Origin of the sequence: Kitasatospora sp. NBC_01250 (genome assembly GCF_036226465.1) — a bacterium.
Classification (GTDB): domain Bacteria; phylum Actinomycetota; class Actinomycetes; order Streptomycetales; family Streptomycetaceae; genus Kitasatospora.
This window is the reverse complement of record NZ_CP108476.1, coordinates 4,571,031-4,627,747: the sequence shown is the minus strand read 5'-3', so window position 1 is coordinate 4,627,747 and position 56,717 is coordinate 4,571,031. Positions and strand designations below refer to the sequence as shown.

The following is a 56,717-nucleotide window of genomic DNA, read 5'->3' as shown; positions in this document are numbered from 1 at the left end:
GACAGCCAGCTGCAGGCCGCGCTCCTGGGCGAGGTGCACGAGGTCGAGAGCGTCGGCCAGGCCGAGTGCGAGGGGTTTCTCCGTCAGGACGTGGAGGCCGCGCGACAGGGCCGCCCTGCTGATCCGGTAGTGGTGGTCGGGCGGGGTCAGATTGACGACGACGTCGACGGGCGCGATGGCGAGGGCCTCGTCGAGCGTCGTGGCGAACGCCAGTCGGAGCGCGTACCGGTCGGCCAGTGCGCGGGCAGCGCCCTGGTCGGGGTCGACGAGGACGGCGAAGTCGAGCCGCTGGTCGGCGAGGAGCGAGCGGATCCAGCGGCTCGCGATGTTGCCGCAGCCGATGAGCGCGGCCTTCACCGGGCCTCCTTCGAGCTGTGCTGTGCCGAGTTGCTGTCCAGATGCAGGCTGATCTGTTCCAGGGCGCGCACGGTGAGTTCATCGGGCGAACCGGTTGTGGTGTCGATCGTGGCGACCGCCGGCGCGGTCGGGCTGTCGAAGTAGGCATTGAAGTGCTCAGCGAAGTGCCGGTCGTAGAAGATCGTTGGCATGCCCTTGCGCAGCCGGGCGCGGCGGGTGAGGACGTCCGGGGCGGTGGTGAGCAGGATCGTCAGCTCCGGCACTGCGACCACCCGGTTGGCGACCGCGTTCCGGGCCTGGCCGTCACAGTCGAAGCCGTTTATCCGGCCGACGGCGTGCGCGTGGGCGAGGAGGGTGTCGACGGTGCGGTCGAGGATCACGTCCCTGCCTTCGGCGAGGGCCTGGCGCATCCGGTCGAAGCGGAGCTTCTCGATGTCGAGGAACTGGGCGATGTTCGCCAACTGGTGCTCGGCAGTGAAGGGTTCGGGGGCCGGTAGCAGGGTCGGGTCCGGGCTGGCGTGGAAGTAGCAGGGGACGACGACCGGGCGGTGCAGGTGAGCGGTGAGGCTGATCGCCAGCGTGGTCTTGCCGACGCAACTGACGCCCTCGATGCCGAGGATCACGGGATCTCCCTGTCCTGCGTGGTGGGTGAGCCGGTACGGCGGTTGCTCTTGGGAGCGAGCACCGAGTGCCTGCTCCCGGTGGCCGCCCAGCGGGCGAGCGCGATCATCGGACCGACGCTCTTGAGTAGCGTTCCGGCCAGCGTCTCCGCGCTCTGCCTGGCCGTCTCCCGAGCGGTCAGCGGCCGGCCTTCTGCCTCGGCCAGCAAGCGGACCGGAACCACGACGCCCATCCACAGCGCGGCTGCGGCCGTCGCACGGACCGGCAGGCTCGTACGGGGGCCGAGCGCCAGGGCCAGGCAAGCTGCCGTTGCCAGCGAGACCAGCAGCCAGGCCATGCCGCGGTAGACGCCGACGCCCAGTGCCGCTGCATGGTCGAGGCGGGTTCCGTGGCCCTGGCCGTGCCAGCGCACGGCGCAGTGCGGGTAGTCGAGGTAGCACTGGAACCATCGCTCGCTCTGCGACAGCAGCTCCGGAAGGTACTCGGCCGCTGCGGCCGCGGAGGTGAACGGGACGCTGTCCACCGGGATCCGGCCCATGGTGAGCCGGTAGCCGAAGGCTACGTCGTCCAGCACGGTGAACATGGGCAGTCCGCCGGCCGCGCGGTAGACATCCGCTCGAACCAGCAGGCCGTGGCCGACCGTCTGCGCCAGGCCCCGCGTAAGGGCCTCGCGCAGCGGGGACCGGGCAGGGCGCCGCACGGAGCGGGCGTAGTGCCGGAGGTTGGGGATCTCTCGGCGGATCGTCCAGAGGGTCTGGGCGCGCGCGGCACCGCGGCACAGGCTTCGCTCCCACCAGGTCGCGGCGGCGTCCTGGGTGACGAACCGGGCGGACTGCTGGACGACGAATGGGAGTTCGCCGGCGACGGCTTGGCGGCTACCGAGGAACTCGGCCGTCCGCCGCAGCAACTCCGCACTCGGGCGCGAGTCCACGTCATAGATGGCGATGTACTCCGCGGCCGAGGCGGCTCCCAGCTGCTCGACGGCGGCGTTGACCTGTGCGGCCTTCCGCCCGTCGCCCTCGTAACGGACGTGCCGGATCGGCGGCGCGGGCTGCTCGACGAGGGCCATCTCCCAGTCCACGACCTCCGCCGTCAGCGGGAAGGCCCACAGGACGGAGGCGGCCCTCGCCCGGGTGAGCGCGTCCTCGCCAGAGTCGCGCAACTCCTGAGCCAGCGCTGCGATCTCGTCGTCGGCGAGCTGCGGGAACCGCTGGACGGTGAGGTCGCCTTCCGCGGCTCCGACGAGCTGCTCGACGAGGTGGTCGCGCTCGCGCCCTTCCCGGTCTGTGGAGACCAGGGTGAGCGTCGATCCGGGGTAGTCCCGCAGGAGCGGGACGAACCAGGTCAGTGCGCCGGCTATCTGCTGCTGCTCGCGCAGCACCGGGATGACCACGTGCAGGACCATCGGCGATGTCGGCATCGGGGAAGGCGTGCCGCCTGGCGTCTGGTCGACCCACTGGAGGGTCTGCCGGATCTGCCGCAGACCGCCCGCGTTGCGCGCGGCTACGGCTGCCGCGATCCACCAGGTCGGGCGTTGCCAGAGCGGCTTCTGGGCGTTCACCGGCGCTCACCCCGGCTGACGCCGTCGTGGAATCGGTGGTAGCTGTCCCGGAGGATCCCGGCCGGGTAGTCCTCCTGCCAGGGCTTGTCCGGACCCGCGAAGTGCACCAGCGCGGCAGTGCGTTCGTCCTCCAGGAGCTGCGCGAGAGGGCTGTCCGCCTCGGCGTAGTGGACGAATCCGGGCTGCTCGGCCTGCGGTGACATCGCGAAGGTGTTCCAACGCCGTTCCAGCCGGTACCAGTTGTCGACCACCGCCCAGTTCAGGGCGTCCTGGTCCCAGAACCGGACCTTGTCGGGGTGTTCGGACAGGAACTGCCGGGACCGCTCGAAGATGCCGAGCTCACCGCAGCGATCGAGGTCGATGAGCATGACGCCGCTGTTGAAGTAGTCCCGCCCATACGGGACCCCGAGCTCCTCCCAGCCCGGCAGCTGGATGCCTCGGCCGATGACGGGATTCTGCGGGTCGCGCACCGCGCCGATGGGCCGGCCGTCCAACGACTGCCGCAGCAGCGGACGCAGGTCGCCGAGCACCATGGTGTCGGCGTCCAGGTAGAGCACCCGCCGCTCGTCGGGGATGACCTCGGGGATGGCGAGACGGAGGTAGACCGCGCCGCTGACCCAGTCGGAGACCGGATAGCGGGGGTCGGTCAGGGGTGCCGGCCGTAGCTCGGTCCGCAGGCCGATCCGGTCGGCGTCCCGCAGGATGGCCGATCGGTTGGCCTTGCTGATCTGCTGGTCGAGGACGATCAGGCGCAGCTCGGTGACGGCGCTGCGGTGGGCTGCGGCGATCGACTGCATCAGCGTCCGCAGCGGACGGGCGTAGCCGTCGTCAACGCCGCAGACGAGCGGCGGCAGTGTGGTCGCGGTGGTGGTCATCGGGCGTCGCCCCCTGCGGCGGCAGGCGCGGTGCCCGTTTGGTCGACGGGGTTCTGCCGTACCCAGTCGAGGGTCTGGCGCAGACCGTCGCGCAGCGCTGTCGTGGGCTTCCAGCCCAGGTGGGTGAGGGCGTTCGTGATGTCCGGGCAGCGGCGCTTCGGGTCGTCGACCGGCAGCGGGACGAAGGCTACGGCGGAGGCGGAGCCGGTCATCGCCCTGATCTCCTCGGCGAGTTGCAGCACGGTGATCTCGTGGGGATTGCCGATGTTCACCGGCCCGGTGTGGTCGTGGGCCGCTGCTGCGAGGAGGCCCTCGACGGTGTCGGCCACGTAGCAGAGTGAGCGTGTCTGGCTGCCGTCGCCGGCCACGGTGATCAGCGTTCCGCTCAGCGCCTGCTGGATGAAGGCCGGCACCGCGCGGCCGTCGTCGGCACGCATCCTGGGACCGTAGGTGTTGAAGATCCGGACTATCCGGGTGTTCGCGCTGCCTGAGCGCTGAAAGCACGACGTCAGTGCCTCGGCGTAGCGCTTCGCCTCGTCGTAGACGCTGCGGGGGCCGATCGGGTTGACGTGGCCCCAGTACTGCTCGGCCTGCGGGTGCTCGAGCGGGTCGCCGTACACCTCGGACGTGGAGGCCAGCAGGAACCGGGCGCCCTTGGCCTGGGCCAGCTCCACGGCGTTGAGCGTCCCGAAGGCGCCCACCTTCAGGGTGGCCAGCGGGTGTCGGGCGTAGTCGACCGGAGACGCGGGCGAGGCCAGGTGGAAGACGAAGTCCACCGGGCCGGTCACGGCGAACGGATGCGTGACGTCGTCGGCCCGGAGGTCGAACCCGCCGGCCGAGCGGAGGCTCGACAGGTTGTCGAGGCGACCGGTGAGCAGGTTGTCGACGCCGATGACCTCTGCGCCGAGGTCCAGCAGACGCTCGCACAGGTGGGAGCCGATGAACCCGGCGGCGCCTGTGACGACTGCGGTGCGGTCGGCGAAGGCGTTGGTCAGCGCGGTGCTGGCAGGGCCTCGTGAGGCCAGGGCGGCTGCTTCTGGGCGTGTCACAGTAGTTCTCCTCCAACTCATAGGGCGGGGAGTGAGGTTGCTGCCGGGACATCCGGCGCCGAGCGGGTCGATGTGTCAGACAGCGGGCGCGCGGTCGGGGAGGGAGCGCGCGGGCGGCGCCGCGCTCTGGTGCACGGCGCCGAGCTGGTCGTTGGCGATGATCCCGAGCAGCGTGAGCGTGACGATGTGGCCAAGCGCCCACAGAGCAGCGAGGGCGGCGCCCAGCGGGTCGCGCTGCTCGCCGCGGTGGCGGCCCCTGCGAACCAGGTGGTGGGTGTCGGTGGCGTCCATGACTCGCTCCCCTCGGCCTGCCCTCGTGGGCCGGCCGGTTCAGCGTCGCTGCGCGGGGGCGCAACTCGGAACGTTTCCAGGGGGTTTCTGATCGATGCCGACCCGCGCGACGACGGGTAGCAGTACGCTCACCAACGGTGCCTACAAGGGCGGGGGCTTGAGATGAGCGCAGACGTTCTGGCGGTCCATCCACTGACCTATCTGATGCAGTTACGCGGCTGGGGAAAGATCCAGTTCGCGCGCATGATGTGTGACCACGGTGCCTCGTTGAAGATCCACCTGGCGACCAACCGGACGCTGGTCTGGAAGTGGGAGCAGGGCCAGGAGCCCGAGCCGGACGCGCAGTACGTTCTGGCTGACATGCTGGGCGTCAATCCCCGTACTCTGGTTGCGAATCCGTGGCCGAGCTGGCTCCCCGTCTGGGAAGTGACCGGCATCATGGCGCCGTGGACGAAGGCCGGTACCGTGGACGTACTGGTGGAACTGGTCAGGAGTGGTCATATGGATCGGCGGGGCTTTCTCACCATCACCGGGGCCGCCATGGCCACCGTCGCCGCGAGCTGGGCCTCCGCCTCGCCCGCCTTCGCCTCCGCCCTGAACGGCGATCAGGTGACGGACTCCATGGCCGACACGCTCGAAGCCCGGGTGGCCACCCTCCAGACCCTGGATGCGCAGATGGGCGGCGCCCGCCTCATCGAGCAGGCCCGCGGCGACCTGGCGATCATCATCAGCCTGCTCAAGCAGGGCCGCCACACCGAGGCGGTCGAGGCCCGCCTGTACGGGCTCGCGGCCCGGGTCAACTACATCGCCGGCTGGATGGCCTACGACAGCGGCCTGCGCTCAGCCGGCCAGCAGTACTACCTCGGCGCACTGCGCGCGGCCAAGACCGTCGGCGACGACGCCCTCGGCTCCTTCCTGCTCGCCGAGATGGGCGTCCATCTCTCCGACGACGGCAACCCCGCCGAGCGCGTCGCCCAGGTCGAGACCGCGCTGGCCAACACCTCGTCGACGATGCAGCCCGGCGTCCGCAGCTACCTCGAACTCCACCACGCCGAGAGCCTCTCCCGTGACGGCCAGCACCAGCAGGCCGGCTCCGCCCTCAACCGCGCCCACGACCTGTGGGCCAGGAACGGCAGCGACCAGCTCCCGACCTGGCTCTCCTGGTACGGAGACGCCCAACTCAGCTCCACCGAGGGCAAGATCATGCTCCGCTCAGGACAGTTCGACCGCGCCACAAGCGCCCTCGCCTCCTCCATCGACCACGCCGTCCCCCGAGACCAGGCCGTCCGCGCTGGCCGCCTCGCCACCGCCCGCCTCGCCGGCAAGGACCTCGACGGTGCCCTCGACGCGGCCAACCGCGGCCTAAGCCTCCTCGAAACCCAGGTCCATTCCGTCCGCGCTGTCGACCGCCTCACTAAGTTCGAGGGCTACCTCAAGCCCCACCAAGCCGAGCCGGCCGTCGCCGAGTTCCGCGATCGTCTTCGGGCGCTGCCTGCAATGGCCGCTTGAGAAGCCTGGCGACCAATTATTGGGCGCCATAGTCACGGGACGATTGTAGGAGCTGATTGCAGGTTGGCGGCACCAGATTACGACTTCAAGAGCCTGTCGCCTTACGACTTTGAGATTTTTGCCCGCGATCTACTTTCAGCGCATGACGGTCTCACGTATTCCACGTATCGCGTAGGTGCTGATGGCGGTGTTGACCTTCAGGCTAATTCGTCAGATGGTCTAGTTATCGTTCAGTGCAAGCATACCCCGGATGCGAGTAAGGCCACGGTCGCAAGGCTGGCACAGGCCGAGGCAGTCAAGCTTCGTCATCTCAACCATATGCCGCAGCGCTATGTATTTATGACGTCCGCTGATATTAGCCCGGTGGCTGAGCGCGAGATCTCGGAGATTTTCCAGAGCTTGGCTCCTGATATAGAGGTTCGCGGACGAGGGTGGTTGAACTCCGCGCTGGCTCAATACGAGCACCTTGAAAGGCGTCACTTCAAGCTCTGGCTCACCTCTACCCAGGCGATTCGCGAGATGCTTCAAGGCGGGGTGTTCCTGAGGGGCGAGTCCCGAGTTCGGCGAATTGAGCGGAATTATCTCCGATTTGTATACCATACTACTTGCAGAGAGGCTGAAGGGGCGCTCGAGCATACAGGCTGCGTCCTGCTCACAGGTGATCCTGGGGCCGGTAAGACGACGATCGCAGAGTATCTACTGTTGCTGTGGTGGCATCGTGGATACCGCATCATCGTTGACCCACGCACGGTTGACCGCTGGTGGGAGTGGTTGGAGGACGATACCCCGACGGTCTTTTTCTTTGACGACACGTGGGGTCAAACACGCCATGGGGATCATGGGTCGCGCCACTACGACAGCGACATTTATGAATTTGTCGAGTCCGTTTTTGAAAAGCGAAAATCTGGTGCGTCGGACAAATTTCTCATCATGACTAGTAGAACGCAAGTCCTGCACGACACTGTCCGTCTCAGTGATTCCTCGCGCCGAACGCTGGAAGTGATCGGTACCAGTCGAATCCGCGTGCGACGCCTTCCGCCAGAGGTGCGCGCCCGTGTTCTCTTCAACCATGTGAACATGGCTGTCTCTGAGAGTCGTGTTCGCAGTGAACTGGCGCGGGGAGGTTGGTGGCAACACGTAGCGGATCACAGGAACTATTCTCCCCGTATTATTGAACTCGTACTTCAGCGGAATCAGTCGAGCAGTGCCGGCGCTTTGCTTGGCGATCTATTCAAATCCCTTGAAAATCCGCTGGAGATTTGGGATTCGAGCTTCAAATCTTTGCCTGAATATGATCAGCGGATGTTGCTAACGATGGCAATGATGGATTCTCAACGGGCGAGGTGGCAGAAACTTGCGAAGCGACTGGAGGGGCTAGCTACTACTGATTCGAACCTGGACGCTGCAGTGGAGCGACTCGACGATTCATGGATCGCTCGCGAGACTGTCTATGGCGAGTACTATCTAGCGCTTCTGGATCCAAGTCAGCGTGATTATCTGACACGTTACTTGTCCAATAGTCCGGCGGCCATGTCCGATCTTATCGGCAGAGTATCAGAATTCGGTGACCTGGTGCCGATCTGCGGGCAGGGAGAGGCGCCTGAGCTGGATAGTCAGCAGAAGCTCTTCTCTGTCGGGGAAGATATTTTGCGGGATGTCCTTGATTTGTGTGCGGTACCTCTTCTGGGGCATATGAGGATACTTTGGGATCGCCTCGCCGAGGAAAGCCTGGAAGCGCTTGATGACGGCCAGCCGCCGGACTCACTTATTTCCATGTTCGAGTCTCTTGCGCAGCTTGTGCATTTTCATGCTGATCGATACCGGGCTTTTTCTGACGGAATTAGCCTGCCGTCCGACTGGTTTGAAGGGGCAATATCTGGCATTATCGATGCCGCTGATCTCATGGAGATTTTTGATATCGCCCAGCTAGTAGAGACCGTGTCGCTTCTGCATGAGATTGATCATCGATGGAGCGCTGGTCGAATCTATCGTGGATATTTCGCTCATGCGGTAAGCCGCCTTCACGAAGCCTGTTGTTCTATTTGGAATAAGAGGGAGCGGGAAATTTCGGAAAATGATCTCAACTATGCCTCCGAAGTCGTGGAAGCTGTGGTGAAGAATTCTGGCTCGCTCGTCAGTTTGGGATTGTCGGTAACCTCGACTTCGAGCACCGGGTATATTGACGGCCTGCTGGTCGCTTGCATTGACAACGGTGAGCTCCTGGATGAGATCCATGATGGACTCGATGATATTGAGCATGTCTTTGGGGCAGCTTTTCCCGATGCAAGGAGAAAAATCCTCGAGCGGTCCGATGACGCGGAATATGAAATTGTCTCTGTGAAGGCTCCATTGTCTACGTTCCGCTCTGAGGGCGGGTCAAACCCCCCTCTCCTCTATGGGGCAGGTTCTCTCGGGGCTTTGTTTCGATCCCTTGAGTCCCCCAGTTCATAACCTTGAGGGAGTTGGCAAGCCGGAAGGCACGCCGAAGGTAGCGGTGCCCGGGCCGGGCCTCCGCTGTCTGCGGGCGCTGGCCTCCACCGCCGACAACCGGGCTAAGACCAGAAGTCTTCACGGATTTCAGCGAGATGGTCTTCTTGGCGGGCTCGCCGGTCCCAAGCTTCAGCGATGTGAATCAGCAGGCGCCGTGTGCGAGGCCAGTCGGTTCCCACAGTTTTTGCGTATCTCTGGTACATATTGGCCCGGGCTCGCTCAGGCTGGCCTCCAGTATCCAGGCTCCTCCAGGTGGCCCCTTCACTGCTGAAGACAGTAAATATGATGCCGCTTTCGAGGTCGCTACTGCGAACGTCTTCGATGATCTCGCGCACCCGCTCTCCAGGCCATGTTCCGTCTGGGTCTTCGGCTGTTCGGCCGAGCGACTGGCCGATGAATTGATCGCCTGCATGCAGGAGGTTGCGTCGGGTCAATTCTGTACGTGCGTCATGTACCCAGTCCTCAAGGCTTGGGTAGCCGGGGTCATCGCTGCCCGGCGGCATCCGCCAAGATGTCAATAGCCGATATGCCTGTGTGGAGAGCTGGCGCTGATCCTCGGAAGGCTTCCGCTCTTCGTCGCTTTGCTGCCTGGAGTAGATCACTTCGATGACGTCGGTAAAAAATCCTGGGTCACGCGTCAGTTCCTCATGAAGCACGCGCGTCGGGCGCTCGTGGGGTTCGAGCAGTGGCAGATAGCGCCATTCAAGTCGTGTCAAATGCTGGCGGTCGACCTGATCCTGCGTGTACAGGAAATCTAGGAGCATTGTGACGTTGTAGATGAACGTCGTGACATGGCTGATGTCTTTCGGAGCGGCGTTGTTCAACGCCTGGATGACTAGGTCGGGATCAACCGCCTGGTTTGCATGGACGTCGAGGCCGAGTAGCTCGAGGGCTGCGTTTGGGTGACCAGTCTCGAGCAGCGTCCCCACAGCGCGTGCCCGATCTGCAGGAGGAATCAAGAAGGTGGGGGCGCCGGCCCAGTACAGGTCGCGCACCTCCGAGCCAAACAGGTCGACACGGTCGAAAGTGTCGGCGTCGGCCGTGAGTTGCTGCAGGAAGGCAGCGGTGCGAGCGGCAGGCCATGTCTTGGCTCGGTCCAGGAAACTGCTCGCCCACTGCTGTCCGCTGCCTTCGAAGCGGGCTTGGACATAGCCGCTGGCGAGCTGGCTTCGCGAGCGCTCTGCCGTGGCCAGCTCCACGATGATCTCATTCTCGACATCATCGGCGCCGATGCGGCCGAGTGCTTGGCCGAGGCGGAAGGGAACTTCGCACTGGGCGGACAGCGCCCAGATCGCATCGAGTCCACCGGCAGCCAAGATCTCCTGCGCTGCGTGCCGCTGCCGCTCGGCGACTATCTGTTGCTCGGCAGCGTAGTCCGCAGTCCCGCCGTCCGGCAGCTTCACGTGGCTCGCGAACAACCAGGCTGTGCTCGCTGCGTCATTAGTGCTCAGGCGGCGCAATTGCTCGTCGATGCGATCGACGCGCTCGGCAGGCATGGCCCACGGGGTATTCGGGAAGCGCCGGTGGGCGCGCACCACTTCGCGAAGAGCATCCAGAACCGCGGTACGGTCCTTGTCCTCGAAGTGCTTGGAATCGACCCCTCGAAGCTGGCCGAGGATTGCGTCGCCGAGGGCCTCGGGCAGCGACGGTAGCACCGAGATCAGAGCAGCCCAACGAGCGCCGTCAAGTCCTACATCGTGCAAGAGGCGCTCGACAAGGGGAGCAGCCTGAACGAGCCATTGCGCGATGCCGCCCTGATCCTGCTGGTTGTCGGGCCACTCACGCCATTGCGGCTGGTCGGTGGACTGGCCAATGGAGTGCGGAGTCGGCAGCAGGGAGATGACAAACGACCAGGCGATATCCGGAGCGGCACGCTTGCGCAGCATGTCGATTACCTTGAACCGTTGCTGAGCGTCGGCGGTGGTCTGCGGGTGCCAGGGCAAGAAGATCTGGTTCAGACTCTCGGCCGGGCGGTTGCCTCGCCGGCCCCCCGGGTCGCGCTCAGCCAGACGCCCCAGCGCCAGCGCAGCAGCACCTAGGTGATCGACAGACCAGGCGAGCCGCTCCAGAGCCCACAGCAGGCCAGTGTGCGCGGGAGAACCGAACGGCGTGTCTGCCACCGGCGGATCGAATACCGTTAGGAGGTTGCCGTCGTCAGCCACCCCGACATCGATTGCGTCGAGGAACTGCTCAGGTGATGCTTCGGCCAAAAGCGGCAGCACCTCAGACAGGGACGACCAAAGCTGCCCTGATCGCTCGTCGTTCGCCGAAGCGAGAATCGAGTGAACGATGGCGTCTGCGAACTCCTGCCCGGTACATCCGACCGACAACTGCTCGTCCCCGCTTCGTGTGGCGATCATCGCGAGGGTATCGGCAAGGCTCGAGCGCAGCCGGGACGAGAACGGGGCGACATGCCCGAATGCTCCGGCCGCCCACCGCTGGTTCGGTTCGAGTTCGAAGGCTGGGTCGACCGCACTGAGCACATCGACGGCAGCCTTCTGGAAGCGCTGGAGTGTCTGCCGGGTCGCCAGGCGCCAGAGCAGGGCCCAGGCGTCCTGCTTTTCTACGGTGAACCACACCCGGCCTTCGCGGCGCACCGGCGTGTCGGCTTCAGCTGCCCAGCGCGTACACAGAGCCTCGACCTCCTCGAATGGCCGACCAGTCAGGGAACTGAGCGTTCGCTTGTCTCCGTCAAGGTCGTCACGCCATGCCCCGGCGAGAACCAGAGGCACGACCTCGCCGCCCTGGCCGGGTTGCGCCCAGGCAGGCCGTGCGCTGACCCCAACTGCGAGCCGTCGACGCAACGTAAGGAGGCTGCGTCGGGCGAGTCGGGCCAACTCATGGGCTTCCTGCTCGGGGAGACCAGCAGCGACAAGTGCCTCCTGTGCCGGCTCACGTCGCAGACGGGCGAGAGTGATCGCGATGCCAGGGTGAACCGCATTGCCGTCGACGGGGACCGCGACGTGATGGCCTGCATCGACGGCTTCGAGGGGGCGCGGTTGGGGAAAAGTCGGAATCAATACGAGGGAACTGCTGACCCCAACCCGGGCCAGTACCTCGTCCCAGGCCCCGGCCGTGCGCACGACCAGGGTCCGGGCTGCCAGGGTGATCCGCTCCGGTTCTGGTAGCTCCAGCAAGCAGGCAGCGATGAACGCGAAGGCATCCTCAGCGGACTCGCCGACCACGAACAGCTCGGATGGCTCGCCGTGTAGCCAGGCGAGCACCGAGCGGACCTGTTCGTCACGCCCCGCAGTCATCAGTGCGGCCGGAAGCGGCGGCGCGGTGTACGTGGACCACGTGGCCCACGCGCTGACCAGATCCGCTGCGCCGTCCGGATTCCGGCCCAGCATGTGGGTGACCCGCAGATGTACGGCCGGAGTCTCGTCCAGCCACTGCTCCAGCGAGTCCGCATCGTAGGCGCGCACGTCCTTCCATACGCCCTCCGCGCGCTTCGTCAACGCCCAGCTGTCGCGCTGGCTCCAGCGGCGCGGCGTGACGAACACGAAGACCGTCTCGGACGGCACCAGACCCTCTGGGTCACTCGTGCGAACTTCGTAGTCGTCGTTCGCCTTCGAGGTGACGTCCTCGTTGACGCCCATTTCCCATGCCGACTGCCCCTCGGGAACCCATGCGTTGCCACGTCCGGTGGCCACGACGCCGTCCCATCCGGGCTTTCCGGTGCCCTCCCCTGCGCGAAAATCCACCCGGCGCAGATCCCGGACCGAGCCTGCCACCAGCATCCTTACCAACTCGGGCAGTTCGTGGCGTCCGGCCATCCGGCCAGCCCAGGCTTCAAGGTCCAGCGCGTCAATCAGCCAACGGCTGGTGCCGCGGAGCCGGACCGACGGCGCAACCGTCGTCTCGGCCTCAGCTTGGAGTAGCGTGCGCACCTCGTCGACATCGAAGCGGCGGTGGCCACCAGCGGTGGTATCGAACGGAATCTGCCCATTGCGCGCGTACTTCCGGACTGTGTCCGGGCGCAAGCCGAGCGCACTTGCCACCTGGGTAGTCGTTGACGTCCGATTCATGAACTCCATGCTGTCACAGTTGGATTGACCTCGATGCGCCGCGCCTGCTGACCGGTGACGAGCAGTCGATGCCGCGGCCGATGAACCACCGATACGGCCTGTCCAGCTCGTCCGGATCGCCGGGTGTATCGACCGATGGATGCCGGGCACACCCGGCACCGCCGTGACTTCGGTGGCCATGCTGGCCACTTGGCGGGCGGGCCCCGTAAGGGCGGAAACCGGCCTGCCGCAGTATGGGCTGGCTCTGATCACCTACCCCACGGACGATGAGCCCGCCGAGGCCCACTCCACTGTCTCCACCGCTCGAGGCCGCCAGCTGGTGGTCAGGCTGAGCGATGTCACCTCGGTGGCATCGCCGAGTGATCCTGAAGCCCGAATTGCCGTTGGCTGAACGGATGACGCTCAAGGATCTGCCTGGCTTCTCGGCGCCGCTGAGAAGTGCGATGGAACAGAGCAACGCCCGTGATGACTACATGGGTGAAGGCCAGCATGACGGGGGACAACCGGCGGATCAGCAAGTAGGTGATCAGCATCCAGGGACCGGCATGGACGGTTGCTTGGACGACCAGCGAGATCTCGTGGGTCATGACGGACCACCTCCAGCGGACTTCGGCAGCTGGCCCAGTGCCGACTGCTGACACCAGGACACCGCGATCGGAGGAGGAGACCTGTGCGAAGGTGGGCGTTCTCCAAGTCGGTCGGCAGCGGTAGCGTGAGCGAGTGCCCTCGACACTGAGCCCTGCCGATCAGGAGTTGATCGACTTCGCCGCCAATCACGAACTTGTGGTCTCGCCGAAGCAGCTGCGGGTTTGGCGTGAGCGTGGCCTGCTGCCGCGTAACGTGCCGAGTGGTCTCGGGCGGGGCTTCGGCAGCACCTCGCGGGTGCCCGTGGGGGCGAGAGAACTGGTTGTCTGGCTTGCCGAGCACGCCCAGCGAGGTGGACGACCGAGCGACCTGGCCTTACGTGCCTTCGCAGACGGCCTTCCGGTGCCCGAGCGAACGGTCCGAGCTGCGTTCCGTGTGGCGATCGACCGAATCGAGTTGGAGGCGGAGCGATCCGAGGCCGTGGTGGGGATCGAGGGCCCGAAACGGGCAGAACGAGTTGCCGATCTTGTTGTCGAAACCAGGCAGTTCGCGACGTTGGTGCCCGCCCGCGTCCGGCGGATCGACGATCGCATTCGAAAGGCTGGCCTGGACGGGGCCCCGCAGGAACTGGCTCAGCTGGACCGGGGCCCGAGTTCGCCCGAGCCGGTGACCGTCAGGGACTTCACGATGATGGCCGTGGAGGCCATCCTGCTGGGTGGCCCGGGCATCTTCAATCAGGGCGTCGGTGATGTCGCTCGGATGCTCGCGCCGGCGGGGTCCGCGAACCCACTGGCCTCCATCGTCGAACACCTGGACGAGGACCCCGAGGGGGTGTCGGTGCAGGACCTCGATGGTGCGATCCCCGCCGGCGACTTGCGCGACCTGGCGCGCGAGGCCGTCGAGACCGCCCCGGCGGAGATCCTCAAACTGGGCTGGAAGGCCGTGGACGAGCTTCATGCCTGGGCCGAGAACCTCTGTGAAGCCGTCGAATCCGAACTGGGTGCAGTTCCTCTGAAGGGACAAATTCGGTTGTGTCGTCACCTCTCGTCGGACAACGAGTCAGAAGCCGCTGCCGATTGCCAGAGGCTCCAGCCCGGTAGGCGTGCGATAGGTTGCCCGCCATGACCGAGCTTGGACCCGTCGCCTGGCCGCCCGCCGCAATCAAGACGGAGCGGCTCGTGCTCCGTGAGCCCGAGGCTCGGGACCGCACGGCGTTCATTGAGCTGCTGGCGTCGCCCGAGGTGCACGCCTACCTCGGTGGCCCCCGGCCACGCGAGGAGCTTGAGCGCGAGATGCCCGAGGTGCCCAAGCGGTGGCCGGGAAGTTTCGTCGTTGATCTCGATGGGGTGATGATCGGTCAGATCCTGCTTAGGAGATCACCGGAGCACCATCGTCCGGCTGCTGCGGGGAAGGTCGATCTCGGGTACCTATTCCTGCCGCGGGCGTGGGGATTCGGGTACGCCGCCGAGGCGTGCGCGGCAGCACTCGACTGGTTCGACGGCGTCCTCCCCGGCGAGCCGGTAGTGCTCGCCACTCAGACCGCCAACGTCGGCTCGATGCGCCTCGCGGAAAAGTTGGGATTCACCGAGATGGAGCGGTTCCATGCCTGGGACGCCGAGCAGTGGCTCGGCCTGCGGTCCCCGGTCACGCCGTCGGCTTGAGCTCTGCTCGACCGCGCGGACCAGGCCACCGATCGCCGTTGCCTCTACGAAACGCCGCGTGCGGCAGTGCTTCCCAGCTTCGCTCTCGGCTGCCTAGGTGCTGCCGCGATCAAGCGGACAGGGCATATTTTCGCTGGTCGGGGGTGTGGTAGAGCCGCTCGTGCTCGCGGGTGGCGTGGTAGCGCCAGTAGGGGTCGAGGTCTCCGTTGGAGACGACGGCCCGCAGTCGCAGGACAGCTTCGGCGCCAGGCAGGCTCCAACGGGCGCCGGTGATGTCAAGGCGGTCGGCGATCAGGTGGCGGCAGGCGCCTTCGATCGCGCCGGTGGCGATGGGCCAGCCCTGGTCCAGGGCGGTGTCGTAGTGGAGTTGGTCGAGGTGGCCGGTCAGGTAGCGGTGGCATGAGTCGACGGCCTCGCGCCGGGCAGCCGTCAGGTGTTCCCGGTCGGCCTGGGCTGTCATCTCATCGGCGGTGCGGGCGGCGTGGCCTGCCAGGATCGCGGTCAGACGGTCGGCGACCCAGGCCTCGGCCTCGGTGGTGCCGGGCTGGTGGAGGGCGTGGGCCGCGGTCCAGATGTACTCGGCGACGTGGACGAAGTCCAGCAGTACGTGCACGGTGACGCCGCGGCGCAGGGTCTCGGCGCTGATCAGGTCGAGCTGGTGGCGGGCCCCGTCCACCAGGACGACCCAGGGTCGCAGGTGCTTCGGGTCGCGGGCTTCGGCCTGGTCGAAGGCGTCGGCGATGACCTGCTCGGGCGGGCGAACCAGGGAGGCGGTGCACCACTTGTGCTCGGCTCTCGGGCCCGGGCGGGCCGTCCGTTCCTCGCTGCGGCCTCCGGGTGGGTGGATCACGTCGTGGGGGCGTCTGGGTGCGGGGCGGGTGTCGAAGACACAGGCCACCGTCGCCATCCGCTTGCGGTTCGGCTTCTCGCCCGGCGCGAGCCGGCCGCGATGTCCGGTCGCTGCTTTCTCGGCGGCCCGGCGGGTGGCCTCGCGCAGACCCTCGGGCCGCATGACCACACCCTTGCCGTCGACCTGCAGGACCAGCGGCATGTCCCGGCTGCACGGGACCGGAATCCTCGCGCGGTAGAACGCATCGACGTCCACGGCCGCGGCGACCACGAGTTCCTCCAGGCGTCGTTTACCCAGTACTTTCCCGCAACGGCGCGTCACCGCTTCCTGGGCCTGGTCGAACGAGCCGCGCACTGATTCGGTGACCGCGAGCCTGCGCAGGCCCATCGAGTGCCGGCCGGCGGGCAGGGACAGGGCGGCGTCGGCGGGGTGGACGTTGCCCGCGCCGGGGCCCCGATGGGCGACCCGGGTCACGCGGACCAGCCCGAACACGGTGGCGAGCCAGCGTGCATGGCCTGATTCGCGCCAGGGCCTTGGTCCTCCCTCAGGGCCGAGCACGACGGGTCGCGCTCCGGCGCGGACCTGGTCCTGCTCGCGGTGGGCGCGCAGGTCCAGGTGGTCCTGCAGCAGCTGCCGCAGTAGGTCCCGCCCGGCCGCGTCCAGGTGTTCCTCCAGTTCGGCGTGGGTCCATGTGTCGGCCTGGCCGCCTGACAGGGTGTCCGTCAGCGTCTCGAAGGCACTGACCGAGCGGGCAAACGGGTCAGCGGTGGCATGAGGGTCGTAACGTGTCATCTCCGGGGCTCTTCTCGTCCTGCATCCGATTGGGTCGTACCTTCGAATCTAGGCGGAAGAGCCCTACTGTCCTACCGCTGAAGCGAGTTGGGCGAACTGCCGGTCCGGCGGCGGGCCGTGGTGAACAACCCGGGGGTGTCCTCGTCCAGCCAGCCCCGCTCCACCAGCCGCTTCAGCTTCGACCGGGTGCCCTCGATCTTCGCGGCCGACACCGGCAGTCCGATCCTGGGTGCGATCTGCTTGGCGCGGACCGCCCCCGGCGCATCGGACACCACCTCCACGATGTCCCGGTAGTCCGACGGCAGGACGTCCATCCCCATCCCGGGCTGCCAGTTCGGCACAGCCAGCACCCCGACGACCTGCCGCTCGACCCCCGCATACGCCGACACCACGCGCTCAGCCACAGGCGACTGTCGCACCTCGACCGCCACCGCGGGCACCGGAGACGTCATCTCGGCGAGCACTTCGGCGACCGTCTCCCGCGCGATCCGTAACCTGTCGAGCCCTGCGCAAGCCGCGCTGAGCCTCGCGGACACCTCGGCGAGTTCGGCTTCCAGCTCTTCCACCTGAACCCGGGCAGCGGCCTCGCGAGCCTCCAGCTCCTCGAACAGCGAACCCATCAGACGCCCTCCTCCACCTTCACGGTAGAGACGAACTGCCCCGAGCACAGCCCCAAGCACCGCTCCCGTAACTCAACCCTTCACTCCAGAAGAGCCGCACCCATCGCGTATCGCCATGCCCGGCCAGGTCTGGCGCCTGGCCGCCAGCGACCCGGCCGGTCCGCTGTTCGTAACCAGCTACGGAGCAGATCCTCTGAAGATCGTGCTGAGCGCCGTCGACCAGCGCGGGCAAGTGCAGTGGCGACGCGACTTCCCCGGCACCGGCCGCCCCTGGTCCCGTGTCAGCGCCCAGGGCACCGTGTGGATCGCGCGGCCCGAAGCGGCCTGGCACGTCTTGGAGGAGATCGACGCCGACGGCCGCACCCTGAACACCGTCGTCCCGTCCTGTCAGCCCGGCGAGGACATCGGTACCTTCGTCCTGCTCCCGGACGGCTTCTGCATCGCCTGGGCCGCCTCCCCGCCCAGGATCCGCGGAGCAGCGCCCCTGCGCGAGCCCCGCGTCGCCCGCTACAGCAGCGCCGGCCGCCAACTGTGGTCCACTCCTATCCGGCTCGGCGACCTGTCCTACCCCGGGGTGGTCGAGCTGAGCGAGGAGAACGGCTGGACGCCGCAGGCCAAGCGCCCCTGGACACCACGTGGGGTCCGCAGCGCCTACCACGAGCCGCTGCTCGTCTCCGGCGACCGCGTGGCCGCGTCCTTCGAAGACACCAGCGGCCTGGCCTGCACCTTCCTGATCGACCTGGAAACCGGGCACACCGTCGCGGTCACCGCCCCGGCCCCCGGCGGCCACAAGGCCATCGCTGGCGACGGCGCGTTCCTGATCGGCGCCCAGGGCTACGGCGCCTTCGAGACCGTCCTGCTTACCCGCGACGGCACGACGACCACCCGCTGGCCCAGCCACGGCACCCTCACGATCACCGCAGACGGCACCATCCGTACCGCGGAGATGGACAACCGGCAGCCCTCCCCCACCCAGTTCCGGCGCCTGGCACCGGACGGCGAACTGGGCGAGGGCCCCCACCTGCCCGGCTACTACACCGCCCCACCGGCCACCGACACCCACGGCACCACCGTGCTCTGGCGAGGCGGCAGCCTTACCGCCATCGACGCCGACATGGCCCCCCACCACCTGCACACCCTCCCCGGCAAAGGGATCACCACCCGGACCCTCATCCTCGAAAACGGCCTGGTCGCCCTCGCCCTGGACAGCGACCTCCACCTCCTCCCCACACCCCTTGGCCCCCTCGCACACGGCCCCTGGCCCTGCGCCGACCACAACCTGGCCGGCAACCCCACCCACACCAGCTGACGACCACCGCACCAACGTCACAGAGCCGCCAACAACGAACCGGAACGAGGCAGCTACGCTGCCTGCCTATCTGGACCAGGGGGAAGCATGGACGCCAGGCCACCATGGGACCAAGCGCTCGGATTCTTCAAAGGTGAACTGGAGCAGCACGGGCGTCCCCTGGAGGACCTGACCCTGGGTAGGGCCTGGTCGGCCTTCCAGCGCTTCGGACAGCAGCGCTTCGACACGCCCTCCACACCCGAGTCCGACGGACTGCTCTTCCAGTACGGCACACACTCCTTCTACGGGCCGCCGAGATTTCTTGTCAGCCTCACCCGGCAGTTCGAGGTCAACGACCACGACGGCGAACACGACCACTTCGTCCACATCTGCTGCGAACTGCGGTACCGGCCCAACCCGGCCCTGGAACGCCTCGGTAGCTTCAACCGGTGGTTCTTCCACGACACCCGACACCAGCACCACCGCCCCCAAGCCGCGCGCCCCCGACTTCCGCGGAAACGGCGGCTTCGGCTGGCACCTGGTCACCACCCTGGCCGACCACACCGACATCCACCTGAACCCGCCCGGCGGCAAGACCCTCACCGCCACCATCACCATCCCCGGCGGCACCGAAGCCAGCCGCGACTGAGCCCCCCTGCGCCTGAGTACGTCACCGCGACGAACTTCAGGGGGCCTCCGTGGGTCCGTTCCAGTGAAGGGCCCGCAGGAGGCCCTACTCGCACGCCTCCACTACGGGTGGTTCCTGGACCCACCGGATCGACGCGGTCGAAACTCGCACCCACCATGACGCGAAGGCGGGGCTGTCTGATCCTTTGTGTATGGCCGGTGCGGTGGTGCTTGGTGGTGCCTACTGCTGGGTGACGCGGTCGCCGTAGAACTCGGCGAGGGTGTTGATGGCTTCCTTCCAGTCGCGGGTTCGGCCGGTGACGTTGGCCCGGTTGGGCTGTGGGTTGCGGATTACCAGGTAGAGGACCTTGATCGCGGAGTCGTCGTCGGGGAAATGCCCGCGTCGGCGGGTGGCTTGCCGGAAGCGGGAGTTGAGGGACTCGATCATGTTGGTGGTGTAGACGACCTTGCGGATGGCCGGCGGGAAGCGCAGGAACACGATGAAGTGCTCCCAGTTGCTCCGAAGCGCCGTGATCATGGCCGGGTAGAGGGCGCCCCAAGCAGTCGTGAACTCCTCGAACCCGGCCTCGGCGGCGTCGGCGGTGGGAGCGGTGTAGACCGCGCGCAAGTCCTTCGCGATCGGCCCCCAGTGCTTCTTAGACGCGAACCGCAGGCTGGAGCGGACCACGTGAAGCCGTCAAAGAACAACACGTTGCTTCGCGGGAACGATCTCGTTGATGTGGTGTGCGAATATCCGACGAGGTGCGGGGCCAGCTGGCGCGACGGTTCGAGGTTCTTCTCCCGCATTTGAACGAGCGTCAGCAGCGGTTGGCGCTGGCGACCGAGGCCCGACTGCTTGGTCACGGGGGCGTGCGCCTGGTCGCGCGGACGGCCGGGGTCAGCGAGACGACCGTCCGCAAGGGCGTCTTCGAGCTCGAAGCCGGGGTCGAGCCGCTGCCCGAGGGCCGCGCTCGGCGCCCCGGCGGTGGGCGGATGCGGGCCGAGGCCGTTGACCCGTCTCTCGTCCCGGCGCTGATGGCGCTGGTGGAACCGGATGAGCGTGGTGATCCGATGTCGCCGCTGCGCTGGACGACGAAGTCGCTTCGGCACCTGGCCGCCGAGCTGTCCCGGCAGGGACACCGCATCACCGCACCCACGGTGGGCCGGCTGTTGAAGGCGCACGGGTTCAGTCTGCAGGGGACCGCCAAGACCCTGGAAGGCGGTCAGCATCCCGACCGGGACGCACAGTTCCGCTACATCAACGAGCAGGTCAAAGGGCACCAGGCCTCGGGCGAGCCGGTGATCAGCGTGGACGCGAAGAAGAAGGAACAGCTGGGGCAACTGCCGATGGCCGGGCAGGAGTGGCGCCCGGCCGGCGAGCCCGTCGAGGTCGAGGACCACAGCTTCTTCGCCGGCCCGCGCGTGGAGACGGTGATCCCGTACGGAATCTACGACATGACCGCGAACACCGGCTGGGTGAACGTCGGGGTCGACCACGACACGGCCGCGTTCGCGGTCGCCTCGATCAACCGCTGGTGGCAGGCCCGCGGCCGACACGACTACCCCGCGGCGTCCCGGCTGCTGATCACCGCGGACGCCGGCGGATCCAACAGCTACCGCTACCGGTTGTGGAAGGCCGAACTGGCCGCGTTCGCCGCTGAGACCGGCCTGACGGTCACGGTCTGTCACTTTCCGCCGGGCACGTCGAAGTGGAACAAAATAGAGCACCGGCTGTTCTCCCACATCACCATGAACTGGCGCGGCAGGCCGCTGACCAGCCACGAAGTCGTCCTCAACACGATCGCCGCGACGACCACCCGGACCGGGCTGCGTGTCGAGGCCGCCCTGGACCACGGCTCCTACCCGACCGGCATCGCGGTCAGCCGCGACCAGCTGCTGGCCCTGCCGATCACCGCGCATGCCGACCACAGCCGGTGGAACTACAGCATCGCCCCGGCCGGCGGCACGGTCGCCCCACCGCGCGCCGACGAGCGCACCGCAACCCGCGAGCGGACCCTGCAGACACTCGCCGATCCCCGCCTGGCCGGCATGAACAGCCGCGAACTGGAGGTGCTGCAGGCCCAGTTGGCCCCGGCCCAGGCAGCCCGGACCGAACAGCGCCGCTACGTGCTCCGCGGAGGTCGGCGCGTTGCCACGACCGGCCGCAGCCGAGCACTGCTGTCGGATGCGGACGAGGTCCTGATCACCGTCGTCTACCTTCGTCAGGTCTGCCCGCAGAAGGTGCTGTGCGACCTGCTGGGGATCAACCCGGTCACCATCGGCCAGGCCATCAAGGCGACCCGGCAGTTACTGGACGAGCAGAAGATCAGCATCACACCGACCGTCGTGCGCTACTTCACCCGTGCCGAGGACCTCCGCGCCTGGGCCACCGACGTCGCGCCGGCCGAGCACCCTTCAGCGATTCCGACCCACCAGGCCCTCACCAGCCCGGCCTTGACCGGTACGAGCCGCGAGGCACTGCATACCCTGCTTGAGGAGCTGATCGTGCCGTACGCCGCCGCGATCGAACAGCGCCGTCACCGCCAGCGCGGCGGCGACCGACGCCCCGGCAGCCGCGGCGGCGTCTTCCGGCAGAAGATGACCGACGGCGACCGGATCCTCGCCACGATCCTCTACCGGCGTCGCGTCTGCGGCCTGGACCCCCTCGCCGAGCTGTTCGGTGTCTGCCGCAGCACGCTGTGGAACGCGATCAAGGACGTCCTGCCGATCCTCGACGCCCGCCGCATCGACATCACTCCCGCCGAGCACCGGCACACCACAGCAGCCGACCTGCTCGCCTCGGTCAACGAACCGCAGACGGAAGACCATGGGGACAGACACAGATAACCAACGTGTTGTTCTTTGACGGCTTCCGTGAACCACGCAGAGCTGCACGTCCGCGAGCGGCCAGACCGCATTGATCGACTCCGGCAGACCCTTCAATCCGTCACAGCAGGCCACCAGGACGTCCTGGACGCCGCGGTTGCGCAGTTCCGTGAGCCAGGTCAGCCAGGTCTTGGCGCCCTCGCCGCCGGTGCCCACCCACATGCCCAGGACGTCGCGCTCGCCCTCCAGGTTGATCCCGACCGCGACGTAGACCGGCTTGTTCGCCACCGCACCATCCCTGATCTTCACGTAGATCGCGTCGATCAGCACGACCGCGTACACGCGGTCCAGCGGACGCTGGCGCCACGCGGTGACCTCGGCCTGGACCCCGCTGGTGGCCCGGGAGACCAGATCGCGGGAGACCTCCATCCCGTAGACCTCGGACAGGTGGCCCTGGATCTCACCGGTCGTCAGCCCCCGCGCGTACAGCGACAGCACCGCCGCGTCGAAGCCCTCCACCCGGCGCCGGTGCTTGGGCACGATCTGCGGATCGAACCGGCCGGCCCGATCCCTGGGGATGTCCAGGTCCACCGGGCCCACCTCGGTCAGGACCCGCTTGCGTGAGGTCCCGTTGCGGGCGTTGCCCGACCCGGCTGCAGCCGGGTCGCCCTTCTCGTAGCCCAGGTGCTCGGCCATCTCGGCCTGCAGCGCGCTCTCCAGGACCATCTTGACCAGTCCGGTCAGCAGTCCGCCGTCCCCGGTCAGCTGCAGGCCCTCACGCCTCGCACGCTCCACCAGCGACTCCGCCAGCCCCCGGTCCAACTCGGCCAGTTCCGCCATCTCCGCCCCCGTCCGCACCGTGCTCTCGCGGGACACCTCGTCCTTGCTGCCCATAAGTGATCCTTCCCGGCAGAGACCCCGTCTCATGCCTAAATGGGTCACACCGGGTCATACACAAACTCGCGGACAGTCCCTCGCCTCCCGGGTCCGCGGCCAGGACGTGGGTGGAGTCGGTACGCTGCGTGGTGCGCTCGCTCACGAGTCCGGCGTCCTTCAGGCGCGCGAGTGCCAGATCGAGGAGTCGGTCGGCGCGGTCGTCCTGGGCGAGACGCTCACGGAAGTCGGCCAGCACGCTGTGGTGGAACCCGGGATCGTCCAGCTCCAGGGCCATGGCGTACTTGAAATCGATGCGGCAACGGACCGCCTCGGCTGCCTGACGGTCCGACAGGCCGAGCAGGAACTGCAGCACGCAGACGGTGGCCAGCTGGGCGGGCGAGAGTCCGGGACGCCCGTCGCGCGGATACCAGCCCGCGAAATCCTCGTCGCACCACAGCCCGTCCAGCCGGTCCCGCACCCACATCGCCGTCGTCCCAGCCGGATTGCTGGCCCGGGCAATCCTTGCGGTCAGAGGCGGGACCTGCTCACCGGAACGGGGGCGGAGCGACAAAGAACACCTCGGCAGCTGTATCGGTCTACGAACAGCCCGAGCATGCCCACCGATCACACTCGCACACCGCGAACTCCGAGATCACCGACAGAGTCAAGCTAAGAACTTGGTCATGGATCTCGAGGACTCCGGCTGCCGGGCCCGCTACTTGATCAGAGACCGGGACCGGAAGCTTCCCCACCTGTTCGACGACGTACTCAAGGACGCGGCTATCGAGGTGGTGCTCAGCGGCATCTCGGCGGCATCCTCCACGAGTACCAACATGCCGCCTGACCAGCCTGGATGAGGTATTCGGCGAGTACAGCGCCCATCACGATGTTGAGATGTGAACACTGCCCAGGTCGACGTACCAGGACTGCGGCTCGACGAATCCGCGTACGTCGCCATGAGGGCTCGGGGCTGCGCTCGTTGACGACGAAGGGCCAGCCGTCGTCTTCCGCGAACGTATGTGGCACCATGCAGAATGAATAGTCTGTTTGTCTATAGGAGATTTCGATGGCGGTTAGGCTACGTCCATGCCCCAACTGAGTGAGGCGTCGCGCCTGCGACGGCGCGATGACATCGCGGCGGCCGCGATGCGATGCTTCGCGCGCCATGGGTTCTCGGGCACCTCCATGGCGGACATCATCCGCGAGGCGGGGTCCTCAGCCGGTTCCGTGTACTCCAACTTCGAGAACAAATCCGAACTCGTCCGCTACGCGGCCTCCAGCGCGCTCCAGGACCTCATCGCCGCAGTGACCGCCGAGCTGCCGCTGGAACGCACCCCGTCGAGCGTGCTCCTGCATCTTCTGCGGGCGAGCGCCGATCGGACGCACGCGCAGACTTTGCTGCAGATCTGGGCCGAGGCCCCCAGGGTCCCAGGGCTCGCGGACGTCGCACAGCAGACCACGCTCGAGTTGCGTGCCCTGATAGCGGCCCTGCTCATGCCGTGGTGTCGGGAGCAGGCTTCGATTTCGGCTCCACCGAAGTGGGAGGCCGACGCACTTGCCGATGCGGTTCTCACCGCACTGCAGGGGTTCCTCGTGCGGCTGACGATCGATCGCGACGCCGACCCCCAGTTCCTCGCCGACCGCACAGTGGCGGTGTTCCTCCGTCTGTGACTCGCCTTAGGCCGCGAGACGCATGTACCCTCCCCCTTAGGGAATGGTTGTTCTGTTTGATCGGTCATGCTCGCTGTCACGGGATGCGGCGGAGCCGCGCACGACTGGTCCTTGATCGGGAGGAAACCCGATGACGCTCACTGGTGTGCTGGCCGGTCCGATTGCCGGCTTACGGTACGAGACCCCGACCGTTCATGGTCTGACGAATGAGCGCGGGCAGTTCCAGTACGAACCCGGCGAGCGCATCGCGTTCCTGGCCGGAAACACGTCCATCGGTCATGCGCCGGCACAGACGCGGATGCACCTCGCGCAGATCGTCGCCCGCGTCGACGGAGACCCGGGCAAGCTGAAGGATCCCGGTCTGACCAACATCGCGCGACTCGTCTTCTCGCTCGGCCGCGACGGGATGCGGGACAACGGAGTCGACATCGCCCCCGAGGTCCACGACATCATCGGCGACCGACGAATCGACTTCCGGCATGACGCCGACTACACCGGTACCCACGTGACCGACAAGATTCAGGACTTCACCGACGATCCCGTCATCCTTGAACTCTTCGAGGAACTCAACCGCGCCGGTGTCTTCGCCGGCGGCACGCCTAGGGGGCTCTGCAGCCCGGCGAACGCCCGCAATGAGCTTCGCCGGAACGCGATGGGCATCCTCCGTTTCCGCGACGTCATCATCCCCCTCCGGAACGGATCCCACGTGTTCGCCGACGTGTTCCGCCCTGCCGAGCCCGGCCACTACCCGGTCATCGTCAGCTGCGGCCCCTACGGCAAGGCGTTCAACCACCACTCCATCGGAACGGACGCCGACCTCGAGCACCACGAGCAGGAAGAAGAGGACTACTTCTTCGGCAACCCCGCCGGCCTCCAGTTCGAAAATCACGAAACGGTCAACACCACCGACTGGGTGCCCGACGGGTACGCCGTCCTCCGCGTCGACATGCCCGGCGCCGGGAAGAGCCCTGGCCGACTCGCCCCCTGGGGGATCGCCGGCGCCGAGGCCTTCCGGGACGCCATCGAATGGGCCGGCGAGCAGCCCTGGTCGAACGGCGCAGTCGGCCTCTGGGGCATGTCCTACCTCGCCGTCGGCCAGCACGCCGCAGCGAGCCTGCATCCGAAGCACCTCAAGGCCATGATCGCAATCGGGACTGACGTGGACCTCTACGAGGAAGTCGCCTACAACGGCGGGGTCCTCAACGAGCAGTTCTTCCCTGTCTGGAAGCAGGCCGGATTCGTCCCAGCGATCGTCGGCGAGCCCGACATCGCCGACTTCACCCGCACCATGAAGGACAGCCCTTTCAAGGACTCAGACCCCGATGCAATCTTCGGACCCCGGGCCGAAGTGTTCATGAGCCCCGACCTGACCGGGGTCACCGTGCCCCTGTGGTCCGTCGCCGCCACCACGCACTCGGCCCACTTCCACCAGCTCGGCAGCAGCGAGGCATACCTGAAGACGCCCACCCCGAACAAGAAGCTCGACTTCTGGGAGGACTGGTTCCAAAAGTCCTACGCCCAAGACACCGTCGCCCGCCACAAAGCCTTCTTCGACCACTGGCTCAAGGGCATCGACAACGGCATCATGGACACCCCTCCCGTCCGGCTCGAGATCCGCACGGGCAACGGCGCCTCCTACATCCAACACGAACACGAATGGCCCATCGCCCGCACCGAGTACACCAGGTGGTTCCTCGACGCGGCCGCCGCAGCCTGGCAGAACGACACCGAGCGCGGAATCATCCGGCGCCTCACGACAGCCAACCCCACCGCCGCAGACGTCGTCGCATACTCCGCAGATGTCGCAACGGCCGATCCGCGGACAACTGGCGCGACATTCATCAGCGACCCCCTGACCGAAGACGTCGTCATCGCCGGGTACGGCAAAGCACAGCTCTGGGTGTCATCAACAAGCTTCGACATGGACCTGTTTATCTCGATCCGCGTCATCGAGGAACACGATCGCGAAGTCGACTTCACCGGCATCACCACCATGAACTACCCCGACCGCATAGCACCGCTCACCAAGGGATGGCTCAAAGTGTCGCACCGCAGGATCGACCCTGGCCGATCGACCAACTACGCGCCCAAGCACACACATCGCAAGGCAGACCACGCACCCCTGACCCCCGACGAAATCGTCCAGGTCGAGGTCGAGATCATCCCTACTACCGGATACCTTCGCCGAGGCCACCGACTGCGCGTCGACATTCAACCCTTTGACGGCGCCGCGCACGGGATGCGTCACGCCTACGACGCCGACACCCACACCCGAGCCGACAACCGCCTCCATACCGGCCCCGATCACACCTCATTCATCCAACTGCCGATCGTCCCTCGGTCAACGGGGCAATGACGTAGCCGCCGGTAGAGCTCGCTGAGCCAAGCCGATATCGGCCACCGGCTCGGCCTGGACCGCAATGACGTCAACAGCGTCATGGGCCGCCTCGAGGGCCGCCATCAGGTCGACCGTCGAGCCGACCCCGCCAACCGGCGCCGCAACATCGTCACCCTCACCGCCGCCGGTCGCCCCCGGGGGAGCTATCGCGATTCGGGTCATCTCGTACGCGGCCCCCATCTGCGCCGGCGTAGGTAACAAGTAGGCAATGCGGAGGCAGCACGTGGCGATCGTCGAAGCGGGAGCGGCCCCGATCCTGTTACCCGTCACCGAAGCCGTGATCCCCCGAGGCGGTGTCGTCAAAGGGTCTCGGTGAGGTGGCCTGGCTAACAGGCATGCTGTCCTGGTTGGGCATCTACCTGTCGATTTGCGTGCTTCCCTTCGACAGCTCAGTGGATTCGCGGCTTCTGTGACCCGACGTACCGGGCCGAGCCGCCTTTCGAGGCTTGGGAGACGGAACTCCACGGGCCATGAACGATCCGATGGCCTCGTGGAACCTCATGCCCACATCAGCGGCGAAGCGATGGTGACGGCCGCCTGGTAGGACTCAGCGGTCTTGTCGTAGCGGGTTGCTCTGCCGCGCCACTGCTTCAGCCGATTGAAGGCCCGTTCGACGACAGTGCGGTGCGTGTAGAGCTGGCGGTCGAAGGCGACAGGGCGGCCGCCGTGCCGGCCGCGCCGCAGTCGGTTGGCGACCTGGTCGGCCCGTTCCGGGATGGTGTGCCCGATGCCACGTTGCCGCAGCCAGCCGCGGATAGTCTTCGAGCTGGAGCCCTTGTCGCCAGGGACATGATCGGGACGGATGCGGGGCCGTCCCGGTGATCCGGGGCACTCGTATCGCGTTGCAGCATCTGGTCGAAGGTTCCGTCTCCGGCCCAGCGCCGGAACCGCGTGTGCAGCGTCCTCCAGGAGCCGTACCGCGGGCACGTCCCGCCAGGGCACCCCGGTCCGGAACTTCCACACAATCCCGTTCAGCACCGTCCGGCCATCCAGCCGAGGACGCCCCCTCGTCGGCCTTGGCAGCAGGGGCTCCGCAGATCCCATGCGGCGTCGGTGAGTTCATGACGGCGTATCACTCTGCCATGATCCACCGTATCCAAGATCACTTTGACGACACCGCCTAGCGCAGTTCCTGTCCCGCCGCCCAGCCCGGAGCGTCGAGGTTGATGGGCGAGTCGCCGACGAATTGGGCGAGCTGCGTTTCCAGCTCGGCGAGTTCGGCGGCGCCCAGACGCACTTCCCAGCGGGCCCGCACCTCGTCGAAGATCGCCGTGCTCTCGGTGATCAGCCCGATCCCGTGATCGGTGATCCGGATGTTCTTGCGGCGGATGTCGGCGGGGTCGGTCTCGGTGGTGACGTAACCGCGTTCGACGAGCGCGGCGATCGTCTTCGCCGCGGCCTGCTTGGTGATGGCGAGTCTGCGGGCCAAGTCCGAGGCGCTGTCGGCGCCGGCTCGGATGGCCCGGATCGCGTACTCGTGCGACGGCCGGGCGTCGGGGTATCCCCGGGTCGCCAGCTCCCGGACCACTTCGTCCACCAGATTGCGATAGCTGCCCAGGAGCAGCAGGGCGAGATCGGCGCCGGATCGTGAGGACATGACCACAGTCTAGATCTTCCCTTGACCTGGACAACCAGGTTGACCAACACTGGAGTCAACCTGATTGTCTATCTTGGGAGTCATCGCATGACCAGCTCTTTCGTGACCGCCTCGCCCGCCGTGGCGGGCATCACGCACCACACCGCCGAGGTCAACGGCACCACGTTGCACTACGTCTCGGCGGGCGACACCGGCTCCCCGATCCTGCTGGTGCACGGGTGGCCGGAGTCCTGGTGGGCCTTCCGCGACGTCATCCCGCTACTCGCCGACACCCACCGGGTGTTCGCCGTCGACCTGCGCGGCTTCGGCGACTCCGGCATCGCCGACGGCGACCACGACTTGGCGACCTTGGCGGAGGACCTGCACCGGCTGGTCGCCCACCTCGGCGTCGGGCCCGTGCACGTGACCTGCCAGGACATCAGCGGCGGGCCGGTCTTCGCGTTCGCGGCCACGCACCCCGGCGACGTCCTCAGCTTCACCGGCGTCGAGACCACCCTTCCGGGGTACGGCTGGGAGATGCTGGCCGACGTGAGGAACGGCGGCTCCTGGCACGTGGGATTCCTGGCCGCCCCGGGAATTGCGGAGCTGTTCCTGGCCGGCCGCGAGCGAGTGATGCTCGACTGGGCCGTCTCGGTGATGACGGTGGTGCCGGGCGGGGTCACCGAGGCCGACCTTGACGAGTTCGCCCGCACCTACGCGCGGCCCGGCGGCTGGCGCGGCACCGAGGGGCTCTACCGTTCCTCCCTGACCGGCGGCGACCGGATGCGGGCACTGGCCGAGTCGCGGCCGCTGACCGTTCCCGTGCTCGCCGTCGACGGCATCAACGCCCCCTTCACCGAGCGGACGATGCGCCAGGTCGCCGGCGACGTCACCGCGGTCACGATCCCGGACGTCGGGCATTTCGTCGCGCAGGAGGCGCCCGCCGCCTTCGCCACCGCGGTCGGCGACTTCGTCGACCGCGTCGACCGGAGCCGCTGAACGGCCGAGTCCCTGCATCGCCACCTCACGTGCCCTCTCCAGCCTGCCGCTGACGCGGCCTCGCGCCGCGGCGGGCCCGCTCGCAACCCCATGTGAATAGCTACGTGATGCGGTGGTCGAGCAACAAGTACAAACGCCTGCGGGGCCGCAGGAAGGCCCATGCCCAGTGGGAGATGGTCGTCAAGCTGAGACCGAGGTTCTTCGAGCACTGGGCCTGGGTGAACTGGGTCCCCATCGTCTGGTGACCAGGACGACAAGAGCCGTGTAAATCGAAAGATTTAGAGCCTGCGCAGATAGGCGGGTGCGGCACCCAGGTAGTGAGGCGAGCACAGGTCTCCGTGATTATTGAGTTGCGACGCTCTGTGGTCACTGGGGAGACCTGTGCCCGTTCTTCCAGCATGGCTGACCGACCCGTTGTGGGGCCAATTCGCGGCGCTGCTGCCCGAGCGTCCCGCGGTCGATCCGGCCCACCCGCTGGGCTGCCATCGTCCCCGCATCGGCGACCGGATCGTGTTCGACAAGCTGCTGCAACTGCTGCGGTTCGGCTGCTCCTACCAGGCGATCGCCGACACCACCTGCTCGGCGACCACCATCCGCAACCGCCGCGACGAGTGGATCTCCCTCGGCGTCTTCATGCGGCTCAAGCAGATTGCGCTGGAGTCCTACGACCGGATCGTCGGGCTGGAGCTTGACCGGATCGCCGTCGACGGCTCGATCACCAAGGCCCCCGGCGGCGGCGAGGTCGCTGGACGCTCAGCGGTCGACCGCGGCAAGCAAGGGCTCAAACGCTCGGGCATGACAGATGGTTACGGAATCCCGCTCGGCAGGGTCCTCGCCGGAGCGAACCGCCACGACTCCCCGCTGCTCGCCGCGACTCTGGACCTGCTGGAGGATCTGGGACCGATGCCCGACGACATCACCGTGCACCTGGATGCCGGCTACGACTCGGACAGGACCCGCACCGAACTGACCGCCCGCAACCTGCACGGCCGCATCGCGCACAAGGGCGAGAGGGCGCCGATCCAGGCCAGCGAGCGGTGGCACGTCGAGCGCACGCACGCCTGGCAGAACGCCTTCCACCGAATTGCCCGCTGCTACGAGCGCCGTGCGACTGTCGCCAACGCCTTCTTCGACCTCGCGGACACGATCATCACCGTTCGTAGCCTGATCCGCCGGGCCTGCACCACCCACCGCTGGGACGAGCGCCCGAAGGGACGTCCTTGAGCCCCGCCCATCTGCCCGGTCTCTTACGCGCAGACTGTTCCCGCTGGTCAGCAACCCTGTTGTGGTTCAGGCGACGCGGGTCTCGTAAGTCTGGCGGTTGGCGAGCACATCGTCCATGTGCACCTCGGCCCAGGCCTTGAGGCCCCGCATCATCTCGTACAGCGACAGGCCGAGATCCGTCAGCTCGTAGGAGACCGTGACCGGCACGGTCGGCACTACGGAGCGGGACACCAGGCCGTCGCGCTCCAGGGAGCGCAGCGTCTGGGTGAGCATCTTCTGGCTGACGCCGGCCAGCAGGCGCTGCAACTCCGAGTAGCGCATCACCCGGGGCTCGCCGGCGCAGTCGGCGCCGGGCTCATGCGCGCTGTCGCTGCCGAGCCCGGCCAGGATCAGCGTGACCCACTTGTCGGAGATCCGGTCGAGCAGCTTGCGGCTGGGACAGGCCGCCACGAAGGCGTCGTACTCCACCTTGGCCTGTGCCCTTTGCTGGGCCGCCGTCATCGTCGCCATGGACCGTTCCTCTCACCTGCAGGTGCCCTACGAACTCGGAAGTGCCTACTTCCCGATTAGAAGCTACGTACCAATAGTGGTGCAAGGAGCCGTCAGGCACCATCCCCTGGCTCGACACGAAAGGCACACCATGAGCACCCCCTCCGCCTCGCTGCCCGGCGGCACCTGGAACCTGGGCGACCTGACCGTCACCCGGTTCGGCTACGGCGCCATGCAGCTCGCCGGCCCCTGGGTCATGGGGCCGCCCGCCGACCGCAACGGCGCACTCGCCGTCCTGAGCGAGGCCGTCGGCCTTGGCATCACCCACATCGACACCGCCGACGCCTACGGGCCGCACATCACCAACCAGCTGATCCGCGAAGCCCTGCACCCGTACCCCGACGCGCTGCACATCGTGACCAAGGTCGGCGCGACCCGGGACCAGGAGGGCGGCTGGCCCCCGGCGCGCAAGCCCGAAGAGCTGCGCAGGGCCGTCACCGAGAACCTGGAGAACCTCGGCCTCGACACGCTGGACGTGGTCAACCTCCGGCTCGGCGACGCCCAGGGCCCCGTGACCGGTTCACTCGCTGAGGCGTTCGAAACACTCGTCGAACTCCAGCAGCAGGGAATGATTCGACACCTCGGCGTGAGCAACGCGACGACGGCACAGGTCGCAGAGGCACGCTCGATCGCGCCGATCGTGTGCGTCCAGAACATGTACAACCTCGCCCACCGCCAAGACGACGAGCTGATCGACGAACTCGCCGAACAGGACATCGCCTACGTGCCCTTCTTCCCCCTCGGCGGCTTCAGCCCGCTGCAATCCTCCGCGCTCACGGCCGTGGCCACCCGGCTGGACGCGGCGCCGATGTCGGTTGCCCTGACCTGGTTGTTGCAGCGGTCGCCGAACATCCTGCTGATCCCCGGCACCTCGTCTGTGGCACACCTGCGAGAGAACGTCGCAGGCGCGGAACTCCAGCTCTCCGACGACGATCTCGCCGAGCTGGACAAGATCGGCCGCTAACCCCACGGCGGGCAGCAGCGCCGCGAATTGGTCCCACAATGGGTCGGTCAGCCATGCTGGAAGAACGGGCACGGGTCTCCCCAGTGATCACAGAGCGTCGCAACTCCTTGATCACGGAGACCTGTGCTCACCTCACTGCCCGAGTGCCCCACCCGCCTATCTGCGCGGGCTCTTACGCACGGTTCTGTGGGAGCCACGGAGGTGCCCGGGGCTACCCGACCCTTTGGAGGGACGGGCCGGGCTGGGACGTCGGTGTCTGGCGCATCGCCCGTGGCCCATGCGGCGGCCCCTCGTTGGAGCGCCGCGGGGTAGGCGTGCCGGCCAGGCCGAAGATCGGCCTGGCGGTCCTCGGTGATCAGCGGCGGGACGACCGGAACCGCCGGAAGGATCACACCTCACATGTGAACTCGCGGCTCGGTGCCGGTGAGGTCGTACCTTGAGAGGAGCTACACCCGAAGGCGCTCGGCTCCGAGAGTGCCGCACGTGCGTCAGGAGCCTGCGAATGTGTCGGCGCCGAGCACGGTCAGCAGGGCAAGCTTGTCGTGGCTCTCCGTACCAGGTGTGGCGGTGAAGATGAGTAGGGACTGCCCCTGGTCGGGGTCGAGCAGTGTCTGGCAGTACAGGTCGATGCGTCCGACCTCGGGGTGGACGAAGCGTTTGGCGTTGCTCCACCGCAGTCCCACTTCGTGGCGGTTCCACAGCTCGGCGAATTCCTCGTTGTGTTGCAGGTCGGCCACGAGCGAGGCGGCCGGCGATCCGGGCCCCTGCGCGGTGGCACTGGCGCGCAGGATGGCGACGTAGACGCGGCTGTGCAGGTGGTGGTCGTCGGGCAGGTACCGGTGGCGGGCGGTGGGGTCGGTGAACCACCGGTAGAGGGCGCTGCGCGCCGGGCCGGTGTGACGCGTCTCGTCGCCGAGCAGCGCCACGGCGGGCGGCGTTTGCTGCAGCGTTTCACCGACCGTGCCCACGATCTGCGCCGGTGTGTCCTGAAGCCGGTCCATGACCCGCAGCAGCCCGGGACTGATGTGCGCTTCGCGTAGTCGCCGTGTCTGGAGGCGGTGCCCGCACAGCAGGAACAGGTGGTCACGTTCGTCGGGGGTCAGGCGCAGGCCCCGGGCGATGGCCGCTGCCATCTGCTGCGACGGCTGGGAACCACTACCGCGTTCCAGCCGGGCCAAATAGTCGGCCGACATGTCGCACAGCTCGGCGACCTCCTCCCGGCGCAGCCCGGTCGTGCGCCGTCGTGCGCCGCGGCGCAACCCGACGTCCTCGGGTTGCAAGGACTCCCGCCGTCCGCGCAGGAAATCAGCCAGACCATCGCCATCCAGTGCCGTGTCCACCATCGGGCTCCCCACGTCGAATGTCGTATACCTCCAGCTCATTGTCCGGCAGGTCAACACGGGGAGCCACGCCCTGCCATTCAGTGGTTGAGCAAGTCCTTCATCCGTCGGCACGGGTCCTCTTCACTGGACGACGTCAGGAATCAGGGAAAAAGCCTCTGGAGGATTTCACCATGGCCAAATGGACCGCGGACCGGCTGCCGAGCATGACCGGCGTGACGGTGGTGATCACCGGTGCTGGCGGGGGGATCGGGCTGGTGACCGCTCGCGAACTCGCACGGGTCGGCGCCCACGTGGTGCTGGCCGTGCGCAACGTCGACAAGGCGCGCCAGGCAGTGGCCGGTATGCGTGGAGATTTCGATGTCCGGCAACTCGATGTCGCCGACCTGGACTCGGTACGTGCGTTTGCGACGTCGTACACCGGCGACATCGATGTTCTGATCAACAACGCAGGAGTGATGGACATCCCGGCGGCGCGCACCGCGCAGGGCCTGGACGTACAGACCGCGACGAACTATTTCGGGCCGTTCGTGCTCACCAACCTACTGCTGCCCCGGCTGACCGACCGCGTGGTGACGGTCTCCAGCCAACTGCACCGATTCGGCAAGCTGGACCTCGACGACCTCGACTGGCGCACCCGCAAGTACAACGGGCTGGCCGTCTACGAGTCGTCCAAGCTCGCCGGTGTGCTGTTCTCGCTGGAATTGCAGCACCGCTTGACCGCCTCGGGCAGCCATGTCCGCTCGGTCATCGCTCACCCTGGCGTCGCGCGGACCGGACTGGTCACGCACTCGCCGCTGGGATTCGTCAACCGGCTCCCGTTCCTGGTCCAGGACGTCGAACACGGAGCTCTGCCGCTCATGTACGCAGCCACGCAAGACGTCCCCGCCAACGCCTACGTCGGTCCGGACGGGTTGTTCAGCTTCACGGGCTACCCACTGATCCGCAAGCCCAGCCGGGCCGGCCTGGACCCGGCCGTCGCCAAGAGGCTCTGGCAGGCAACCGCCACTCTCACCGGAACCGGCGTCTGAAACCAGGCACGCTTCCCAGGTCCGACTCCGGGTGTAGCTCCTCTCAAGGTACGACCTCACCGGCACCGAGCCGCGAGTTCACATGTGAGGTGTGATCCTTCCGGCGGTTCCGGTCGTCCCGCCGCTGATCACCGAGGACCGCTCGGCCGATCTTCGGCCTGGCCAGCACGCCTACCCCGCGGCGCTCCAACGAGGGGCCGCCGCATGGGCCACGGGCGATGCGCCAGACACCGACGTCCCAGCCCGGCCCGTCCCTCCAAAGGAGCTGCACCCATCCGAACTCGACGAGGGCCGACCTGGAGACGCGCTCCTGGCCTGGAGGCAGACATCATTCCTCCCCAGTCGGATGCTGCTGGTGACCATGCTCGTACCGGGACCGCGAATCCCGACCGGCCAGGCCCGGACGGCCGCCGTACTGCTGTTCATCCGCAGCGTGTTCCAGAGCCTGCGAGAGGCATTCCCTGACTACCTCTGGGAGCTACTGGACAATCCTGCCGTCATGCCCGAGTGCGTGCGGACGCTGATGCTCTCCTGAGCGGCCGAGGGGACACTGCTCTGTGGTTGTCCGCGCGAGCACTGCAGCGGCGGGTTGTCAGCGGCCCTGACGTGCAGTTGCGCTGAGCCTCCGCACGACTAGCGCACGAGTACGGCCGGTATGCAGAGGTCAACAGCGGGAAGGGGTCTGCGACCGCCGCTCACCTGGTAGGACAACAACTCGCCGCACTGGCTTGATAGTTGACGGTCTGAGCGTCCGAGATTCCCAAGCTTATAGCGCGAGTTCGATTCTCGTCGCCCGCTCAGAGGTAAAGCCCCAGGTCAACGGCCTGGGGCTTTTCGTTGCCATCGGCCGATACGAGGACGGCACCGCACAATCAGCGCACAGCCCTCGTGGGCCACAAAACGCAGTGACGATACCTGGCTGCTCATCTGAGGTCTGCGGCCTGACGCTACTCCTCCGAGCCGCCCAGGCGCGCCCAGGATCGTGTCCATAGATGGCGTCGAGGTCGGCGTACCGCTGGCGTTGGTCAGGCTGCGAGCTCGCGTCCGAGTACCGCTTCGATTGCCCGCTTGTGAACGAGTCCAGCCCGGACAAGGCGGGCGTCAGCCGTCGAGCAGTCGATGATCGTCAGGTGGTTGGCGGCCGGGCAGACACCGCCGTCCAGGATCACGGTCGCCTTGACGCCGGTGAGGCTCAGGAAGTCGGCGACCTCCTCGGGTGAGATCGCCGGCCCGCGCGCGTCGACGTCTGCGTCCCCGGAGATGTTGACGGTGGTCGCGGCGATGGGCGTGCGGGTCAGCGATGCCAGTGACCCGAGTGGGCCCGGGGAGTTGGTGACGAGGGCCGGAGCACCGACGGCGGAGTGCCGGGCACCCTCGTCGGGTTCGCGCCACGGCAGGAGGAGGGCCAGATCACCGGGCCAGAAGGCGTCTGCCAGCCTGCGAGCTTCGTCGGAGATCACGAAGCGTCGTTCGCAGTCCGCCAGGGACGAGGCGACGAGGACGAGGGACTTGCCGGTGGGCCTCTGCTTGCCTTCGAAGATGTTCCGGCAGGCAGGCGCGTTGGTGGCGTCGGCACAGATCATGTACCAGCGCGAGGTGGGGACGATGACCAGCTCGCCGGCTTCGAGGGCGCTGGCGGCTCGGTCGAGCTGGTCGGTTGGGATCTGCTGCATGAACACTCCGCTTTCAAGATCGGCGAGTTGGATCAGGTCTGGCTCGGCATGGTGCTTCCAGCCGGCTGCCCGGTACGGAGGGCGCCGCTGGATGTTCTTACGAGGGCGTCGTGGCCTGATGCAGGTCGGCAAGGCCCGGGTAGTCCAACCACGGGTCCCGTAGTGACTGGAGTCGGTGTTCGGCATGGGCGACGTGCGACACGCGGAAGTACGCCATGATTCGGGGTTCGCGGCTGAGGTTGTGGCCTACGGCGTGCGGCACGAGGTGGTGCATGAGCAGGGCGTCTCCGGGTGCCCCGAGGAACGGCGTGCCGGTCCGGGCGTCGACGTCCGGCGGGACCTGGTCGGTGATGCCGAGGGACCACTGGTTGCGGAACCACTCGGACATGGTCAGGTGTCCGCCGGGCTGGTAGCGCAGCGCTCCGCCGGTTGGGTCCGTGATGTCGGAGAGCACCACGCCGACGAGGAGCGAGAAGGTCCGCAGTTCGTCGGGATCGAGGTGGGGGCAGGCGACGCCGTCGACGTGCATCGCCTTCTCGGGTTGCGACTCGGGTAGCTGCGACTCGGGGATGCGGATCTGGATCTGCGTGGTGGAGACGGGTTGGAAGTCTCCGAGAAGCGCACCGGCGAGTGTGTCTGCCCCGGAACTGGAAAAGAGGCCCAGCAGATCAGGGTGGCCGCCGAGTTCAGGGGCGAAGGTGCGCTGGGTGTAGGAGTTGATGAGGGCGGGGTCCATCGACTCTCGGAGCCAGTCGTCGACGAGCGTGCGAGCGCGGGCGACGAGATCGGGGGCAACGGCGCCGCGCTTGATGAGCAGGCCGTCGCGTATGAAGGCGCTCTTCTCAGCAGGGGTGAGGGCCATGGGAGCTCCTGACGAATGCGGGCCGCTGCGGACAGTTGAGGAGGAGCTGGGCGAGGACGTCGGCAGCCGAGTCCAGGGCGCTCTCGATGACCCTGTGGCCGATGTCGGCGGATGCCTCTCGCGGGTCACCGCCGATCACCCCGCAGGCCGCAATGGCGCTGTCGCCGGAGTTCCACGGCCATGTCACCCCTCGGTCGAGCACCAACCGGTTGATCTCCCCGCGCCGCTCTTCGTCGGCGGTGAAGTCCACCGGGAGACGGTCGAGGTGGACGTCCTCGGGAGCGAGGGTGAGCATGAGGGACGTCTCGCGGTGGCCGGCGTGTATCTCCGGCAGCTCGCCCTCCGTTCGGAAGCCCGACAGCGAACTCGGGTGGATCACACAGGCCCTGAGCGCGTACCGGTCCTGCAACTCGTAGAGTGCGGCCTCCAGGACGCCACGGTTGCCGCCATGGCCGTTGACGATTAGGAGGGTCCGGGCGGGGGTGGATCGGACGTAGCCGCCGACCACCGCATCGAGCAGCGACATGAAGCTCGCCACCCGCAGCGAGACCGTCCCGGGCGACCAGATGTGTTCCAGCGACAGGCCGTACGGGATCGCCGGCAGCGCCCACAGGTCGTGGTGGTCGCCGTAGCGCTCGACCAGGCGGGTGGTGAACTGCTCCGCGATGACCGTGTCCGTGTTCAACGGCAGGTGGGGGCCGTGCTGTTCAACGGAGCCGATCGGCAGGCACAGCACCGATCCGGCACCGAGCTCGGCAGCGACGACCGGGGCGGCAAGCCGACCGTACTGCCGAGCCGTTGCTGCAGCTGGCGTCATGTCCCGCTCCGGCGGCCGATCCGGATGAGGAACTCGTTCTCCTCGAGGAACGTGTCGTCGCTGCTGTGCTCGGCGAGGGCGGCCCGGACAGCGGCCTCGAAGTCGGCGAGTCGATCGCCGAAAAGATGAGGTGCGGCGAAGCTGGTCGAGTAGAGATAGCCGAGAATGCCCTCGGTGGTCCAGGTGCGCTGGACCGGCACCCGGACCTCTTCGACCTGGTTGAACGGGGACTCCTCCATGATTTCGCTGTAGGGCCGGTTGTGGTGCTTGAAGGTGCTACTGCCAGCCTGGCGCTCCTCTCCGAGGAACTCCTGGACGACCGCGCGCACGGACTGCTTCCAGGGGCTGTCCGCAGCCCAGAAGCTGTTGTCCCCGAAGATCGCGACCGCACCGTCCGGCGCGACCTGGTCGTCGAGGAGCGCGAGGACGGTGGCCTGGTCGAGCCAGTGGAAGGCCCGGCAGATCGTGACGAGGTCGGCGAGCCAGCCCGCCGGAGGCGTGAAGTCCTCGGCCGTGGACTCGACGAGTGCCAGGGCAGTCCCGTCCGGCAGTGCGGGGCGGAGAGCCGACTCCGCCGCCGCGAGCATCTCGCTGTCGTTGTCGATCGCGATGATGTCGTCGAACCGGTCCAGCAGGGCCTCGGCGACCAGGCCGGTACCGGTGCCGACGTCCAGGAGCCGGCGAGGGCTGCTCTTCGGTGCGGCCTGGTCGAGGACAGCGGCGACCTCCTCCGGGATACCCGGGCGGTACTGGCGGTAGTAGCCGACGGTGCCGGTGAACAAGCTCATGGAAGCCTCCGTGCGAGTAGATGACGTACGTGCTGCACAGCATCAGCGAGATCGTTGGCCACCAGCACGCCATGTCCAACGAGTGACGTTTCGTCAGGAACCGTACGTCCGTGGGATACCCACACGGCGCGCAGCCCTGCGTCCGTGGCTCCTCGGATGTCGCACTCCCAGTCGTCGCCGACGTGGATGATCTGCGAGGGCGACACCTGGTGCGAGTCGGCGACCGCCCAGAAGGCCCGGTGGTCCGGCTTGGCGTAGCCGGTACGGCACGAGGGGAAGTGGCCGCTGACCCAAGGGGACAGGAGCTTGAGGAGTCGCTCGGGGTCGGCCTCCGTGCATGTGACGTTGGACAGCGTCACGACGGTCGCCTCCCGGCTGAGTTCCTGCAGCGCGTCGACCGTCCCCGGGAACAGTACGAGCGGGGCCACCGGAAGGTCTCGGGGGAAGACCGAGGGTTCGATGCTCAGGGCGTGGCACACCCGGTCGACCACCGCATCGGTGATCTCGGGCGCGGTGTGCAGGACGTCGCGCATGATGCGTCGGGCTTGCTTCGGGCCGAGCGGCGAGGCGGCGGCCAGGTGGGCGGCGAGACCCGGGCCCTGCGCGTTCCCCAGCGTGCCTCCGATGTCGAGGCTGATCAGCGATCCGACGGGCTCCATCAGGTGGTCTCCATTCCGGTGACGGGCAAGGCGGAGACGATCGCCTCGATGCGCGCTGTACGGATCGACTCCGTCGTGGCCTCTCCGAGGAAGGTGAGCGCATACCGCGTCTCCGCCTGGTCGAGCGCGTCCAGGTTGCGTCCGTGCCTCTGGGCCGCCTCCGCGAGGTCCGTCGGGATGGTGCGCGGACGCAGTCCGTGCGGCAGGTGAAGCGTGCCCGACCAGACGGGCGCTGGCACCGCCGCCCGATGCATCGGCCGCAGGACGGTGACGTCGTCGAGGCTGATGATGCGCACCGGCGCGCGCCCATCGCCAAGGTCGAGTTCGCCGGACAGGAAGGTGTCGTGGCCGTCGAGGCGGTGGTCGAGTACGAGGAGGGGGCCCTGTTCGTCGTGCCGGGTGGTGCCGCGGACGGGAAGGCTCTCGCTGCTCCGGGTCATTGGGGTCTCCGCGGTTGGGTGCCGAGGCCGGGGGGTCGGGGCGAGGGGAGCTGGCCGTGCTCGGGTGTCCAGGGTTCGGCGTAGAGGGTCTGGCGGCGGGGCTCCCACTGACGGCGGTACTCGACGGCAGGGACGGCGTCGGGAAAGGCCGCCGCCAGGTGGATCCCCGGCACCATCGAACGTCCGTGGGGGTAGACGGGGACGCCGACCTTGCGAGCGGCTGCGGTGATCTCGACGGCACGGGTGAGCCCGCCACACCCGACGACGTCGATGGTGAGCGCCTTCGGCCTCACCTGGTCGAACAGCAGGGGCAGGTCTTCGTCCGGCCGCAGTCGCTCCCCTACGGCCACGGGCAGGCCGGCGTTGGCAAGGCGGTGGTAGATCCGCAGGTAGTGCTCCGGCAAGGGGTCTTCCAGCCAGGTGAGTGCTGGGTTGTCGAATCGCTTCGCGAACGCAGTGGCGAGCTCGGGGCTCCACGTTCCGACCGCGTCGACGGCGAAGCCCTTGCCGAGGATCTCGGCTGCCCGGTCCACGGACTGGAGAAGGTGACTCGCTTCGGTGGCGGTAGTGGAATCCGGTCGGCGCCGGAGACCCCACTTGGTGAAGGCCCAGCCTTCGTCGGCGACTTGGGTCAGGGCACCCGGCGCGGGAGGGCCGCTGAGATCAAGGCGGAGCCACGAGGCGTACGCCGGTACGGACGAGCGGCTCGCTGCCGGGGCCAACAGGTCGGCTACCGGCCGATCGGTCAGACGTCCGTGAAGATCCCACAGAGCACAGTCCACTGCTCCGACGGCCCACTCGGCCACGCTGCCGACCAGTCCGGCGGCCGCGACCTGCAGTCGTGCTCGGTGGCCGTCGTGGTCGGTCACGAGGTGGCCGATCGTAGCGTGGGACAGCACGTCGACAGCGCGGCCGACGGGCTCGCTGACCGGGCCGTACCAACCTGTCTGGCCGCCGCCGTGCACGGTGACGAAGACGGTGTCGTCCCCGGCAGGCGCATCTGCTCCGGCCAGCATCGTTTCGACCTTGTCGATGGTGACGTCCATCAGCACGCCACCTTCCGCGAGGCGGTCAGCTTGCGGGCGGCCTTGAGCAGACCAGCCGGGTCGAGGCCGAGTTCACCAGCGAGTGTCGCCTGGGACATCGGCCCGGCGGGCTCGCGCCAGCCGATGACTTCGACGGGACGGCCGAGCCGGCTGGCGAGCAGTCCCCAGACGGCAGCCGGGTGGCCCAGCGTGGCCACGAGGATCGCGGCGTTCTCGCCGAGGTACGTCGCTCTCTCGGCCGCCGACAGGCCCCTTGGCCAGATCTGCGGATCTCCGAGGACCGTCAGGTCCAGCACGCCCACGACGCGAATCCGGCAGCCCAACTGGGCCCGGATCACGGGAACCGCCACTGTGGTGACCTCCGAGGGAAGATCGCCTGCAACCAGGATGGTGAGCTCGGGCTCGCCCTCATCGCTCAGGTGGGGCCAGACCGCCAAGCCCCGTGCCAGTTCCTGCTCGATGGTCTCGTCCGGCTGCCGTGCCGTCGCATGTTTGCCAGCGACTACCACGTTGACGCGGCCGGTCGACCTCAGTGCCTCGTCCAGGACGAGGGCCGCCCGCGCAGGGTCCGCCGGGGTCAGCACCCGCACGGCCGGATCGCATGTCGCCAGTAGGGCAGTCGCCAGAGAGGGGTCGCCGTGCGTGTAGACGTTGTGCCACCCGTACGAGGTCAGCAGCAGGTTGAGGCTTGGTGCGGGGGCTCCGGCGGTGAGCCGGCGGTGCTTGAGGTGGCCGACTACTCCGGAGGTCAGGAGCGGCGCGAAAGCCTCGTAGGACACCAGGACACCGCGTCGGCCACCGGCGAGCCAGCCACACAGCCATCCCAGCAGGACCTCCTCTGCCAGGACCTCGGACACCCATGGCTCGTCCTGAAGTGCACCGAGGCGGTTCGAGGCGAGCTCGTCAGGGCTGAAGAGGCGGAAGTCCCCTGCGACGGCGTGGTTCCGAAGAACTTGGTCCATGGCGTACCCGAAGTCGCCGCCGTCCCAGGTCGGACGGCGCACGGGCTGGATCGCGGTCGGCTGAGAGAGCGGGGCTGCCGGGTGCCGCCCTGCCGTTTCGAGCGCGCTGGCCAGCTCTCCGGTCGGGCGCCCGTCGGTGTCGAACAGCTCTGCCGGCCGGTACGAGGCGAGCCACTGCCCCAGAAGCTCTCGCTGGCCGCCGTCTTCGCGCGCCAGGCCGAGCGGTGTCTTGTGGGTGTCAGGTGTGCCGAGGAGGGGCCGTTCACCGATCTGCTCCGGCCCGCTCCAGCCTTTCATGCACCGCAGGAAGACGGCGGTACGCGCACCGTCTGCGGCCTGCCCCACGGACTCCAGGAGGGCCTGTCGGAAGGACTCGTGTTCATCGCGGGAGGCAGCGGACACGTGCACCACGCGGCTCTGCCAGCCCAGCCCGGCCGCGTATCCGGCGAGTTCCCCGTCCGTCATCGCTCCCAACAGGGACCGGTCGCCCATGCGGAAGCCGTTGACGTGGATGATCGGGACAACCGCGCTTGCAGGCAACGCCCGTGCCGCGAGCCAGGAGGCCGCTGTGGTGGGCGTTTCGCACTCGCCGTCCCCGATGATCGGGAGAACGACCCGGTCGGGCGTGTCCAGTGCGAACCCGTGGCTGAACGCCAAGGCACCACCGAGACAGCCCCCAGGAGCCGACCCCGCTCCGAGTAGAGGGTGAACCTCTGCCCCAAGGCCGTCCACCTCGGGAAAGTCGTGGGCCAGACGCGCCAGGCCCGCAGCATCCCGGGAATACTGCGGACGTACCAAGGCGAGCTCTCCCGACAACCATGCGAAGGCCAGCTGCACCACACCCGCGTGGCCGGCACCGAGTACGGGAACGAGGGCCCGGCAGGGAGCCGCATCCCCCGCTGCGAGCGCCGTGTGGGCAAGGGCCCACGCGGTTCCCGGCACCGTTCCCCAGTGGCCCGTCGGTCGGCGCTTGATGTGGCGGGCTCGCAAGGGCTCTGCCAGGAGCACGTTCTCGTCGAGGTGCAGGAGCACCACCGACACGTAGACGGTGGCCCTCCAGAGCGCATCGGCCCGGCTCAGCACGGGGGCACCAGGCTCTCGCCGTCGAAGGTGAAGTACCACAGCGGCCGGTAGCACTCCCAGGCTGCCGGACGGAGCCCGGTCGGGCTCACGATCCGCTCGATCTCGCGGCGCGCTCGGAGGTAGAACTCCAGTGAGTCCGACCCACCGGCCCGCAGGCCAGCCATGATCGAGTTGTGCGCCTGGTAGACCTGGAAGTTCGGGAACTCGGTGACGAACGGGATCAACTTGGACACCCCGTCGCTGAGTTCCGCGAGGCTGTCCAGACCGACTATGTAGGTGAACGACGTGGCATGACCGGCCGCCATCGCCCGCCGGAGGACCTCGGGCATCTCCTCGGCCGTCAGCACCGCCTTGCTGGCCTTGAGCAGCAGGTCCCGCCGGCTGAAGCACTCGGCGGTCAGCCGGAGCACGAACGGCGTCACGCGCTGGGCCAGTTCCTCGAAAGCGCCGGCGCTCCGGATCACCGAGGTGAGGAAGCCGATCCGGGCGCCGATTCCGTGGGCGCTGAGCACCTGACGCAGTCCGATCAGGTGGTCGACGGCAGCCCGCTCGCGCTCGAAGCAGCCGGTCGACACGGTGACCTCGCGCAGTTCGGTCAGGTCCCGGCGGGGGTGCTGTTCGACCATGGCGGCGAGCAACTCGGTCAGCTCCCGCTCCTCGGCGAGCCGGGGGTCTGCTGCCGCCTCCAGCGTGTTCGGGCAGAACGCGCACCCCACGCAGCGGCTACGGGCATTGGGGTTGAGCGTGGCGGCGCGCCCATCGTCCCGGAAGTACCCGCCGACCGCCTCGTCGGCGGCGACCCGCTCGACGGTGGCGACTGGGCTGCTGGCCAGCACGAGGTCGTCGCCCTCCAGCCTGAACGGCGATGCCTCGGCGTTGAGCGGGACGATCACCATCCACGAGACCTCGGGCCGGGTGGCCATGCGCACTGCGACACGGGCCCGATGGCGGGCGTGGACGGAGGAGATGCCGAACAGGTTGATCGCCATGAGCAGTGCGTCCTCGACCGGCACGCCGAAGCGGTCCGCCAAGCGTTCGACGTGCGGGAGGGTGAGCGCTGCTGTTGATGAGTCTCCAAGGACTGCCGTCATGATCCGTTCTCCGTCGGTGTCTGGACCGGGCCTGGGATGAGTCGTCCGCCCTGTGCGCTGTGCTGGACATGCCGTGCTCCCCACCGCCGTCTGGGAGGATCAGCCCGTGCGGGCCTGCCGGGTTCCGTCCGGCAAGCCCGCACGGTCTCTCTTCCGCCTACCGCCCCGGGTAGGGCGGCTGCGGGGTCGGCGGTGCCGGCGGCGGCGGGGGAGGTGGCGGCGGAGGCTGCGGCGCCTCCAGGCGAACGCTGTTGGACGTCATGGCTGTGCTCCCTTTTGATCTGCGGTGCGCGATGGTGCCGGGGCCTGGCGTCGTTGTCAGGTCCCGGTTTCGACCGCGGGCTCACGTAGTGGCTCGCGGTCGGGCTCGTGGTCGGCCGCCAGGGCCGGGCCGGGGTGATCAGTGCTGAGCTGGTGTTGTGCCGTGACTCCGAGGAGCGCCAGAACGATCAGGTGGCCGAGTGCCCACAGCCAGGCGAGCGCGGCACCCAACGGGTCGTGGTGCGCGCCCCGGTGTCGGGCCGGCGGCGCGTGGTAGGCGTTCACGCTGCCTCAGCTCCGACTTCGGCCCAGACGACCTTGCCGCTGCCGCCTTCCTCGACGCCCCAGCGCCGGCACACCGCCTCGACCAGGAAGAGCCCACGGCCGTGCTCCGAGGTCGACTTGGACTGTTCGACGCTGGGCAGCCGCGGGCTTCCGTCCGAGACTTCGATCCTCAGCCCGCAGGGGCAAGGAGCGAGTCGGACATCGAAGCAAGTGCAGCCCGCCGCGTCACTGTGCAACACGACGTTGGCCGAGAGTTCGGAAGCGATCAGCTCGACATCGTCGATCAGCAGGGCGTCGAACCCCCAGGCGTCCGCGATCCGCCTCACCGACGTCCGGATCAAGGGCACCGAACGGGCGGACAGGATGAAGCTCATCTGCACCGAGAGGCAACGGACTTCTTCGATCCGCGTGTTCCGTGTCGGCACGCTGCTGCCGCCCAGGACGAGGCCGCCCGGCGCCCGCCGGATGTGAGGAAGCTCAGAGTCCAGGTGGAGCGTGACCGCCTCCTCCGTGGCGGGCGCAGTGGCCTGTCGGCCACGACGTTCCATCGCCATTTGCCCCTCCTAGTCTCGCAACAGGCGGCTCATCAGTGCTGCTTGATGGCACGTCAGAACGCTAGGAGGATGGGCGCGGCGGAACCCGGAAAATTCTTCCGGGGTGAGGAAACCAAGCAGCGCCAGGCTGGGGGCATGCGAGGAATGACCGAGACGCTGAGCAGCGGGGAGCGCGTCGCCTGGTACCGCCGCCGACGAGGCATACCGCAGGAGGTACTGGCCGGCCTCGTCGGGCGGACCGCCGACTGGCTGAGCAAGGTCGAGAACGGCCGCATCGAACTGGACCGGCTCTCGGTGATCAAAGCGCTGGCCGCTACCCTCGACGTACAACTGGGCGATCTGCTGGTCGAGCCGTCCCTCATCGACTGGAGTACCGACGGCCGGGGTGGCGCAGTGCCGAAGCTGCGCGAAGCGCTCACGGACTACAAGCACCTGTCGCCGTTACTGGCATCCGAGTCCACGGATCCGCCACCCGACCTGGAGATCCTGCGAGCGGAGGTCGGATCCGCATGGTCGGCCTACCAGGACGCCCGGTACGCCAGAGCCACTCGTCTCATCCCGGAGATCCTGGCGGATGCCCAGCGCGCTGTCCGCGCCTACGACGGCGACGACCAGCTGAAGGCCAAGGCCCTGCTCGCGATGGCCTACCAGGGCGCGGCCATGGTACTGACGAAGATAGGGGAAGCCGATCTCGCCTGGATGGCCGCCGACCGCGGTCTGGCTGCCGCGCAGGAGTCGGGCGACCTCGTCGTCACCGGTTCGCTCTTCCGATCGGTCTCCCACTGCCTCCTTGCCAACGGCCGTCTCACCGCCGCTCGGGACCTGGTGGCGGACTCGGCGGGCTATCTGGAGAGCGGCCTCGCCGACGCCTCGCCGACGTACCTGTCGATCTACGGGACCCTCTTCCTCGTCGGCGCAGTGACCGCCGCCCGGCTCGACGACCGGGCCACGGTGAGCGCGTTCCTCGCCGAGGCGGACCAGGCCGCACAGCGCCTCGGCCACGACGCCAACCACATGTGGACGGCCTTCGGGCCGACCAACGTCGCCATCCACCGCATCTCTACGGCCATGGAACTGGGCGATGTCCAGGTCGCCGCGGACCAGGGGCCGCGCGTGGACTCCTCCACCCTGCCGCTCGAGCGGCGTGTCCGGCACACCCTCGAAGTGGCCCGCGCCTACAGCGCGCAGAACCGGACGGACGAGGCCCTCGCCCTGGTACTGGACGCCGAGGAACTGGCCCCGGAACAAGTCCGCTACCACTTCATCCCCCGGCAGCTGGTGACCACCTGGGTCCGGCAGCAGCGCGGCAAGCCGAGCCACCAGCTCGCGGGCGTGGCCCAGCGGCTGCGCATCGTGGGGTAGTTCGGCGAGGACGGCTACAGTCATGGTCATGAGCGACTCCGACGCACCCGAGGCCGTTGCCCAGCCGCGCACCGCCGCCGGCGTGCTGTTCTTCGACGAAGCTGACCGCGTGCTCCTGGTGAAGCCCACCTACAAGCCGGGCTGGGAGATCCCGGGCGGCTACCTCCACCCCGGTGAGACCCCGAGCGAGGGCGCGGCCCGAGAGGTCAAGGAGGAGCTCGGCATCACACCGCCCATCGGCCGCCTTCTCGTCGCGGACTGGGCGCCCCACCTGACCGAGGGCGACAAGCTGCTCTTCGTCTTCGACGGGGGGATCCTCCCGGCGGAGGAGCGAGCTCAGATCAACCTGGACGGCGTGGAGATCGGTGAGTACGCCTTCCAGACCGCCGACCAGATCGACGCGCTCCTCATCCCTCGCCTGGCGCGGCGCGTTCACGCCGCTCTTGATGCCCGACCTCGTGCGGCGACTTCATACTTGGAGCATGGGATGCCTCGCCTCTGACTCAGGTGCCCGAGGCCGTCCCCGAACCCGGATGGTTCGACCCGACTACCGATCTTCCCGCTCGGGGACCAGGCGCCGAACATCACAACGGAGTTGGCGTCGGCGTCACGAACTACGCTGGCGGGCATGGACTGGCTCGATCGGGTGGCGAGGCTGCGGCAGTGGACGAACAATGAGGTTCGTGCTCCGCACAAGCCGTTGTTGCTGCTGTACGCGCTCGGCAGCTTTCAGCAGGATGCTGAGGGTGAACTGCGGTACAGCGTGGTCGAGGGGGAGCTGAAGCGGCTGCTGGTCGAGTACGGGCCGCCGAACTCCACGACGCCTGCGTATCCCTTCCATCATCTGGTCAGTGACGGCGTGTGGGAGGTCAGGACCGATCACGGGCAGGGAAGCCCGGGGAGCGGGGTTCGGGCTCTCCGTTCCAGCGGCGCCACCGGCAGGCTGGTGCCGGAGTTGCGGTCAGCGCTCGCCGCGGAGCCGTCGCTTCTGGGGCGGCTGGCCAGGGTGTTGCTGGACGTCCATTTCCCGTCGTCGTTGCACGCCGATCTGTGTGAGGCCGTCGGGCTCGACCTGGAGTTGGCCGAGACCGGGCCCGTGGCTGGCCTGCCGGGTGGCGCGGAGCACGCTGCGCGACGGCAGCGGGATCGCCGGATGCCTGAACTCGTCCTGACCGCCTATGAGTTCCAGTGTGCCTTCTGCGGTTACGACGGGATGCTCGGTGCGAGCAGCGTCGGGCTGGAGGCCGCGCATGTGCGCTGGTGGTCCTACGGCGGGCCGGACGAGGTCGACAACGGACTGTGCCTGTGCTCGTTGCACCACAAGCTCTTCGACAAGGGCGTCCTGGGCCTGGGCGAGGGGCATTGCATCCTCGTCTCGCAGCGCTTCGTCGGACGGAGCGAAGCGAGCAGGCAGCACGTGCTCGCGCTGGCCGGGCGGCCGGTCCTCGGTCCGCAGTCGGGCCTTCCGCCCGTTGCCGGTCGGCATCGTGAGTGGCATGCCCGACAGGTCTTCCATGGTGCACCCCGTACGCCGGCAGAGCAGCCAGCGCTGACTGGGTGGCAGCTGGCTGGCCGCGCAGGGCAACACCATGCATCCTCCCCTGCAGCCTGCTCGTCCCCGACTTCCGGTGGGACGGACTCCTGGCCAGCCCACGCGAGCATCGTGCCCGACAGGGACCGCTGACACCTTGGATTTTCAGCGGCCAGTCTCAGTCGAGGCGCCGGTGTTGGGTGATCTCGTCGTGCAGTGCGGCGACCGGGCGCTCGCCCCTCGCGGTCCACGGATCGCCACCCAGGATCCAGCCCGCCCCGTTCCGCATCTTGGCGCGATGAGAAGCGGAATATTTTGCGGCATGATTATGTGTATACTCTGGATCAGAGTTAGGTGATCTGCCTGAGCGGGAGGTGAACCATGGCGATCGACGAGGACCTGGTCGCACAGCCCGCCATGCTGGTGCTAGCCAGGGAGTCCCGGGGTTGGACCCAGGTCGACGTGGCCGAGCAGATGTCGAAGTTGGACCAGCCCAACCGGATCTCCCAGGGCTACGTCAGTCGCGCCGAGGCCGGCAGGCTCCCCGTCAAGGGAGACCGACTCGACTTGTTCGCAACGGCTCTGAGATACACGCCTCAGATGCTATGCGCGACCACTGACACGCAAGGGGTGGGCATCGGCCTGGTCCACCACCGCAAGCGAGCCTCCATGGGAGTCGCCGACCTACGACGTATCCATGCCACCCTGGCCTTCACCCGTCATCAGACCGACGCCTTGACCCGAGCGGCTGCGGACTCCCGCAAGCACCGCTTCCGGCACATTGAGGTTAGCGACCTGGACACCCCACAGGACGCGGCCGACACCATCCGCGAAGAGTGGGACGTGCCCTCGGGTCCGGTTGCGGACTTGACCGGGCTGCTCGAAGAGGCCGGCGCTCTGGTTGTGGTCAGGGACTTGCAGACGACGGAACTCGACGCCGTCAGCCAGTGGCCCCCAGGCGGGCCACCGCTCTTTCTCCTGAATTCCACCGCCCCTGGTGATCGCTTCCGATTCAGCCTCGCCCACGAGCTGGGCCATGTACTGATGCACACTCAGCCTGGTGACCCGCGCGAGCAGGAGCAGGAGGCCGACTACTTCGCGGCACAGTTCCTTATGCCTTACGACAGCGTCCGGCAAGACCTGAAGCAGGGCGTCGACCTGCCCCGTTTGCTCGAACTCAAGGCACGTTGGGGAGTGTCCATGGCGGCCCTCATCCGCAGGGCCTTCTCCCTGAACATCATTAAGGAATGGCAGTACCGCAAGCTCATGGTGGAGATGTCCGCCTTGGGCTACCGCACCAATGAGCCGGGACTCGTCCCACGCGAGACCCCGCACCACCTTGCCCAGGTCGTCACCCGACTTGAGCGGGAGTACCACCTCGATCCGATCCAAGCGGCCCATGTCGCCGGTCTGGATCACGAGGAGTTCCACGAGATCTACTTGTGCGCATCCTCTTCGTCCGGGAACCCCATGGTCCTCGGCCAACCCGTGAGGTGACCTCGATGACCGAGCTCTCGTTTCCTGGCCAACGCCCAACCGCTCTGCGCATTCTGGATTCCAACGTTTCGCCGCTGCCACTGCTCCAGGGCCGCGTACTGGTTCACGAAAACACTCGCTTCATCCCCCGGATGCGCCATTCGATCGATGATGACCTCGGCGGGATCGTGGTGACTGGCGACACGGCTGATGAGCGTGCCTTCCAGTTGCGGACCGAGGTGGGGTTCAGCGGCCCCCTTCTGATCGACTCCGCCCCGTACAAGACACACACCGCGACCGTCGACGAGCCGTTCCTCCTGCCGCGCGACGACATGTTCGCCGATGTTGAGACGTCACTGAGCTTCCAGAAGGCCAGAGGAGCGAGTGCCGCGCTCACTCCGACTGGCTATGTCGAGCCCGAGAACGCCAAGGCGCTCAAGGCGGTATGGCATGCGGCACAGCGGATCGAACGAGGGGACGTCATCGTCTCGCTGCCCATCGACGCCACGTGGCTGAAGGACAGCCACATCAGGCAACTCATTGCGGTCTGCACGCAGATCAAGCAGCCCAAGGCGTTGATCCTGGCGGGCCAGTTTGACCCGCTCGAGGGCGCTAAGGAGATGCCCGCGAACCTCCGGCGCCTCATGTCCGAAGTCGAGCACATGGCTCTTCTGCGTAGCGATCTCGCGGCGCTCGACGCCATGGCCTACGGGGCTTCGTTCGCCGGGATCGGCTCGGATAGTTCTCTGCGCCATTCCGTTGCCCCGGGCGAGCGTGCGCTTGTGGCAAGTGGCGGAGGAGCGCAGTATCCGAAGGTGTTGCTGCCCAACCTGATGTGCTTCAAGGGTGCTGTGGGACTGGCCAACAAGTACGCCAACACTCCTCCCCCGGTGTGCTACTGCGACGAGTGCGACGGGCAGGCTCTGGACCGCTTTGACAAGCCCGATGGCCTGACACGTCAGGAGTCCGAGGACCACAACGTCCTCGTGTGGGGAGGCTGGGCGTCCGAGATGGCCGCCCACGCTGCCGATGCCGACCGCCAAGGTTGGTGGCGCGACAAGTGCGCCATGGCAGTGGAACAGTACGCCCTCGAGAATCAGCGCCTCGGGGTGTCCTCGCGAGCAGGATTCCAAGCGCCGGCCCCGCTGAAAGCATGGGCCTCGCTTCCTGCCGGGACAAGGTGAGCACCTTCGACCGCCGAGGGCCGCGAGCTGACCAGACCTCACTGGGCCGGCACCTACAGACGCAAGTAGGTGCTCCAGCGAAGCACTGCGGTCCGGAGGACCGTCTCAGCCGAGCTGCCGGTGAACCTCTTCGACGAAGCGCCACGCCGCGGCACTATGCCTCCTGCGTACGAAGGGCCGCGGCGGCACCAACACATCCACCTCGTCGCCGACTGCCACGAGGAGACCAATGCCGTAGAAGTCTGCTTGCATCACCGCGTCGTCTTTACGGCGCAACGCACCCTCGACCAGTACCGCCCGCGTGCAAAACGGGGTGAACCGCTCGGCCTTCTCCATCGCCGTTTCCCAGCCTCTTCCGGGAACGACGGCGAGGTCAACACGCAAAGGCTGGATCACCTGACGGGTGACCATCCCACTGCTACGGACAACCGCGCCCCTGGGTACAGCCTTCAGGGTGCGGCGCTCTGCTTCAGTCAGCGAGGCTACGGGAACAGGTGCGTTCACCGGCAGGCTCATGAGCAGATCGAGTACGTCGCTGCGGCCAAGGACGCCGGTTCGAGCCTCATGGCGCCGCTGGCACTCCTGGACATCGCGGCGATAAGCGACTACGGCGTGGGTGCCCAGGAGCGTGACGGCACCCACTTGGGACTCATCAGGCAGAAGCGTGCCCGGTGCGGCTGCCGCCGAGACCATTTCCATGGGTTCTCGCGCTGCAACCGCCATGACCTCACCCTGTCCTCGTCCTGAAGCCGCAACCCAGTCACGGCTCGGTACATGCCTCTGTCCGAACAGGCACGGCCCACACGGCGCGTGGGCGGCAAAGCCTCATTCGACGCCTGCGCCCATGTGCATCACGGCTCAAGCTTGCACCCGGCGCACCAGCGCTAACGGCCATGAGTCAGCCCCGACACGGGCTGGCACATGCCACCTACGGCCAGGCTAGTCTGTGCGCGGTCCAGCCTGGCCAACATTGCCCGTAGTGTCTCTTGGTGGCCAGGACCTGCGCCACAACGGTTCAGATCGGCACGGAAAAGAGATGCACCAACCGGGCAGCCCGATGCTAGCCGCATCCGTGGGGCGCTGGTCTATCTGTTCGATTACTTTCACGTTTGAGTAGTTAAATCCACCTGGTCATCACTCTCCGCATCCACACCCGTGGAGGCGGCCAACTGGCGAGACCCTGGTTGGCCGCTCTGGAATCAGCGCCTGTTGGCTCGGTAGGTCTTCTTCCACAGGGTGCGATGGCGGGTGTCACCTTGGCTGGCTCCGCTGACGTGAGCCAGCGATTCCAGGGTGGCCCCGTTGTTCCGGACGCCGCAGCGGTCGCGGTGGACGGCGATGATCCCGTTCTCTTGGGCGAACGTCTTGGTGGGGCGGGCGAACCGGGTAGCGGTGACGAAGATGGCGTCCCGCTCTGTGACACACGGCGGGACACGACCTCCTGGCATGTGTGGGGATCTAACTACTGGAGCTTGTCCGCCCGGTCATGATCGGTGAGGCCATCATGCTCGGGAACGACCGCTAGCTGGACAGCTAGGTGTCTGCGGCTTCTCTGCCGGGTTTCTCGCCTGGAACCCTGCAGCAGCGCGAACGCCCGCGCGGGGCCTGAATTTTATGGGTTCGCGAGTGGCACGGTCGCGAAGAGGCCGGTGCTGCCGCCAGCAATGTCTGTCATGTACGCCAGCACAGTGGCGACCGAGATCTCACTCAGCGAGGCGGTCTCGCTGTAGCCGCCGTAGGGCATCTGGTCGACAGTGAGCGGTGGGCCGATGCCCTGGCCCTTGACCCAGTCGTCGACCTGTCGTTCGACGCTTCGTGCATGGATCGCTTTGTCGTACATCCACTGCCCGTGGGGCGTCCATCCTTGGCCGCGGTGCTGTTTGAGCCGTAGGGGGCCGTTGGCGATGCCCCATTTCAGTGCATTGAGGCCGGTATGGACGATGAGGTAGAGGTAGCCAGGTTTGCCGAGTTCAATCCCGTGGTGGCCGCAGTTCGGGCATCCGCTTCCGCGTCTGCTGACGTTGCTCAACCGCAGTCCGGGGTTGTCGTGCAGCGTCTCGCAGTCGGTGCAGAACATTTTCCAGGGCAGTAGCACGTTACCGGGGTAGGCCTCCTGGGGGATGAGGTTCGTCGGCACGCGGGACCTGGCTTCGGCGTCACTGTGCTGGGAAGCGGCGGACATCTTCCTCAGCCCGCACGGCACACACTGATGCCCGGATCTCTTGATGTTGGAGTGGGCCGGCGACGTCAGCGCGCCGGTACGCAGGCATTTGGACAGCCACGGTGCAGCTGACCGACGGAAGGGAACCTGGGGTTCCAGGTCAGCAGCGATCATGACGTCGTAGGCGCCTTCGCTCATGGCGATCTCAATGCAGTTCCGGCAGGCGGCGCGTCGGTCTCGGACGTTGCCGAGCTGCTTCGAGTAGACCGTCTTACAGGTGGTGCAACGACACGACCAGGGTGAGTTCGCGCCCGGGTAGTCCGCTTCTATCAGAGGTTCCCAGCCGCCCTTGCGCATGAGGGCGGCCGCCACGGCGGGGCTGAACTTGCGGCTTTTCGAGATCTTTTCCGCGCGGCAGAGTCCGTTGCAGGGGCCCTGGCGCAGCGTGTAGACCCGCTTGTATGTCGGGGTGCGCAGTTCTCCGCAGTTCATGCACACGCACCTCCACGCGGTTCCCGAGCCGGGGTATGGCTCGATCGGCCAAGCCCCGCCGGCGATCATGCGTTTCTTCGCGAGGGCTGGATCGATACTCGGCGGCATTCCGCCATCTCCCGGTTCTTCGTAGGGCCGAAAGGGTGCATTCGACGCGCTCTCGGGAGGCCTGGCAGCAGCCTGCTTTGGGTGGGTGACGTGACCCTGACCCTGTACTTCCCGCGAGGCCTCGGCCAGGGCCAGATCGCCGGCTTCGTCGGCCCGGAGCGTCTCGACGTCGGCCCAGGGAGTGAGTAGACATCCGACAACTACCCATTCCTGCGGTCCGGCTGCGCCTCTCATGCTGCTCCGGCAGCTACAGTCTCTTTTAGTTGCAGGCGTTTTTTCAGGCCATTGCCACGATTAAATGGCCAGATTTTGTCGTGTTGCATTCGGCCGACGACGATGCCGGGAGAAACGCCGATCTCCCTTGCAAAGGTCTCGATGGAAGCCAGTGAGCGGAGTTGCCTGAGTCTCTGTGCCTGCGCTGGCGGGATGAGCAGGTTGCTGGCAAACCGATCTGCTTGCTGTTCTAGCGGATCGTTGCTTTCTCCGATCTTCCCAGACTCGACGTGCAAATCTCTCTTGCCGTGCAGTAGCACATGCGCGAGCTCGTGGAAAATAGTGAACCACAAGTGATCGTCCGACTTATACCTGAGGCTCAGCTGGACGAGCGCCTTGTCCGGTGTCAGCCATCGGGTTGCCCCGCTGGCGCGAGCACCTGGAATTTCGGCTACGAAAACAACTGCAACGCCCGCGTTTCGGCATAGCTCGACTACGCCCTGGATAGACTTTTCGGGCGGCGCGGTCGTGAGTGAACGCAATTCAGGTAGCACGTCCCTGAGGTTATTTTCGTCGTAAGGCGCGACGGTCAGGTCACGAGCTGCTACTTCGCCTAGTCGCAACCAGGTTGCGACTGCAGCATCGTCGACCGTGTATGCCTTCGTCTGGCGGAATGCAACCTGTGGAGTGAGACATACTTCCTGCCAGGCCTCAACGCTTGCCACTCCAAAGAACGCCAGTGCCTGGTCTACTCTCGACAGCTGATCTTCGGGCTTCTGTGGTAGAAACCCGCGCTCGACGAGCGCCTTGAGCGGCAGCGCTGAAGCCCAATCCCATGCCGCCACTGGGTCACGGCGTAGCCGTAGCGTTTGTTGCGTGGTTCGATAGTCAGCCTCGAGCCTGTTCCACAGCCGGGCCGGCATCCCGGTGACTAGAGCCAGCTGGTCCGCCACCTCCGCTGTCAACGGCACTAGCCCCTGCACGAGTCGGTTGACGTGCTTCGCGCTGAGACCCGTTCGCCGAGCCAGCTCGGCCTGGGTCATTTCGAGATCGTCTAGCAACTCGCGCAGCGTTTCGCCCGGCGGTACAGCCGTGTCCGGCTCTGCCGCCGGGTACAGCTCGCGTGTGACGTCGGAGGTGGTCATGTTGGTCGCTCCCCTCGCGCCTCTTGCGCCCGGTCAGGTTCTTCGGTGGTGATCAGTGGTAGTCAACGATGGCTACGACCACGATGGAAGTCACCGATGCCCAGTCGAGGCCGCCCGTTGTGTGTTGCTCCGCTTTCTCCGGTCTGAAGATCAGTCGGTACGGACCGTCCAGGTCGAGCGCCAGGCAACCGGCCCAGTTCGCAGTGAGTTCGTGGCAGTGACCAGGCATCGAGCGAAGATCCTCGAGGCTCTCCGCGACTCGTAGGTGCTGGAACCGGAGGGTCAGCTTCTTCGCGCGTTGCTCACCGAATGCCTTGCGTCGTGAACGGTCCGACTCGCAGTTGCGTTCCATGCCTCGGTCTTCGAAGGACACCTCCAAGAGTAACGCCCTCCTCTGACACCCTTAACCTGGCTGGTAAACGGTATCGCTTCGTGACGGCTCGCGGACGCGGATGGCCGAAGAGCACCCGATTGGGTTGCCTGGTCAACGTTGACTCAGAGGTTCAGCGCCGCTGCCTGCGGCAGCGGGCGCCATGGGCCGGACATCTGGGGCTCGGGGTGGCAGCCCAGGGACCGGACCAGGCCCGGCGACTGGCACAGGAGGCCGTGCGCCGTGCCGAGGAGTTCGGCGCGGACTCGGTAGTCGGCAGTGCCCTGCGTCTGTGCGAGGCAGTCCATGGCGGTCCGCGCGCCATGGCGAGGCTTGAGGAAGCCATGCGGCGTCGGGATTGCTCCCTGGCCGGCTATGACCGCGCCCTCGCCACGGTCGACCTCGGGATGGCGCTCGCCGAGTCCGACCGGTCGATCGAGGCGGACAACGTCCTCAACCCGCGACGCCTGGGGAAGCTGCTCAGGGCCGTGCCAGATCCGTGCCAGAACGGGTGGTGGGCGAAGGTCAGCGGCGGTCAGAACTGATCGCCCGACGGGCTCCTCGTTCAGGTATCGTCCCAGGTCAGAGGCCGTTTCGGCCTGATGGCCCAAAGATTCCCAAGCTTATAGCGCGAGTTCGATTCTCGTCGCCCGCTCAGAAGGAAAGCCCCAGGTCAGTGGCCTGGGGCTTTCTTGTTGTCCGGACCCATTCCGGACCCGTTCGGGGCCGTCGTGGCATCCCTGCGGTGGGGGTGTGCCGGAGGAGGTCGGGTGGTGAGGGGTGTCGTTATGCTGCCGGGTCGTGGCTTCTGGACAGTTCGAACGCATGACCCGTGATCGGGCGCTCGCTCTGTTGGCGGTGCTTCCGGTGAGCGTCGGGCCTGGTCTCAGTGATGGCGAGGTCGGGGTGGTGCAGGATCGGTTCGGGTTCAGGTTCGCGGCGGACCGCCGGAGCTTTCTGCAGGCGGGGCTGCCGTTGGGGCGGGGGTGGCCGGACTGGCGGGGTGGGGACGCGGAGGAGTTGCGCGGGTGGCTGGAGCAGCCGGTGAGTGGGGTGCTGTTCGACGTCAAGCAGGGCTTCTGGTACCCGGGTTGGGGTGAGAGGCCGGAGGGGCGTCGGGAGGCGGTCCGGCTCGCGGAGATGCGGCTTCGTGATGTGCCGCAGCTGGTGCCCGTGTACTCGCACCGCTATCTGCCCGGCATCGCCGATCAGAGTGGGCATCCGGTGCTCTCGGTGCACCAGACCGACATCGTCTACTACGGCAACGACCTTGCGGACTACCTCCATCGCGAGTTCGGCGATCCCAGCGCCGACCTCGGTGGCGCTTGGGCCAGTGTGCCGTTCTGGTCGTACTTCCTCGGCGGCGACGCGTTGCGGGGGCTGGCCGGCAGCACCCCGCACGATCCCTACGCGGTCACTGGGGGCGAAGCCGTCGAGCACCTGCGCATGCTCGCGATCGAGCAGCTGACCGGTCGTCACATCGGGGCGGACACGAT

51 protein-coding genes, 1 tRNA gene and 6 pseudogenes (2 of these 58 cut by a window edge) are annotated in these 56,717 nt (G+C 67.2%); 24 read left to right on the top strand and 34 right to left on the bottom strand.

Annotation, left to right across the window (positions count from 1 at the left end; translation table 11 throughout):
- From OG500_RS19240 to OG500_RS19215, 6 genes are all read right to left on the bottom strand, one after another.
- Positions 1-357, bottom strand: partial view of a Gfo/Idh/MocA family protein gene (locus tag OG500_RS19240; RefSeq protein WP_329581951.1) — the start only. It extends 600 nt beyond the left edge of the window; only the first 357 of its 957 coding nucleotides appear in the window; the start codon lies at positions 355-357; its stop codon lies beyond the left edge, outside the window.
- Positions 354-980, bottom strand: coding sequence for a hypothetical protein (locus OG500_RS19235; RefSeq protein WP_329581946.1), 627 nt, complete (start codon positions 978-980; stop codon positions 354-356). The genes OG500_RS19240 and OG500_RS19235 overlap by 4 nt, the downstream gene beginning before the upstream one ends.
- Positions 977-2,539, bottom strand: coding sequence for a hypothetical protein (locus tag OG500_RS19230; protein ID WP_329581943.1), 1,563 nt, complete (start codon positions 2,537-2,539; stop codon positions 977-979). The genes OG500_RS19235 and OG500_RS19230 overlap by 4 nt, the downstream gene beginning before the upstream one ends.
- Positions 2,536-3,414 (bottom strand): glycosyltransferase family 8 protein, encoded by an 879-nt coding sequence (locus tag OG500_RS19225; RefSeq protein WP_329581940.1) that lies wholly within the window; start codon positions 3,412-3,414, stop codon positions 2,536-2,538. Before OG500_RS19225 ends, OG500_RS19230 begins: the two co-directional genes overlap by 4 nt.
- Positions 3,411-4,463, bottom strand: a complete 1,053-nt coding sequence (locus OG500_RS19220; protein ID WP_442907043.1) for a UDP-glucuronic acid decarboxylase family protein — start codon at positions 4,461-4,463, stop codon at positions 3,411-3,413. Before OG500_RS19220 ends, OG500_RS19225 begins: the two co-directional genes overlap by 4 nt.
- Before the next feature lie 75 nt (positions 4,464-4,538).
- A complete protein-coding gene (locus tag OG500_RS19215) occupies positions 4,539-4,754 on the bottom strand; it encodes a hypothetical protein (protein WP_329581937.1) in 216 nt (71 codons plus the stop codon).
- Between the two features lie 162 nt (positions 4,755-4,916).
- Here OG500_RS19215 and OG500_RS19210 point away from each other — a divergent pair, with 162 nt between their 5' ends.
- Both OG500_RS19210 and OG500_RS19205 read left to right on the top strand, forming a co-directional pair.
- Positions 4,917-6,263 (top strand): transcriptional regulator, encoded by a 1,347-nt coding sequence (locus OG500_RS19210; protein WP_329581935.1) that lies wholly within the window; start codon positions 4,917-4,919, stop codon positions 6,261-6,263.
- A gap of 63 nt (positions 6,264-6,326) precedes the next feature.
- Positions 6,327-8,714 carry a restriction endonuclease gene (locus tag OG500_RS19205; protein WP_329581932.1) on the top strand — a complete coding sequence of 796 codons (2,388 nt, stop codon included), beginning with the start codon at positions 6,327-6,329 and terminating at the stop codon, positions 8,712-8,714.
- Between the two features lie 101 nt (positions 8,715-8,815).
- On the opposite strand, the gene OG500_RS19200 is transcribed toward OG500_RS19205, so the two are convergent.
- Both OG500_RS19200 and OG500_RS19195 read right to left on the bottom strand, forming a co-directional pair.
- Positions 8,816-12,961, bottom strand: a complete 4,146-nt coding sequence (locus OG500_RS19200; RefSeq protein ID WP_329581928.1) for a helix-turn-helix domain-containing protein — start codon at positions 12,959-12,961, stop codon at positions 8,816-8,818.
- A gap of 158 nt (positions 12,962-13,119) precedes the next feature.
- Positions 13,120-13,368, bottom strand: a complete 249-nt coding sequence (locus OG500_RS19195) for a hypothetical protein (RefSeq protein ID WP_329581925.1) — start codon at positions 13,366-13,368, stop codon at positions 13,120-13,122.
- A 133-nt stretch (positions 13,369-13,501) separates the two neighbouring features.
- On the opposite strand from OG500_RS19195, the gene OG500_RS19190 reads away from it, so the two are divergent.
- Together OG500_RS19190 and OG500_RS19185 are read left to right on the top strand one after the other, a co-directional pair.
- Entirely contained in the window at positions 13,502-14,491 is a 990-nt protein-coding gene (locus OG500_RS19190; RefSeq protein WP_329581922.1) for a hypothetical protein, read from the top strand.
- Positions 14,488-15,027, top strand: a complete 540-nt coding sequence (locus OG500_RS19185) for a GNAT family N-acetyltransferase (RefSeq protein WP_329581919.1) — start codon at positions 14,488-14,490, stop codon at positions 15,025-15,027. The genes OG500_RS19190 and OG500_RS19185 overlap by 4 nt, the downstream gene beginning before the upstream one ends.
- Positions 15,028-15,136: 109 nt before the next feature.
- Here OG500_RS19185 and OG500_RS19180 read toward each other — a convergent pair whose 3' ends face one another.
- Together OG500_RS19180 and OG500_RS19175 are read right to left on the bottom strand one after the other, a co-directional pair.
- Entirely contained in the window at positions 15,137-16,669 is a 1,533-nt protein-coding gene (locus OG500_RS19180; RefSeq protein ID WP_329581916.1) for an ISKra4 family transposase, read from the bottom strand.
- Positions 16,670-16,740: 71 nt separating this feature from the next.
- On the bottom strand, positions 16,741-17,289 hold the full coding sequence (locus tag OG500_RS19175) for a hypothetical protein (RefSeq protein WP_329581913.1): 549 nt from the start codon (positions 17,287-17,289) through the stop codon (positions 16,741-16,743).
- A 115-nt stretch (positions 17,290-17,404) separates the two neighbouring features.
- Between OG500_RS19175 and OG500_RS19170 the strand changes: the two genes are divergently transcribed.
- Both OG500_RS19170 and OG500_RS19165 read left to right on the top strand, forming a co-directional pair.
- On the top strand, positions 17,405-18,598 hold the full coding sequence (locus OG500_RS19170) for a hypothetical protein (RefSeq protein ID WP_329581911.1): 1,194 nt from the start codon (positions 17,405-17,407) through the stop codon (positions 18,596-18,598).
- Between the two features lie 301 nt (positions 18,599-18,899).
- Entirely contained in the window at positions 18,900-19,226 is a 327-nt protein-coding gene (locus tag OG500_RS19165) for a hypothetical protein (RefSeq protein ID WP_329581908.1), read from the top strand.
- Between the two features lie 219 nt (positions 19,227-19,445).
- Here OG500_RS19165 and OG500_RS19160 read toward each other — a convergent pair.
- Positions 19,446-19,898, bottom strand: a pseudogene (locus OG500_RS19160) (transposase); the annotation flags it as partial.
- 50 nt (positions 19,899-19,948) lie between these two features.
- On the opposite strand from OG500_RS19160, the gene OG500_RS19155 reads away from it, so the two are divergent.
- Positions 19,949-22,051 (top strand): ISAzo13 family transposase, encoded by a 2,103-nt coding sequence (locus tag OG500_RS19155; protein ID WP_329581902.1) that lies wholly within the window; start codon positions 19,949-19,951, stop codon positions 22,049-22,051.
- 24 nt (positions 22,052-22,075) lie between these two features.
- On the opposite strand, the pseudogene OG500_RS19150 reads toward OG500_RS19155, so the two are convergent.
- Together OG500_RS19150 and OG500_RS19145 are read right to left on the bottom strand one after the other, a co-directional pair.
- A pseudogene (locus OG500_RS19150) lies at positions 22,076-22,924 on the bottom strand (IS256 family transposase); the annotation flags it as partial.
- Positions 22,806-23,390, bottom strand: a complete 585-nt coding sequence (locus OG500_RS19145; protein WP_329581899.1) for a transposase — start codon at positions 23,388-23,390, stop codon at positions 22,806-22,808. The pseudogene OG500_RS19150 and the gene OG500_RS19145, both read right to left, overlap by 119 nt.
- 184 nt (positions 23,391-23,574) lie before the next feature.
- Between OG500_RS19145 and OG500_RS19140 the strand changes: the two are divergent.
- The 4 genes and pseudogenes from OG500_RS19140 to OG500_RS38205 form a co-directional block, all read left to right on the top strand.
- A pseudogene (locus OG500_RS19140) lies at positions 23,575-23,712 on the top strand (integrase core domain-containing protein); the annotation flags it as partial.
- A 280-nt stretch (positions 23,713-23,992) separates the two neighbouring features.
- Positions 23,993-24,577: a TetR/AcrR family transcriptional regulator gene (locus OG500_RS19135; protein WP_329581897.1), complete on the top strand. Its 585-nt coding sequence runs from the start codon at positions 23,993-23,995 to the stop codon at positions 24,575-24,577.
- A 130-nt stretch (positions 24,578-24,707) separates the two neighbouring features.
- A complete protein-coding gene (locus OG500_RS19130; RefSeq protein ID WP_329581895.1) occupies positions 24,708-26,933 on the top strand; it encodes a CocE/NonD family hydrolase in 2,226 nt (741 codons plus the stop codon).
- A 438-nt stretch (positions 26,934-27,371) separates the two neighbouring features.
- Positions 27,372-27,449: a hypothetical protein gene (locus OG500_RS38205; RefSeq protein ID WP_442907142.1), complete on the top strand. Its 78-nt coding sequence runs from the start codon at positions 27,372-27,374 to the stop codon at positions 27,447-27,449.
- Positions 27,450-27,473: 24 nt separating this feature from the next.
- Here the strand turns inward: OG500_RS38205 and OG500_RS19125 are convergent.
- Positions 27,474-28,048, bottom strand: a pseudogene (locus OG500_RS19125) (transposase).
- A gap of 47 nt (positions 28,049-28,095) precedes the next feature.
- Positions 28,096-28,572: a MarR family winged helix-turn-helix transcriptional regulator gene (locus tag OG500_RS19120; RefSeq protein WP_033532175.1), complete on the bottom strand. Its 477-nt coding sequence runs from the start codon at positions 28,570-28,572 to the stop codon at positions 28,096-28,098.
- A gap of 87 nt (positions 28,573-28,659) precedes the next feature.
- Between OG500_RS19120 and OG500_RS19115 the strand changes: the two genes are divergently transcribed.
- Together OG500_RS19115 and OG500_RS19110 are read left to right on the top strand one after the other, a co-directional pair.
- Positions 28,660-29,550, top strand: a complete 891-nt coding sequence (locus OG500_RS19115; RefSeq protein WP_329581891.1) for an alpha/beta fold hydrolase — start codon at positions 28,660-28,662, stop codon at positions 29,548-29,550.
- A gap of 381 nt (positions 29,551-29,931) precedes the next feature.
- The gene (locus OG500_RS19110; protein WP_034090761.1) at positions 29,932-30,774 is read left to right on the top strand and encodes an IS5 family transposase; all 843 of its coding nucleotides are present in this window, start codon (positions 29,932-29,934) and stop codon (positions 30,772-30,774) included.
- Between the two features lie 66 nt (positions 30,775-30,840).
- On the opposite strand, the gene OG500_RS19105 is transcribed toward OG500_RS19110, so the two are convergent.
- On the bottom strand, positions 30,841-31,284 hold the full coding sequence (locus OG500_RS19105) for a winged helix-turn-helix transcriptional regulator (protein WP_034090762.1): 444 nt from the start codon (positions 31,282-31,284) through the stop codon (positions 30,841-30,843).
- A gap of 130 nt (positions 31,285-31,414) precedes the next feature.
- Between OG500_RS19105 and OG500_RS19100 the strand changes: the two genes are divergently transcribed.
- A complete protein-coding gene (locus OG500_RS19100; protein ID WP_034090763.1) occupies positions 31,415-32,287 on the top strand; it encodes an aldo/keto reductase family oxidoreductase in 873 nt (290 codons plus the stop codon).
- Here the strand turns inward: OG500_RS19100 and OG500_RS38200 are convergent.
- Both OG500_RS38200 and OG500_RS19095 read right to left on the bottom strand, forming a co-directional pair.
- Positions 32,261-32,359: pseudogene (locus OG500_RS38200) on the bottom strand (IS5/IS1182 family transposase); the annotation flags it as partial. The gene OG500_RS19100 and the pseudogene OG500_RS38200 sit on opposite strands and share 27 nt — an antisense overlap.
- A 416-nt stretch (positions 32,360-32,775) precedes the next feature.
- Positions 32,776-33,627 (bottom strand): helix-turn-helix transcriptional regulator, encoded by an 852-nt coding sequence (locus OG500_RS19095; RefSeq protein WP_081983420.1) that lies wholly within the window; start codon positions 33,625-33,627, stop codon positions 32,776-32,778.
- A gap of 173 nt (positions 33,628-33,800) precedes the next feature.
- On the opposite strand from OG500_RS19095, the gene OG500_RS19090 reads away from it, so the two are divergent.
- Both OG500_RS19090 and OG500_RS19085 read left to right on the top strand, forming a co-directional pair.
- Positions 33,801-34,658 carry an SDR family NAD(P)-dependent oxidoreductase gene (locus OG500_RS19090; protein ID WP_329581877.1) on the top strand — a complete coding sequence of 286 codons (858 nt, stop codon included), beginning with the start codon at positions 33,801-33,803 and terminating at the stop codon, positions 34,656-34,658.
- Positions 34,659-35,004: 346 nt separating this feature from the next.
- Complete coding sequence (locus tag OG500_RS19085; RefSeq protein WP_329581874.1) at positions 35,005-35,193, top strand: hypothetical protein; 189 nt, start codon at positions 35,005-35,007, stop codon at positions 35,191-35,193.
- A 490-nt stretch (positions 35,194-35,683) separates the two neighbouring features.
- Here OG500_RS19085 and OG500_RS19080 read toward each other — a convergent pair whose 3' ends face one another.
- From OG500_RS19080 to OG500_RS19030, 11 genes are all read right to left on the bottom strand, one after another.
- Positions 35,684-36,331 carry an L-threonylcarbamoyladenylate synthase gene (locus OG500_RS19080; protein WP_329581871.1) on the bottom strand — a complete coding sequence of 216 codons (648 nt, stop codon included), beginning with the start codon at positions 36,329-36,331 and terminating at the stop codon, positions 35,684-35,686.
- 97 nt (positions 36,332-36,428) lie between these two features.
- A complete protein-coding gene (locus OG500_RS19075) occupies positions 36,429-37,193 on the bottom strand; it encodes a phytanoyl-CoA dioxygenase family protein (protein ID WP_329581868.1) in 765 nt (254 codons plus the stop codon).
- The gene (locus tag OG500_RS19070) at positions 37,174-38,010 is read right to left on the bottom strand and encodes a creatininase family protein (protein ID WP_329581865.1); all 837 of its coding nucleotides are present in this window, start codon (positions 38,008-38,010) and stop codon (positions 37,174-37,176) included. The genes OG500_RS19075 and OG500_RS19070 overlap by 20 nt, the downstream gene beginning before the upstream one ends.
- The gene (locus OG500_RS19065) at positions 38,007-38,798 is read right to left on the bottom strand and encodes a class I SAM-dependent methyltransferase (protein WP_329581862.1); all 792 of its coding nucleotides are present in this window, start codon (positions 38,796-38,798) and stop codon (positions 38,007-38,009) included. Before OG500_RS19065 ends, OG500_RS19070 begins: the two co-directional genes overlap by 4 nt.
- Complete coding sequence (locus OG500_RS19060) at positions 38,795-39,457, bottom strand: HAD family hydrolase (protein ID WP_329581859.1); 663 nt, start codon at positions 39,455-39,457, stop codon at positions 38,795-38,797. The genes OG500_RS19065 and OG500_RS19060 overlap by 4 nt, the downstream gene beginning before the upstream one ends.
- Positions 39,457-39,897, bottom strand: coding sequence for a hypothetical protein (locus OG500_RS19055; RefSeq protein WP_329581856.1), 441 nt, complete (start codon positions 39,895-39,897; stop codon positions 39,457-39,459). Before OG500_RS19055 ends, OG500_RS19060 begins: the two co-directional genes overlap by 1 nt.
- A complete protein-coding gene (locus OG500_RS19050; RefSeq protein WP_329581853.1) occupies positions 39,894-40,943 on the bottom strand; it encodes an enolase C-terminal domain-like protein in 1,050 nt (349 codons plus the stop codon). The genes OG500_RS19055 and OG500_RS19050 overlap by 4 nt, the downstream gene beginning before the upstream one ends.
- Positions 40,943-42,937 (bottom strand): hypothetical protein, encoded by a 1,995-nt coding sequence (locus tag OG500_RS19045; RefSeq protein ID WP_329587629.1) that lies wholly within the window; start codon positions 42,935-42,937, stop codon positions 40,943-40,945. The genes OG500_RS19050 and OG500_RS19045 overlap by 1 nt, the downstream gene beginning before the upstream one ends.
- A 44-nt stretch (positions 42,938-42,981) precedes the next feature.
- Positions 42,982-44,079, bottom strand: a complete 1,098-nt coding sequence (locus tag OG500_RS19040; RefSeq protein WP_329581848.1) for a hypothetical protein — start codon at positions 44,077-44,079, stop codon at positions 42,982-42,984.
- A gap of 318 nt (positions 44,080-44,397) precedes the next feature.
- Complete coding sequence (locus OG500_RS19035; protein WP_329581845.1) at positions 44,398-44,625, bottom strand: hypothetical protein; 228 nt, start codon at positions 44,623-44,625, stop codon at positions 44,398-44,400.
- Positions 44,622-45,179, bottom strand: a complete 558-nt coding sequence (locus tag OG500_RS19030) for an ATP-binding protein (protein WP_329581842.1) — start codon at positions 45,177-45,179, stop codon at positions 44,622-44,624. The genes OG500_RS19035 and OG500_RS19030 overlap by 4 nt, the downstream gene beginning before the upstream one ends.
- 144 nt (positions 45,180-45,323) lie before the next feature.
- Between OG500_RS19030 and OG500_RS19025 the strand changes: the two genes are divergently transcribed.
- The 5 genes and pseudogenes from OG500_RS19025 to OG500_RS19005 all read left to right on the top strand — a co-directional run bounded on the left by OG500_RS19025 (position 45,324) and on the right by OG500_RS19005 (position 50,732).
- On the top strand, positions 45,324-46,541 hold the full coding sequence (locus OG500_RS19025) for a helix-turn-helix domain-containing protein (RefSeq protein ID WP_329581839.1): 1,218 nt from the start codon (positions 45,324-45,326) through the stop codon (positions 46,539-46,541).
- Between the two features lie 28 nt (positions 46,542-46,569).
- Positions 46,570-47,043, top strand: a complete 474-nt coding sequence (locus OG500_RS19020) for an NUDIX hydrolase (RefSeq protein WP_329581837.1) — start codon at positions 46,570-46,572, stop codon at positions 47,041-47,043.
- A 126-nt stretch (positions 47,044-47,169) separates the two neighbouring features.
- Positions 47,170-48,090 (top strand): annotated as a pseudogene (locus OG500_RS19015) (phosphorothioated DNA-binding restriction endonuclease); the annotation flags it as partial.
- Between the two features lie 363 nt (positions 48,091-48,453).
- Positions 48,454-49,569 (top strand): ImmA/IrrE family metallo-endopeptidase, encoded by a 1,116-nt coding sequence (locus OG500_RS19010; RefSeq protein ID WP_329581832.1) that lies wholly within the window; start codon positions 48,454-48,456, stop codon positions 49,567-49,569.
- Between the two features lie 5 nt (positions 49,570-49,574).
- Positions 49,575-50,732: a hypothetical protein gene (locus OG500_RS19005; protein WP_329581829.1), complete on the top strand. Its 1,158-nt coding sequence runs from the start codon at positions 49,575-49,577 to the stop codon at positions 50,730-50,732.
- Between the two features lie 105 nt (positions 50,733-50,837).
- On the opposite strand, the gene OG500_RS19000 is transcribed toward OG500_RS19005, so the two are convergent.
- The 5 genes from OG500_RS19000 to OG500_RS18980 form a co-directional block, all read right to left on the bottom strand.
- A complete protein-coding gene (locus tag OG500_RS19000; RefSeq protein ID WP_329581827.1) occupies positions 50,838-51,455 on the bottom strand; it encodes a hypothetical protein in 618 nt (205 codons plus the stop codon).
- 889 nt (positions 51,456-52,344) lie between these two features.
- Positions 52,345-53,385: a hypothetical protein gene (locus tag OG500_RS18995; RefSeq protein ID WP_329581823.1), complete on the bottom strand. Its 1,041-nt coding sequence runs from the start codon at positions 53,383-53,385 to the stop codon at positions 52,345-52,347.
- Positions 53,386-53,723: 338 nt separating this feature from the next.
- Positions 53,724-54,851, bottom strand: a complete 1,128-nt coding sequence (locus OG500_RS18990) for an ImmA/IrrE family metallo-endopeptidase (RefSeq protein WP_329581820.1) — start codon at positions 54,849-54,851, stop codon at positions 53,724-53,726.
- Between the two features lie 52 nt (positions 54,852-54,903).
- Positions 54,904-55,224, bottom strand: a complete 321-nt coding sequence (locus OG500_RS18985) for a type II toxin-antitoxin system RelE/ParE family toxin (RefSeq protein WP_329581817.1) — start codon at positions 55,222-55,224, stop codon at positions 54,904-54,906.
- A gap of 122 nt (positions 55,225-55,346) precedes the next feature.
- Positions 55,347-55,529 carry a hypothetical protein gene (locus tag OG500_RS18980; protein ID WP_329581815.1) on the bottom strand — a complete coding sequence of 61 codons (183 nt, stop codon included), beginning with the start codon at positions 55,527-55,529 and terminating at the stop codon, positions 55,347-55,349.
- Between the two features lie 36 nt (positions 55,530-55,565).
- Between OG500_RS18980 and OG500_RS18975 the strand changes: the two genes are divergently transcribed.
- From OG500_RS18975 to OG500_RS18965, 3 genes are all read left to right on the top strand, one after another.
- Entirely contained in the window at positions 55,566-55,766 is a 201-nt protein-coding gene (locus tag OG500_RS18975; protein WP_329581813.1) for a hypothetical protein, read from the top strand.
- Positions 55,736-55,876: transfer RNA gene (locus OG500_RS18970), tRNA-Gly, on the top strand. The genes OG500_RS18975 and OG500_RS18970 overlap by 31 nt, the downstream gene beginning before the upstream one ends.
- A gap of 146 nt (positions 55,877-56,022) precedes the next feature.
- On the top strand, positions 56,023-56,717 hold the 5' portion of the coding sequence (locus OG500_RS18965; protein WP_329581810.1) for a hypothetical protein. It continues 421 nt past the right edge of the window; the window shows 695 of its 1,116 coding nt (coding positions 1-695); its start codon is at positions 56,023-56,025; its stop codon lies beyond the right edge, outside the window.

Coding starts and splice junctions, on each gene's coding strand:
- OG500_RS19225 (WP_329581940.1), bottom strand. CDS start 3,414: ATGACCACCACCGCGACCACACTGCCGCCGCTCGTCTGCGGCGTTGAC.
- OG500_RS19215 (WP_329581937.1), bottom strand. CDS start 4,754: ATGGACGCCACCGACACCCACCACCTGGTTCGCAGGGGCCGCCACCGC.
- OG500_RS19210 (WP_329581935.1), top strand. CDS start 4,917: ATGAGCGCAGACGTTCTGGCGGTCCATCCACTGACCTATCTGATGCAG.
- OG500_RS19200 (WP_329581928.1), bottom strand. CDS start 12,961: ATGGCCACCGAAGTCACGGCGGTGCCGGGTGTGCCCGGCATCCATCGG.
- OG500_RS19195 (WP_329581925.1), bottom strand. CDS start 13,368: ATGACCCACGAGATCTCGCTGGTCGTCCAAGCAACCGTCCATGCCGGT.
- OG500_RS19185 (WP_329581919.1), top strand. CDS start 14,488: ATGACCGAGCTTGGACCCGTCGCCTGGCCGCCCGCCGCAATCAAGACG.
- OG500_RS19180 (WP_329581916.1), bottom strand. CDS start 16,669: ATGACACGTTACGACCCTCATGCCACCGCTGACCCGTTTGCCCGCTCG.
- OG500_RS19175 (WP_329581913.1), bottom strand. CDS start 17,289: ATGGGTTCGCTGTTCGAGGAGCTGGAGGCTCGCGAGGCCGCTGCCCGG.
- OG500_RS19170 (WP_329581911.1), top strand. CDS start 17,405: ATGCCCGGCCAGGTCTGGCGCCTGGCCGCCAGCGACCCGGCCGGTCCG.
- OG500_RS19145 (WP_329581899.1), bottom strand. CDS start 23,390: ATGTGGGTGCGGGACCGGCTGGACGGGCTGTGGTGCGACGAGGATTTC.
- OG500_RS19135 (WP_329581897.1), top strand. CDS start 23,993: ATGCCCCAACTGAGTGAGGCGTCGCGCCTGCGACGGCGCGATGACATC.
- OG500_RS19130 (WP_329581895.1), top strand. CDS start 24,708: ATGACGCTCACTGGTGTGCTGGCCGGTCCGATTGCCGGCTTACGGTAC.
- OG500_RS19120 (WP_033532175.1), bottom strand. CDS start 28,572: ATGTCCTCACGATCCGGCGCCGATCTCGCCCTGCTGCTCCTGGGCAGC.
- OG500_RS19115 (WP_329581891.1), top strand. CDS start 28,660: ATGACCAGCTCTTTCGTGACCGCCTCGCCCGCCGTGGCGGGCATCACG.
- OG500_RS19105 (WP_034090762.1), bottom strand. CDS start 31,284: ATGGCGACGATGACGGCGGCCCAGCAAAGGGCACAGGCCAAGGTGGAG.
- OG500_RS19100 (WP_034090763.1), top strand. CDS start 31,415: ATGAGCACCCCCTCCGCCTCGCTGCCCGGCGGCACCTGGAACCTGGGC.
- OG500_RS19090 (WP_329581877.1), top strand. CDS start 33,801: ATGGCCAAATGGACCGCGGACCGGCTGCCGAGCATGACCGGCGTGACG.
- OG500_RS19085 (WP_329581874.1), top strand. CDS start 35,005: ATGCTGCTGGTGACCATGCTCGTACCGGGACCGCGAATCCCGACCGGC.
- OG500_RS19080 (WP_329581871.1), bottom strand. CDS start 36,331: ATGCAGCAGATCCCAACCGACCAGCTCGACCGAGCCGCCAGCGCCCTC.
- OG500_RS19075 (WP_329581868.1), bottom strand. CDS start 37,193: ATGGCCCTCACCCCTGCTGAGAAGAGCGCCTTCATACGCGACGGCCTG.
- OG500_RS19070 (WP_329581865.1), bottom strand. CDS start 38,010: ATGACGCCAGCTGCAGCAACGGCTCGGCAGTACGGTCGGCTTGCCGCC.
- OG500_RS19065 (WP_329581862.1), bottom strand. CDS start 38,798: ATGAGCTTGTTCACCGGCACCGTCGGCTACTACCGCCAGTACCGCCCG.
- OG500_RS19060 (WP_329581859.1), bottom strand. CDS start 39,457: ATGGAGCCCGTCGGATCGCTGATCAGCCTCGACATCGGAGGCACGCTG.
- OG500_RS19055 (WP_329581856.1), bottom strand. CDS start 39,897: ATGACCCGGAGCAGCGAGAGCCTTCCCGTCCGCGGCACCACCCGGCAC.
- OG500_RS19050 (WP_329581853.1), bottom strand. CDS start 40,943: ATGGACGTCACCATCGACAAGGTCGAAACGATGCTGGCCGGAGCAGAT.
- OG500_RS19040 (WP_329581848.1), bottom strand. CDS start 44,079: ATGACGGCAGTCCTTGGAGACTCATCAACAGCAGCGCTCACCCTCCCG.
- OG500_RS19030 (WP_329581842.1), bottom strand. CDS start 45,179: ATGGCGATGGAACGTCGTGGCCGACAGGCCACTGCGCCCGCCACGGAG.
- OG500_RS19025 (WP_329581839.1), top strand. CDS start 45,324: ATGACCGAGACGCTGAGCAGCGGGGAGCGCGTCGCCTGGTACCGCCGC.
- OG500_RS19020 (WP_329581837.1), top strand. CDS start 46,570: ATGAGCGACTCCGACGCACCCGAGGCCGTTGCCCAGCCGCGCACCGCC.
- OG500_RS19010 (WP_329581832.1), top strand. CDS start 48,454: ATGGCGATCGACGAGGACCTGGTCGCACAGCCCGCCATGCTGGTGCTA.
- OG500_RS19005 (WP_329581829.1), top strand. CDS start 49,575: ATGACCGAGCTCTCGTTTCCTGGCCAACGCCCAACCGCTCTGCGCATT.
- OG500_RS19000 (WP_329581827.1), bottom strand. CDS start 51,455: ATGGCGGTTGCAGCGCGAGAACCCATGGAAATGGTCTCGGCGGCAGCC.
- OG500_RS18995 (WP_329581823.1), bottom strand. CDS start 53,385: ATGAACTGCGGAGAACTGCGCACCCCGACATACAAGCGGGTCTACACG.
- OG500_RS18990 (WP_329581820.1), bottom strand. CDS start 54,851: ATGACCACCTCCGACGTCACACGCGAGCTGTACCCGGCGGCAGAGCCG.
- OG500_RS18980 (WP_329581815.1), bottom strand. CDS start 55,529: ATGGACTGCCTCGCACAGACGCAGGGCACTGCCGACTACCGAGTCCGC.
- OG500_RS18975 (WP_329581813.1), top strand. CDS start 55,566: ATGCGGCGTCGGGATTGCTCCCTGGCCGGCTATGACCGCGCCCTCGCC.